The organism is Chryseobacterium sp. CBo1, assembly GCF_001693475.1.
In the GTDB taxonomy this organism is placed as follows: domain Bacteria; phylum Bacteroidota; class Bacteroidia; order Flavobacteriales; family Weeksellaceae; genus Chryseobacterium; species Chryseobacterium formosense.
In genome coordinates this window covers 1-57,671 of record NZ_MAUH01000016.1, presented here as the reverse complement: position 1 = coordinate 57,671, position 57,671 = coordinate 1, and the positions used below count along the sequence as shown (strand labels likewise).

Genomic DNA, 57,671 nt, shown 5'->3' with positions numbered 1-57,671 from the left:
ATAGCAATCCACGCTTGATTTCCGATTTTTTCCTTCCAAGTTCCAGTTGCTGTGCCGTAATTAACACTGGACTGATTATAGTAAGCAGTAGCATCAGTGTTATTAATACCCCAAAAAGTAAGTGAAGCTTTAACAGCGCTTTCGTAATGTGTTGCAGCAGAGCCTACAGAATATCCTCTTTCAGCTGCCTCTGCTAATATAAAATGGATTTCTGCAGCATCAATAAGTACTCCTGGTAAGTTTGGCTCTTTTATTTTATCACCAATATGAGAGTAAGAATCATTATATGGTAATAAATTCTGATAACCATAATTTCCTCCTACAAAAGTATTGGTAGTACCATTCAGAGGTGTAAAGTATATTGGTCTTCTAGGATCACTCAATGAATTAAGCTTATCTACAAAAACAGATGCAGGAACAAAATCATTTCTGTTACTTTGTACCAACTCTTCATGGATAAGATTGTAATTTGGAGCAAAAGTATTGTACGTAAGCAATGCATTATTTGTATTACTTTCAATCACTCCCGCTGCATATGCTTGTTCTATACTTGATTTTGCAAGACTATTATTAACGTCAGCCATATTAATTGCAATTTTTACTTTCAATGAATTTGCAAATAATTTCCATTTAGAAACATCTCCAGCATACACCAAATCCTGATTTGGAGTTATTGATCCGTAACCTGTGTCCATTTGAGCAATTGCTGCGTTTAATCTTGTAATAAGCTGCGGATAAATTGCTGCATCATCATCATATTTTGGTAATGGTGTATTTACAATATCTAATGATTGAGAATAAGGAACATCTCCAAAGCTATCTACTAAAACCTGATACGTATATACCATTAAAACTTCAATAATAGCAACTCTGTTTTGCTGAATTTTATTCCATTCAGTTTCAGACATTAAAGCTGGTTTACTTTCTGACAAAATATTCTCTTTTGCCTTCTTAAAATTCCCAAGAGCTTCCGCATAAAGATTATCCCAATGATTATCGGGAATATTTCTTGTAGTCAAATCGTATCTAGATTCTGCACGATACGTAGTTGCCGCCCAATATTGTGAAAAATAGCGAAATACATTTAAATTTACACTTGGCGTAGTAAGCTGATCTACTAATTCTTTTTGTGCATTGGCAAAGAAATACTCTCCAGAAGCTTCATAAGCTTTAAGAGAATCATCATTATAAATATCATCTTCACTAGCACAAGAAGTGACTAAAGCTGAGACTGCAAATATTGATAAAAAAAACTTTTTCATAATTCTAAAAATTAACTTTTACATTAAACGATATGGTTCTAACTGTAGGCATTACCCCCGACTGATAACCCTGCACATTACCTCCTGAAGATCCTGCTTCTGGATCAGCCATCGGAAGGTTTTTATGAATAATCCAAAGATTATTTCCTAAAAGACTGAATGAGGCAGATCTTATCACTGTACCTTCAAAAATTCTATTTGGAAGTGTGTAAGTAATGGAAGCTTCTCTTAGCTTGACATATGAGCCATCATATACAAAAGCTTTTTCAGGATTAATCGAACCAAAAATACCTGTAGAATAACTACCATCAATTCTAATATCATTTGGAGTTCCATCTTCCTTAACTCCCGGTAATATCGTTCCACCACCTTGATCTAAGGTGTTACGAATAGGATTGCCTAAATCATTTAAACCAACCGTATTAGGATATAAGCCTGTCTCTTGTCCGTACATCTGGTCTAATGAAAAAACATCACCACCTTTTCGTATATCAATTAAAAAGCCTACGGAAAAGTTTTTATATTTAAATGTATTTGAAATTCCACCTAACCAATCTGCCTGAATATTACCCAAAACCTGATCATTTTTCAATAAATAATACCCATCCTCACCTACAACCTTATTTCCGTTAGCATCATAAACGAAATCTGTTCCACGTATAGTTCCATAAGCTTCTCCTACTGTTGCATTTAAAGAAGTATGTTGGAAATTCGCCAATTGAAGATTGGTTCTTCCCTCATCCAGATAAATAAGCTTATTTCTGTTTCTAGACCAGTTTACATTAACATTCCAAGAAAAATTTTCTGTTTTGATAGGAGTACCACTTAAAGCGACCTCAATACCTTTGTTTTCCAAATCTCCCGCATTAATCATTTTAAATAAATATTGTGATGCCGCAGTAGTTGGAACAGAAAAAATTTGATCCGTACTATTGGTTTTATAAACTGAAACATCTAAGCCTAATCTATTTTTAAACATTTGCAATTCAATACCAGCTTCCCAAGATTTTGTAATTTCTGGTCTAAGTTGTGAAAAATCCAAATAAGTATTTGAAAGATCAAACAATGCAGCATCAGTTATAGCCCCTCTATTATTTAGCCATCCAAATCGCCCAGGTTCAGGGTCATTACCAACTTCGGCATAATTCAATCTGAACTTACCTAAATTAAGCCAAGGTTGTTTGATCAATTCCGAGAAAATAAAGCTAGTTCCTAAAGCCCAATAACCATAGCCTCCATTTGATGAAGGCAACGCCGTAGATTTATCATAACGGTAAGACCCTTCTAAAAATAGTGTTCTGTCATAATCGAACGATGCTTGTCCGTAAACACCTGATTTTTTATATTCTATATCTGTTTCGATTGGTGCAATAAAGGTTTTAGAGTTTTGTAAAGCATAGAATCCTGGCTTTAAAAGCCCACCGGTAGTAGATGCATTGAAAGCTTCAATATCTCTTTTAATGAAATTATAACCTCCCGTCAGTTTTCCAGTAACTTTTTCACCAACTTTCAAGTCATATGTAGCAATAAAATCGTAATTCTGTTGCATAAAATCTCGTGTGAAAATTTCGTATCCGGAAGATTGATTTGTTTGTGAAAGCCCAAATTCTTCAGCGTGACTTCCTACAGCTTTTCTTATTTCCTGCTTGTCTCTCGAGTAATCAATACCCACTCTTGCTAACAAATTCAAATTTTTAGTAATTTCATAGCTAAGAGATCCACCTGTTAAAAATCTTCTTCTGGTGTCAGATTCATAGTTTTCATATCTGCTCCAGTAAGGATTGTCCCAAAAGTTTGGTGCTAAATTTCCATCTGTAGGGCTTATCATATTCCAGGTAGCATTTTTTTTCGTTCTGAAATATTGCTCTCTTAAATCTAAAACATCAACATTTGTTGCCCACCATTGTCTAAAACCACCGATGATGTTATCACCATATCCTACATTATTTCTACCAACGGTACTCTGATTAGTAAAGGTCATAAAAGCATTAGCCTTTAGTTTACTCGAAAGGTCATATGAATAATTTCCGGTTATGGTATTTTTGTTCAAAGAACTGTTTGGAAGAATACCTGTTTCATAATTATTTGTGTATCCGAAATTATATGTTGATCTATCAGTTCCTCCATTCAATGCGATACTATTAATGATAGAGTATGCTTTTTTAAAAAATTTTGTGGGATCATTTTTTGCAGCTACCTATGGTGTTGCCTTTTGATAATTTGGATGGCCTTCAATAAAAGCATCCCAATTATATACTAAAATACTAGGATTAAAAGCATTTCCGTATGAAGCATCATCTCCGGTAGAAGCAATTAATCCATCATCAATTCCATCACCATTAATATCTCCCATATATGAGCTATCTTCTCCTCCATATCCCTGGCCGTAGTCTTTTTGATATTCTGCAAATGTAGACTTGTCAAAAGTTCCTACAGAAACGGTAGAACTATATGAAATACCTAATCCTGAATTTTTCTTTCCTTTTTTTGTGGTTATCATGATAGCTCCATTCGCAGCCAAACTACCATAAAGAGCTGTTGCTGCTGCGCCTTTAAGAACGTTTACAGATTCAATATTGTTAGGATCAATATCCGATGCCGCGTTTCCGAAGTCAAATCCGTCGCGCCCATTTTTAGCGTCGTTCGTATTAAGATTAGCATTACTTATAGGTATACCATCTACAACAATTAACGCTTGATTATTACCAGTTATGGATTTAATACCTCTCATTACAATATTTGTAGATCCTCCAAAATTGGAATTCATTTTAACATCTAAACCGGCGACTTTACCAGATAGATTATTCAAAAAATTGTTTGTAGGAGATGAATTTACTTGACCAGCGTTTAATTGCTGTGAAGAGTAGCCTAAGGATTTTTTCTCTCTTTTAATTCCGAGTGCAGTAACGACCACACCCTCTATTTCCTGTGTTTTTAAAGTATCTCCAGGCTTTGTTTCTTGCGCATTGGCAACCACAAATGAGGAGGACAGTACTAAAATTAGCACACCTGCTGTTAATTTCTTCATATTAATATTAATTTTGTATGAACAAAGTTGTAAAAAGTTCTTTTATGAAACTGTTAAAATTTAAAAAAATTATTATTTTTAACATAACATTTGGACTTTTACCTCATTTTTGAAAAGACAAACTGTTAAAATTTATGGATTTACTAAAAAAATGGTCAGAAAATTACATCGAAGCGGGATGTGATGAGGTGGGAAGAGGTTGTTTGAGCGGACCTGTTGTGGCAGCAGCTGTAATTTTAGACGAAAAATTTGAGCAAAATCTCGTAAATGATTCCAAAAAACTGAACTTTAAAACCAGGATGGATCTTGATCTTTATATCAAAGAAAATGTAAAATGTTTCGCCATTGCAGAACTTCCTCCTGCGTTTATTGATGAACATAATATACTAAACGCCAGCATTCATGCAATGCACAGAGCTTTAGATCAATTAATCATAAGACCTGAACTTATTTTGGTAGATGGCAATAAATTTCATCCATACAATTTTATTCCGCACCAATGTATTATTAAAGGTGATTCAAAACTTTTATCAATTGCGGCTGCTTCCATTTTAGCAAAAAATTATCGTGACAAGCTCATGATAGAACTGCACGAAGAACATCCCGAATATGGATGGAATACTAACTTTGGTTATGCTACAAAAAAACATCAGGAGGCCCTGATAAAGCATGGTATAACAAAATATCACAGACTTTCTTTCAGGCTTAAGTATGATTAAAAAAATATCAAAAATAAATTATCATGTTAAGAATAGTTCATATTGAAATTTAAAACGATTCTAAATAACAGCTTACTTGTATAAATAATTTAAGTAAAAAATTGGTTATCTGAAATTTACAAATAGATTTTATATTCTTTATTTAAAAATTAATAAAATGAAATTCTGCCTGCTCTCATCAAAATGGCAAAAAAAAAAGAGAAGCTACATTAGCTTCTCTTTCTATTTATATATTACAATGAATATTATTTCTTTTTATTTCTCTGCTGCTCTTGTGTTTTTTGTTGCTCCTGAGCTTTCTCCATCATTTCTCTCATTCGTTTCTGGAACTTCCCTTCAGCTTTCGGCTTTTCTTTATTCGCCTGAATCTGTGCGTGAATTTTCTTCTCATCCAGAATCACATATTTAATGACAAGAATAATCAAAATATTAATCGCATTCGATACAAAATAATACCAAGATAAACCTGATGCAGAAGTATTCAGGAAGAATAAGAATGTGATCGGGAAAATATACATAATCACTTTCATATTTGGCATTCCTTCCTGTTGTGGCTGCTGCATATTTCCTGAAGTCATTACCGTATAAATCAAGATTACAACTGTACAAGCTAATGCAAAAACACTTAAATGGTCTCCTAAGAAAGGAATTTTAAATGGTAATTTAATCAAATCATCATAAGCGGTCAAATCTTTAGCAAACCAGAAACCTTGCCCTCTCAAGTCGATAAAATTCGGGAAGAATCTGAATAATGCATAGAAAATAGGAATCTGTACCAGCGCCGGAAGACATCCCGCCATCTGATTGACACCTGCTTTTCTGTAGATTTCCATAGTTGCCTGCTGCTTTTTCATAGGATCTGCATCCTTGAATTTAGCATTCGCTTCATCAATTTCAGGACGAATTACTTTCATCATGGCACTCAATTTATGCTGTTTATACATAATTGGTGACAAGATTAATTTCACAATAATCGTCATTAAGAAAATTACCCATCCTGCAGATATTCCCCATCCTGCGATAATACTGTATAACCACATGAAGAAATAACGGTTCATTGCTCCGATGAAAGACCAACCTAACGGAAGAATTTCGTCAAAGTTTTTATCGTAAGATTTTAATAATGGTAAATCTAATGGCATAAAGTACCACGTGAAATCCTGATTAAACTCTCCTCCGTTCATGGCAACAAAACCTTCGAAGTTTAATTTTTTCAGATATTCACCTTCTTCAATGGCTTCCTGATTTCCTTTACTTTGCGTGAAACCTGCCTTAGATTCAATTACAGAAGAGAAAAATTGCTGTTTTACACCGATCCAGTTAAGCGTTTCTTTATCTTCCTCCATTGTCGTTCTTCCATCATAATCATAATCCTTATAATTATTAAAAGCATAAGAAAATTCTGAATGCGACTGTTCCTGAGCTCTACCCTTTTCCAGGTTTCTCACCTGATAATCCCAGATAAAATCTGCCTTATTATCAGAAGTTACATTAGATAAACCTTGAGTTCTTACTTTAAAATCTAAAGTATACTGATCTTTAAGCTCAGCTTTCGGGTTATTATTTAAAGTATAAATAAACTGAATCGTTGCTCCGTTATAATTTGCAGTGAGCGTTGCAACATTTCCGTTAACCACCGGAGAGAACACCAAATTTTTGGTATTAACTATTTTTCCTGTTTTATCTTTAAACTGAAAACCGTAGCTCGAATTGTTTTTAGTAATTAAATTAAGCGGAAGATCTGCCTTATCGGTTTTGTGGTCGTAAGCTTTATATTTTAAAAGCTCTACTTTTGAAACCTGCCCTCCCAAACTTGAGAACTCAAGCTTCAGTTCGTTGTTTGCCAAATTGGAAACCTGAATCGAATTCGGAGTTACATTGGGGTTGATGTTGGCTGCCGGAGTAGGCGTTACTGCTTTCTTCGCCTGTTCTGTTTTCTGTTGTTCAGCTTTTACTTTTTCTTCTTCAGCGCTATTTCTTTGGAAATAAAACATGAATCCGAAAAGAACCAAACATAAAACCGCAAAACTGATAATCTGACTTTTATCGAGTCCGTTGTTCTGTTGCATTTTATTTTTATTAAAATTTTTAAATATTTATTTTAAAACATTTCAAATAATTTTAAACTAAAAGCCTGAAATTATCTGAAACATCAAGAAAAATAAGCTGTAAAGATTTATTAAGAAATATCTAAAGATATTTTTAAGCATACCATCTTAAAATTCGCTTGCGAATTCTTAATAATTCTTCTATTCTTAAATGCCTTAATGTTTTAAAAACTAAAACATAATTACATTTATAGTATTCCTATATTTTAGAGTCGACAAAAATACTGTTTTTTTATCAAAACTCTATACTATAATGTGTTACTATATAATAAACTCAGGCTGAGAATAATCAGTCTGAGTTTATCTATGACGTTTGTAATTTCAGAATTACTTTATTTTCAAACCTTATAGGTTTTTGAAACTTATAAGGTTTCGCAAAACTATAAATCTATCAATTTAATTTTACAATTATTTCGAAGTACAAGCTTTTATAAAGGCTCTAAACAAAGGATGCGGTGTTGCAACCGTACTCTTATATTCAGGGTGATATTGTACCCCGACATAGAACGGATGATCCGGCATTTCTAATGCTTCTACCAATCCTGTTTCCGGGTTTGTACCTGTTGCTAAGAAGCCGTTTTTCTCGAATTCTCCGACATAATCACTATTGAATTCATATCTGTGACGATGTCTTTCGGTAATATTTTTTGAACCGTAGATATCGTTTAGTTTTGAACCGTTCTTCAAAGAACATTTCCACGCTCCAAGACGCATTGTTCCACCTTTATCTACCACATTTTTCTGCTCTTCCATTAAAGAAATTACAGGATGTTCCGTAGAAGTATCAAATTCCATTGAGTTGGCTTTAGAATATCCTAAGACGTTTCTTGCGAATTCAACCGTCATGATCTGCATACCCAGACAAATTCCCAACATCGGAACTTTATTTTCTCTTGCATATTGAGCGGTAAGCACTTTACCTTCAATTCCTCTGTCGCCAAAACCTGGTGCCACCAAAATACCAGAAACTCCTTCTAAGGATTCTTTGATATTTTCTTTAGTTAAATCTCCACTGTAAACCCATCTTACTTTTACTTCGGTTTCAAGATCTGCACCTGCATGTTTAAAAGCTTCAGCAATAGAAATATAGGAATCCTGAAGAGAAACATATTTTCCGACCAATGCAATTTCAACAGATTTTTTAGGATTCTGGAATTTTTTAAGGAATGTTTTCCAGTCTTTAAGATCCGCTTCTTTGTCACTTTTCAGATCTAATTCTTTAAGAACTACATCATCAAAGTTTTGTTTCTGAAGGTACATCGGAACTTCATAGATGGTTTCCAAATCTTTACATTCAATCACATTATCCAAAGGAACATTACAGAACTGAGCTAGTTTTGCTCTCTGATCTTTCGGGATTTTGTGCTCTGTACGACACACCAAAACATCCGCCATAATTCCGCTTTCCATTAACTGGCGCACAGAATGCTGAGAAGGTTTTGTTTTTAATTCTCCACTTGAAGCCAGATAAGGCAATAAAGTAAGGTGAATTACCATAGAGTTTTTCTCGCCCAATTCCCACTTCAACTGACGAACAGTTTCGATGTAAGGCAAAGATTCAATATCTCCCACAGTTCCGCCGATCTCCGTAATAATGATATCGTAATTCTGTTTCGATAAGATTTTAATTCTACGTTTGATTTCGTTCGTAATATGAGGAATTACCTGAACTGTTTTTCCAAGGAAATCTCCTTTTCTTTCTTTTTCGATGACAGTCTGGTAGATTTTTCCTGTCGTAACGTTGTTGTTTTGAGAAGTCGGCGCATCAAGATAGCGCTCGTAGTGACCTAAATCCAGATCCGTCTCCGCACCATCTTCGGTTACATAACATTCTCCGTGCTCATAAGGATTCAAAGTTCCCGGATCGATATTGATATAAGGATCAAGTTTTTGGATGGTTACATTGAAGCCGCGTGATTTTAGCAGAAGTCCCAGAGAAGCAGAAACGATTCCCTTTCCCAAAGATGAAGTTACACCTCCTGTCACAAAGATGTACTTTGTATTCTTTTTACTCATTAGATTAGGTTTGTGCAAAGTTAGGGGAAAAAGAAATGCAAAGCAATTTTGTTATCATTTTAAATTCTGAATTTAATTTAATTTTAATTGAAACACCAAGTATTTAAAAGAAAAAAGGCTTCCCAAAAAAACTTCGAGAAACCTTTACCTAAACCAAATTATATATATGAAAATTATTATTTCACTAATTCAAAAAACAAATTAACCTCAACATCTTTTCCAATCCCTGCTCCTGTCGGATCAAATTTAATATTGTAATCTAAACGGTTAACCGTAAACTTCGCCTGAAAACCAGCAACCTCTTTTCCCTGTTGGTTTTTTGTAACCCCACCAAAAGTTACCGGAATACTTACTTCTTTAGTAACGTCTTTTATAGTCAATTTACCTTTCAAAGTATAAGTATTATTTTTACCTTTTACTAAAGAACTGCTTTCAAACTGCATAGCTGGGAATTTTTCAGCATCAAAGAAATCTGCACTTTTCAAATGTTTATCTCTCGGCTCCACTCCCGTATTAATAGATTCAGTTTGAACTGAAAAGTTAAATTTAGCATTATCTAAAGTAGCTCCCGGCGTAGAAACTGTCCCTTCAAATTTATCAAACCTGCCCTGCACAAAGCTGATCCCCATATGCTTGATATTGAAATTCACAGATGAATGCATAGGATCTACTGTCCAAGTAGATTGTGCAAAAGTGATCATGCTTACAAAAGCAAAAACAAAACTTAGTATTATTTTTTTCATTTCTTTTTTTTAATTATGCTACAAATGTATGCAGCGTTTCTTAATGAATCATTGATCTATGATAAGTTCTTATTTTTGGATGAAATTATTTTCATATAAAATAAATGAGTAAAGAACATCAGAAGAAATACTAAACCTGAAATTCCATACATCATTATCATTAAAAGATTTTCATTTGTAGAATCTGAAAAATACAAGAATGGATTATTCCCTGAAATTAGTATGAAAAACAAATATATAATCTCAAACAGAATTGCAATCTTTAATATAGAGCCATAACTTCTTTTAAAAATAATTACTGTTACCAAACCTATTCCTGTTATAATCGAACACATGATAAGAATAAATATAGAATACATTCCAAAACTCCCTCCCGGTAATTTCAAAAGCTTAACAGCCGATTCCGTAAACTGAGTATGCAAAAGCGACATGACTACAAAAATCATCAAACTCAAAAAAATATTTTTCATAACTGAAAATTAATCAAAAATTGAAAAGAAATATTCAAAAAAAATTTTGAAATTCGCAGTATGGCAAAACTCAAAACAGCATATTTCTGTCAGAACTGCGGTTCGCAATATCCACAATGGACCGGGCAATGTAAAAACTGCGGCGAATGGAATACTTTAGTAGAAGAAGTTGTAGAAAAAACCTCATCCAAAACACCTCCATTTTCTAAATCAAAACAGCATGTTATTAATATTATTGAGGTTGAAGCGATTGAAGAACCGAGAATAAAAACTCCCTCGGATGAACTCAACAGAGTTTTAGGTGGTGGAATTGTTTTAGGTTCCGTCACATTAATTGGTGGTGAACCGGGAATAGGGAAATCAACATTACTTTTGCAGCTTGCCTTGAAAATGAAAAAGAGAATTTTTTATGTTTCAGGAGAAGAAAGTGCTTCACAGATTAAAATGAGAGCCGACCGTTTAGCCGAAATTAAAAACCCGAACTGTTTTCTTTATACAGAAACTTCGCTGGAAAAAATTCTTCACGAAGCAAAAAAATTAGAGCCCGATTTTGTCATTATCGATTCTATTCAGACCTTACAGTCACAGTTGATAGAAAGTTCTCCCGGAACCGTTTCGCAAATCCGTGAATGTTCCAATGAAATTATTAAATATGCCAAAGAAAACAATGTTCCTGTATTTTTAGTCGGGCACATTACCAAAGACGGCCAAATTGCAGGACCAAAAGTTTTAGAACACATGGTCGATGTTGTTTTGAATTTTGATGGAGACCGAAATCATCTTTTCAGGTTGCTGAGAGCGAATAAAAACCGTTTTGGTTCAACCTCAGAAATCGGCATCTATGAAATGATTTCGCAGGGTTTAAAGGAAATTAAAAACCCTTCTGAAATTTTAATTACAAAAAAATCTGAAGAACTTTCCGGAAATTCTGTTGCCGTAACTTTAGAAGGAAACCGACCGATGCTGCTCGAAATTCAGGCTTTGGTAAGTACGGCAGTTTACGGAACTCCGCAGAGAAGCTGCACCGGTTTCGATTCAAAAAGGCTGAATATGTTATTGGCTGTCCTTGAAAAACGTGCAGGTTTTCAATTGGGCGCAAAAGATGTTTTCCTCAATATTACAGGCGGAATTAAGACTGATGATCCTGCTCTGGATCTTGCTGTTGTTGCCTCTATTCTTTCTTCCAATGAAGACATTGCCATTTCCGAGCATTATTGCTTTGCCGGAGAAATTGGTTTAAGCGGAGAAATTCGTCCCATTGCACAAGCCGAACAAAGAATTACAGAAGCCGAAAAACTGGGCTATGAGAAAATTTTTATTTCTAATTTAAATAAACTTCCCAAGAAAAAATTCGGAATCAAGATTGAAGAAGTGAGCAAAGTGGAGGATTTTCATGAAAGACTTTTTTAATTAAATTGATATTAAAAACTTTATATTTACAAAACAAAACTCTTAACCTCACATGATTATGAAAAATAGCATTATTCTCTTTATGTTATTTTGCAGCATTACCTTTTTTGCTCAAAACAAAATATTTCAGAATACGATTAATGATAATAATCTTGAAGAGCAGCAAAAGCTTAATAAAAATTTAGCGTCGACTTATATGCTGACGAAATATTATACTCAATCTTTATTTAATATAAAATCTGATCTTGAAATAAATTTACCCAGCAACAGAATCATCAAGGCAAAATTTTCAAAGTCTTTTCTGTATAGTAACAAATCTGAATCTTCTGTTTTCACTATCGAAAACGAGCCAAAATCTGAACTTGTTCTTTCAAAGGCAGAAAACGCAATTACGGGGATGTACACATCAGTTTCAGGAGAAAAAATAATTTTTCATCAGCTTGACAGCAATCTGTTTGCAGTTTCGGTAGTAAGCGAATCAGCTTTAATCAATAAAGATGCAACAACAGATTTCATTTTGAACGAATCTTCTGTTTCACAAAAGGTTAATTCTAATATTTGCTTAGAATCTACTGCGATTTGCCCTGCAACCACCATTGATGTACTTATTGTTTACACTTCTGCAGCAAGAGCATCTTGGGGCGGTGTTGCACAAAGCAACTCTTTTGTAGCAACGGCAATTACAAATTTTAATACGGCGCTGATTAATTCCGGCGTTACAAACACTTCCATTAATCTTGTATATTCGGGGGAGATCATTTATACAGAGTCAGGAGATATTTATACAGACTTACCAAGATTCAGAAATAATAATGATGGATTCATGGATGATGTTCATAGCTTAAGAACCACATACGGAGCCGATCTTTGTGCTCTTGTTACCTCTACCCCCACCAACATTTGCGGGTTAGGATATTTGAACTCTAACCCGACTAACTATACAGCCAACAGTGCGTTTACCGTAACATTATTCAATTGTGTTGTTTCCAATTACAGTTTAGCACACGAAATGGGGCACAATATGGGGCTTAATCACGACTGGTATGTTTCATCTTCTACAACGCCTTGTGAAAATCATCACGGATACATCAACCAGACATCAATAAGTTTAGGAACTTCAAGCTTGCCTTCGCAACGATGGAGAACAATCATGGCGTATAATAATGAGTGTGCAGACTCCGGATTTTCTTGTACAAGAATAAACAGATGGGCGAATCCGAATGTGAATTTCAACTCTGAGCCCACCGGAATTGCGACAGGAAACATCAATCCTTCAAATGAAGCGTTTGGTTTTGCACGTTTTGCCTGTGTCGTTTCTCAGTTTATGCCGACTGCCAATCTGGGAACGTTTGAAATAAAAAATCAGAATATCACAGATTTTACTGTATTTCCGAATCCTGCAAAAGATGAAATCAATATATGGATTAAAAATGATGAAATTTATTCTTTCAAAGTAATCAATGCTTTAGGACAGATCGTTCTGATGACTGATAAAAAAAGTATTAATCTGCAAGGTTTGCCTTCAGGAGAATATTTCCTGAGCGTTTATTCGGATAAAAATTCTTTAGTGGGAAGTAAAAAGTTTATTAAAAAATAAAAATATTTACTTTAAAATTGTAAATTAATCCTCCTTAAAAATAATTTCGGAGGATTTTTTTGTTTTTAAATTCTAAATTGCAGTATGAACTATCTCGCCCACTCGTTTCTCTCTTTTTCTGACGGACAAATTGTCGGACAGTTTTTGGAAGACTTCATCCGAAACAAAGAACGTTTTTCTTTTCCGAAAGAAATTCAGGACGGAATTACGATGCACCGAGCAATTGATACGTTTACCGATTCTCATCCGGCAATTCATGAAGCAAAAAAAGTTTTCAGTCCGCTTGTGAGATTGTATGCAGGAGCTTTTGTAGATGTTTCGATGGATTATTTTCTGGCAACCGATTTTTCTTTAAACTCATTAAAAGGCTGGAAAGAACATTCATTAAAAGTGTACCATGTTTTGAATGAAAACAAACAATTTCTTCCTGAAAACTTCAAAAGAATGCTTGCAAAAATGGAACACGACGACTGGCTATTCAATTATCGTGAAGATTGGGGAATTAAATTCAGCATTCAGAATGTTTTGAATAAGGCGAAATATTTAGATAAAGACATTCCTGTTTTTCAGGCATTTTTAGACAACAAAGACATTTTGCAGAAATGTTATGATGATTTTTTTCCTGATTTATTAGCACATGCAAAAGCAGAAAATGCATTTTTACAATTAGAAAAATAGCTTAAAATTGCTGATATAAATATCTATTGGGATACGTTAGTTTTTCACTTTTCCTTTCTCCATCAACAATAATATGAACGATGTTGATCTGATCATCAAACAGATTGTATAAAAAACTTACGGCAGCTTCAATTTTTTTCGGATTTGAGACAGATTCAGATTCTAAATAAACATTTACAGACTCGCTGTCTTCTTCATAGCCTACAAAGTTGACTTTTAGAAATTGATTATTGGTTTTCAGCTTAAAATATTCTGAACTGTAATTTTTTAAAGCCTCGTTAAGTTGAGGTTTGTATTTCGGGTCATTAAAATGAAAAGACTTACCATATTTTTTAGATAATCCGTTTTCTAAATCATCAAGAAAAAACCTTCCGGTAATCTCAAAATTTTTAGTTTTCGAATTGTAATTCATTTCTACCGAACCAACATGATAAGGATGTTTTTTGCTGAATGAAACCATCACAAACAAGGAAATAATAAAGAAGACAAAATATTTTTTCATCTCAGCAAATCAATAATTTTTTCAGGATTTTGTCTCATATCAAAGAATAAAAGAATTCGTATTTGGCTTTCATTTTCTTTTCTGAAATACATTCTTACGTGTTTTTTGCCGATTAATGCAGAACGAATATCTTTTGAATATCTTTGAAATTGATTAAACTTTCCATTCTTCAAATCTAAAGTCACTTTATTCACATCCTGAAGTAAACTCACGATTTGTTTGTTAGTCCAAGTCATTTCAAGAAACTCTATTTGATTTCTTAAAGTAAGTTGAGCTATTTTTGAGAATTCAATCTGCATATTTCTTCGTCAACATATTTAAGAAATTGTTCTTCAGAAACCATATCTTTCTCTTCAAGACGATCTGCATAATCTGCAAGTTTATCAATAAACCATTTTGGCGTTCCATCTTCATAAAATTCTTCCTCTTGCACAGAAACAGATTTCACTCCTTTTAGTTTTTCTAAAAGTTGCTTGATAAAAGCAAAATCCTCAGAATTTTCAAGTTCTATATTCACAATCATGACATCGAAATTTATACAAAGTTAAAATAAATTTTGTATCATCGCATTTCCTTAAAATTATTAGAAATGCAGGATTTTTTATTCTATCTGAATCTCGGTTGGGAACATATTATCTCATTGGACGCTTTGGATCATCAACTTTTTGTGCTGGCTTTAATTGCTATTTATTCTTACAGCGACTGGAAGAAAATTTTGGTTTTGGTAACAGCTTTTACGATTGGGCACTCGGTAACTTTAGCCTTAAGCATTTTAGATGTCGTAAGAGTTCCTTCTGCATGGGTAGAATTTCTGATTCCTTTGACGATTGTTTTAACTTCACTTGGTAATATTTTAATGAAAAGTAAGAAGCAGTCACAAAATAACATCAATTATTATTTAGCCTTATTTTTTGGCTTGATCCATGGGATGGGTTTTGCCAATACTGCAAGAGTGATGATCGCCAAAAGTCAGAGCATCTCATTGCCGCTTTTAGGGTTTAATATTGGCTTGGAAGTCGGGCAAATTGTGATCGTTCTTGGTATTTTAGTTTTACTTTTTGTCCTTTTAAATATATTTAAAGTCAACAAAAAAGACTGGGTTTTATTTGTGTCATCGGGAGTTTTTGCGCTTTCATTAAAAATGACCTTAGAACGACTTCCATTCTAAAAAAATCTGATATATTTTCAACGACTTATTATTATATTTGAATATTATTAAATCATCCGAAATGAAATTTACAATTTCTGCACTTTCAGTTCTTTTTTTCACAGGCGTTTTTGCCCAAAACATTCAGAATAATCCGGGAAGCAATCACGGAAACCGTTTTGAGCAGCTGGGAACAATTCTCCCGACTCCGAATGTTTACAGAACAGCTTCCGGAGCTCCTGGACAAGCGTATTGGCAGAACAGAGCAGATTATGACATCGTGGCATATCTTGATGAAGATAAAAGAAATTTGAAAGGTTCAGAAACGGTAACCTATCACAACAATTCTCCGGATGATTTGGACTATATCTGGCTTCAATTAGACGAAAACCAACAGTCGACGGTAAAAAAAGCAGATTATCAGTTCTCTTCTACCCTGCCAAAATCTTTAAATGACGAGCAAGTGAAAGTTTCAGAATTGCCTGTAAAAGATAATGGATATGGTGTAAATCTTGAAAAAGTAACCGATGCTTCAGGAAATCCTTTAAAATACACAGTCAATAAAACGATGATGCGTATTGATCTGCCTAAAGTTTTAAAAAAAGGTGAAAAATTCATTTTCAAAATCGATTGGAATTACAATATTCCCAACCGAATAAAAATGGGAGGTCGTGGCGGTTATGAAAATTTTGCTGAAGACGGAAACGACCTTTACACAATTACCCAATGGTTTCCGAGAATGTGTGTCTACAGTGATTTTCAAGGATGGCAGAATCATCAGTTTACAGGAAGAGGAGAATTTGCTTTAGTTTTCGGAAATTATAAAGTCTTGATAAATGTTCCTGCAGACCATGTGATCGGAGGAACAGGAGAATGTAAAAATTATGAACAGGTTTTAAGTTCGGAACAATTAGCGAGATATAAAAAAGCTCAGACTTCAAACGAACCTGTAGAAATTGTCACTTTGGATGAAGCTAAAAAAGCAGAAAAAAATCATTCAAAACAAAGAAAAACATGGGTTTTTGAGGCAAAAGATGTAAGAGATTTTGCCTGGACGGCTTCAAGGAAGTTTGTTTGGGACGCAATGGGTGTTACCATCCCTGAAAACAATAATAAAGTAATGGCAATGAGTTTCTATCCTAAAGAAGCTTATGGTTTGTACAGAAAATATTCTACGAAAGCAGTTGCGCATACAATAAAAACATATTCTGAATTTACGATTCCTTATCCTTATCCGGTGGCGCAGTCTGTGGAAGCTTCCAATGGGATGGAATATCCGATGATCTGCTTCAATTTCGGAAGAACGGAAAAAGACGGAACGTATTCCGAAGGGGTGAAAAACGGGATGATAGGAGTAATCATTCATGAGGTAGGGCACAACTTTTTCCCGATGATCATCAATTCAGACGAAAGACAATGGAGCTGGATGGATGAAGGATTAAACACATTTACCGAATATTTAACGGAAGAAAAATGGGATAACAAATTCCCTTCAAAACGTGGTCCGGCCTGGACGATCGTTGATTACATGAAACTCCCGAAAGATCAATTGGAACCCATCATGAGCAATTCTGAAAATATTATTCAGTTTGGTCCGAATGCTTATGCAAAACCGGCGACAGGTTTAAATATTCTTCGGGAAACGATTATGGGAAGAGAACTTTTCGATAAAGCTTTTAAAACCTATTCTAAAAGATGGGCATTCAAACATCCTGAACCCGCAGATTTTTTCAGGACAATGGAAGATGCAAGTGGTGAGGATCTCGACTGGTTCTGGAGAGGATGGTTCTACGGAACAGATCCGGTGGACATTGCTATCGACAAAGTAACGGTTGCCAATCCTGATTTTGAAGTTACAGCTTCTTCAACCGAAGAAAAATATAAAGTTGAAAAACCTTTGCAAAATGAGTTTGAAGACATTTCGAAAATCAGAAATAAAGAAGATAAAACAATTAATTTCGAAGTAGAAAAAGACAAAGATCTTCAGGATTTTTATTACCGTTATGACCGAGGTCAGGAGAAAGTTGACACCAATAAAGAATATTCTTTAAAGTCTGAACCAAATGTTGCCTTAGACAAAAAAGAACAGGAGAAATTCAAAAAAATTAATGCTTATCAAATTGATTTTGTGAACAAAGGCGGATTAGTGATGCCTATTATCCTTGAGTTTACCTTTGAAGACGGTTCAAAATTACGAGATAGAACTTCAGCCCAAATCTGGAGACACAACGAAAAGAAAGTTTCGAAGACTTTTTATTTCGATAAAAAATTAAAATCAATTCAGCTTGACCCGATGAGAGAAACGGCGGACATTGATACATCAAACAATTTCTGGAGTAACGACGGAGGCTCTTCCGAAACCTCAAAATTCCAGGTATTTAAAGAAAAACAGAAAGCCACAGTAAGAGGCGGCGCCAACGGAAAGGTAAATCCGATGCAGGCTGCAGGAAAGAAAAACTAAAACAATTCATCAGAATAAATATGAAAAAACTCATCGTACTGCTATTTATCCTTTCATTCTCTTTTGCTTTTTCCCAAGAAGATGTTTACTTTGGTAAAAAGCCCTCTGTAGCAGCAGAAATTATCATGGAGAACGGAGATGTAAAAACCGGTTATTTACAAAATTTTCAGAATCCACGATTCGTTCATGCAGACATGCTATTGTTGGGAAATATTGAGAAAAAGCTGAGATTTGAGATTGATGAGTTTAAGTTTAAAGAAGAGCAATCTTCAGCTATTGAAAAAATTGGTATAAACGATATTAAGAGAATTATCATTCTCGACAAAAAAGACGGTTCTGAGAAACTTGTTTATGACAAAATGAAGCTTAAAACAATTAATGTAAAAGGTGAAATTATTGATGTTAACAAAACAGTTATTTTACCTTTAGAACAGGAAGGAAAAGCAAATCTCTACGGAATAAACATTGTTTTCACCCAGAATAACAGATATACAAACAACATTTATCTGCCGTATATGAAAAAACCAGATGAAGAATATGGATATATCGTCATTGATCTTAACAGAGTAAATTTCTTCAACTTAGGAAAAATTGATGATAAGTTGAAGAAAGCAATTTATGAAGTAACGAAAGATTGTATTCCTTTTGCAGACAATTTAGATAAACGCATAAAAGAATTTGAAGATGATGTAAAAACCGCAAGAAAAGAAGGCTTTGAAAAAAAGAAAGAATTAAGAAAATTAGCTAAAAACAGAGGAGAAGGTTTTGATGCAATGAAAATTGACTATGAATATGCCAGTAAACCTTACATGAATCTTCTTGACGAATACGAGCAAAAATGCAGAAAATAAAATACAGGCTTCCTAAATTCAGGAAGCTTTTTTTCTGCCAAAATTTCACACTTCCCCTCAAAAGTCTGCCAAAATTTTTAAATAAGCCTCTTGGCATACAATTAGCGAAAGACAACACAGAAATAATTAAAAAATTAAATATATTATGTCAGTAAACTTTAAACCATTAGCAGACAGAGTTTTGATCGAGCCGATCGCTGCAGAAACTAAAACAGCTTCAGGTATTATTATTCCGGACACCGCAAAAGAAAAACCACAGGAAGGTACAGTAGTAGCAGTTGGACCAGGGAAAAAAGATGAGCCAACAACTGTAAAAGTAGGTGACAAAGTTCTTTACGGGAAATATTCAGGTTCTGAATTGAAATTGGAAGGAAAGGATTATTTAATTGTAAAAGAAGGAGATCTTTTAGGAATCATCGGGTAAGATTTTTTCTTGATTTAAATTTTAAACATTAAGAAATTTAGTTAGTTAAATCTCATCTTAAAGACTGATTAAGAATACCTTCGACATTTAAGCGTCCTGCTTAATTTTGCCAAAGGCAAATTCTTAAAATATCTTTTAATAAATTTTTTTTCTTAAATTCTTAATGTTAATATATAAATCTAACAAGCTAAAATTAAAATCAAATTATAAAATTAAACACGCGAATCGCTAAGGCCAAAAGCCAAAAGCTATTCGCCAAAAGCTTAAAACAATGGCAAAAGAAATAAAATTCGATATTGAATCAAGAGACGCTTTAAAAAGAGGGGTTGATGCATTAGCTAATGCAGTAAAAGTAACATTGGGACCAAAAGGTAGAAACGTAGTAATCGAAAAATCTTTCGGTGCACCTCACGTAACGAAAGACGGTGTTTCTGTTGCAAAAGAAATCGAACTTGAAGACAGAGTAGAAAACATGGGAGCGCAGATGGTAAAAGAAGTGGCTTCCAAAACCAATGATATTGCAGGAGACGGTACAACTACCGCTACTGTTTTGGCACAAGCTATCGTAAGAGAAGGTCTTAAGAACGTAGCGGCTGGTGCAAACCCAATGGATTTGAAAAGAGGGATCGACAAAGCAGTAACTGCTGTTGTTGAAAATCTTAAATCTCAATCTAAAACGGTTGGAGATTCTACAGAAATGGTGAAGCAGGTTGCTTCAGTTTCTGCTAACAACGACGAAACTATCGGATCTTTGATCGCTGAAGCTTTCGGAAAAGTTGGGAAAGAAGGTGTAATCACTGTGGAAGAAGCTAAAGGTATTGATACAACGGTAGATGTTGTAGAAGGTATGCAATTCGACAGAGGTTACCAATCTCCATATTTCGTGACTAACCCTGAGAAAATGGTTGCTGAGGTAGAAAATCCTTACATCCTTTTAGTAGAGAAGAAAATTTCTTCAATGAAAGAATTGCTTCCGGTTCTTGAACCAATCGCTCAGGGAGGTAAATCTTTATTAATTATCTCTGAAGAAGTTGAAGGTGAAGCTTTGGCAACTTTAGTGGTAAACAAATTGAGAGGTTCTCTTAAAATTGCTGCAGTAAAAGCTCCTGGATTCGGAGACAGAAGAAAAGCAATGTTGGAAGATATCGCGATCTTGACAGGTGGTACAGTTATTTCTGAAGAGCAAGGTTTCACAATGGAAAACATTACATTGGATATGTTGGGAACTGCTGAAAAAGTATCTATCGACAAAGACAATACAACTATCGTAAACGGTGGTGGTGAAGAAAGTAAAATCAAAGGAAGAGTTGCACAGATCAAAGCTCAGATGGAAACATCTACTTCTGATTACGATAAAGAAAAATTGCAGGAGAGATTGGCTAAATTAGCAGGTGGTGTTGCCGTTCTTTATGTAGGTGCAGCTTCTGAAGTTGAAATGAAGGAGAAAAAAGACAGAGTAGATGATGCACTTCACGCTACAAGAGCAGCAGTTGAAGAAGGTATTGTTGCAGGTGGTGGTGTTGCTTTGGTAAGAGCTATCGCGTCTTTAGAAAATCTTTCTGGTGCAAATGCAGACGAATCTACAGGTATTAAAATCGTAAAAAGAGCGATCGAAGAGCCATTGAGACAAATAGTTGCTAATGCTGGTGGTGAAGGTTCTGTAATTGTTGCTAAAGTGGCAGAAGGAACTGCAGATTTCGGTTACAACGCTAAAACTGACGAGTATGTAAACATGCTTGAAGCAGGAATCATCGACCCAACGAAAGTAACAAGAGTTGCCCTTGAAAATGCAGCTTCAGTTTCTGGAATGCTTCTTACAACTGAGTGTGTAATCACTGAAGTGAAAAAAGACGAACCAGCTATGCCAATGGGTGGTGGAATGCCGGGAATGATGTAACGGTCAGTGACCGAGGCAAATAAATTTAAAACCGTTCAGATTTTTCTGGGCGGTTTTTTGATAATTTTTACTTATTTTAGATTTAATAAAAATTCAATGGCATTAAAAGATAATATTTTAAAATTTAGTAAGAGACAAATCGATGATGCAGGTAATGTGCTGATTGATAGTAATTCGTCAATACAAGAGAAAGAACACGCATTAGAAATATTAGGTAATTTTAGATCTTGTCATGCTTATCCTATCAATACCTTCCAATCAACACTCAGGCAGAAATTAAATAGGACAGGAGTAGATTATCTCGTTTCTCAGAGGCTGAAAAGAACTCCTTCAATGCTATTGAAGCTTGAAAGATTCCCAAATATGCGCCTATCTCAGATGCAAGATATTGGTGGACTAAGAGCCATACTGCCAAGTATGACAGAAGTTAATCAAATAGTTGATTTATATAAAAATATGCAATTTCAACATTATGTTAAAAATGAAAAAGATTATATCTTGAACCCTAAAGACTCAGGATATAGATGCTATCATATTGTTTATAAATATAAAAATCTACTAAATAAAAATTATGATGGCTTAATGATTGAATTACAAATTAGAACCCGTTTACAACATGCTTGGGCTACTGCTGTTGAAACAATGGGTACTTTCATTGATCATTCTTTAAAATCAAGTCAGGGTCCCCAGGATTATCTTGATTTTTTTGCGTTAGTAGGTAATGCATTTGCCTACATAGAGAATACATCTACACTGTCGAGATTTGATAATTTCTCGAAAAATGAAATTTTCAATAAAGTAAAAGTTGAGGCTAATAGATTACAAATAGTTACACAACTTGAAGGTTTCAGTCAGGTTATTTCAAATATTGAGACAGATAAAAAACAAGGAAGTTTACATTTGGTTGTATTAGATATTTCTAATAAAGAAGTTAGAATACGAACTTTTCCTAAAATTTCTATTGAACAAGCATCTGCAGAATATCTTAAGGAAGAAGCATTAATTGCTGATGGAAATAAGAGACAAGTTGTATTGGTATCTTCTAACTCATTAGATTCTTTAAGAAAAGCTTATCCAAGTTACTTCTTAGATACTCAAGAGTTTATTGAGACCTTAAAAGAAATTTTGGAATCTTAGTATAGATTTCAACCTACCCCTCGATGTCGCGGATTTATAATTCGTGACTTTAATTTTTTTAAGATATATCTAATAATGTACCTTTGAAATTTAATTACACAATATGAAATTTTCGGAAAGAATAGGAAAAAATAAAGTCAAAGATTTAATTCAAATCGACAATATTGATGAAGAATTAAAAAACGCGCTTTGGAATGCAATTACTTTTTTTTATTGGGATATTATTAAAGAAAACTATGTAAGTTCTAATCGTGCGCCTATATCAACCTTCTTAACAAGAATTTGGATATTTTTTTTCAAAAAGAGATATGATGAAATGCCTACATTCGTTCCAGAATTTCGTCGATTTGTCAAAGATTTCTTTTTTAAAGCTAAATGGTTTGAAATATATGACCTGCTAGAATTTCTCTCAAGTAGTTATGATGATGATGAACATAATACTGAGTTTATAAATTATTGTAATCGTATATTAAAGACGGAATTGTCTGGCTATCGTTTCATAGACAATATTATAACACCAATAACTAATGACGAAGAAATTTCATCTATTAATGAAGCTCTTGAAAACACGAATAGTTTTAAAACGGTAAATCTACATGTCAGTAGAGCCATAGAACTTTTTTCAGATAGAAAAGCACCAGATTATAGAAATTCTATAAAAGAATCTATAAGTGCAGTGGAAGCCTACTGCGCAATTATCACAAGTGATCGTAAGGCAACTTTAGGACAGGCTTTAAAACAGCTTGAAGATAAAACGAAGATCCATCCTGCATTAAAAAAAGCTTTTTCAAACCTTTATGGTTATACTAGCGAAGCAAATGGAATTAGGCATGCTCTACTTGAAGAAGAATTTTTAGAACAAGAAGATGCAAAGTTTATGTTAGTATCCTGCAGTGCTTTTATTAATTATCTGATAGATAAATTTAATAAGGCTTAAAGAAAATAAAATTAGTTTAAATAATGCTAGATTTCTTTCTCCTACGCTGGTGCAAGCGTCTCGCTAGTACCTCAAACATAAAAACCGCTCTCATCCGAGCTGTTTTCCATTTCAAAACAAACTCGATATCTCATATTTCCAATCCGTGACTTTTCCCTATATTTAAAACATACTTTTCTAGACAGAAAATCAATTAAACCAAACCTCACCACCATTGAAAACAAAGTCATTCCTCCTTTCACTTTTCGGCTTATTCTTCGCGAATGCACAAACCTTAAATTTTAAACATCTTTCGGATATGTCTACGCGCAGAGGAGCGATAACCAGTGCCATTGCGGGAGACAATATCTATGTGAGCAATGGATATAAAGATTCGGATGGCAATGCTACAATTATTGAGAAATACAGCATTAAAGATAACCGTTGGAGTGTCATTAACTCCAGTCTGGTTCCTAAAAGATTTGCCAATTCGGAGACTTACAATAATAAAATTTATATTTTTAACGGTTGGGGAAACAGCAATCTTGAAATTATAGACCTTGAAACTTATAAAAAAACAAAGGGAGCTGTTAATCATGCCTACACAGGAAATGCAGGTTCTGCCATTCATAACGGAAAAATATATACGTTCGGCGGAAGTGGGCTAAATAATGCTGCCACCACAGTATTTTCTGACAGATTCCAATATTACGATATTTCTTCAGATACATGGAATCCGTTACCGAATATGCCAACTGCCAGAGAAACAAGAGGCAAAATTGTGAATGATAAGCTGTATGTCATCGGTGGTTTTAATGGTACCTCATCCCGCATGGTCAATGTATTCGATCTCAATAAAAATGAGTGGACTGAGCAATATACGATGCCTGCTGCGATATCCGGTCATTCATTAGCCGTATCTGGTAATAAGATTTTTATTGCAGGCGGTTATAATAATCAAAATTTCCTGGCCTATTTTGATACAGAAACCAATAAGTTACATAAATTATCATCCAACATGATTCCCAGAAGACATGCTGCTGCGGAAATTTATAACAATAAATTATACATCATGGGCGGAAGTACAGCATCCTCAACCAAATCAGCTATTAAAAGCATTCAGGTTGCGGATATCAGCGAAGAGGCACTTTCCTCTCGTGGCCAATCAAATTAAACCATATATTCATCAAAATAATAGGATACCGCTCTTTAATTAATAGAGTTTTTTTCTTTAATCCAAATCAAAGACTTTTCATTAATTTTATAATACCAAACTATAAAATATCATGAATCTAAAAACATTAATGACACACACCGCCCAGTACAACAACTGGGTAGTCAACAAGTACATCGACTGGCTTTCGACAAAGTCCGACGAACAGCTTAATCAGGAAGTTATTTCAAGTTTTCCGACCATCCTGAAAACATTGCATCATATTTGGCAAACGCAGGAATATTGGTGGAGCCACATCGGAGAAAATGATGATTTTGATTTTGAAAAAACCTCTGCAACTATCGACAAAGAAGGAATTTTCAACGGCATCAGAAACAATTCAAAAAAACTAATGGAATATGTCGAAAGTTTATCCGAAGAAGATCTTGCAAAAAATGTAAAAATCGAATCTCAATGGTTTCAGTGTGATTTTTCAAAGTATGAATACATTCAGCACATTGTTTTGCATGGAACGTATCACAGAGGACAAATTGTAACGATGGGACGAAATGTCGGAATCACCGATGCCCCAATGACCGATTATAACTTTTGGAATATTTATAAAGATTCTGAGGTGACAGTGAGTTAATTAAATATGATTTAAATATGCAAACCATTCATTCCTAGAGCGGTTTTCCAATTTAAAAACAAATTCCTAAGTTTACAGGTTGTTCCAACCCTAAAAAAACTTCCACAATGGAAAACAAAAAAGACGAACAGGTTCTTGATAATGGCCCATTTTATCACGGTACAAAAGCTGATCTTCAGATCGGAGATTTGCTGAGTGCAGGATTCGGATCGAATTATCATTCTGAAATCATCATGAATCATATCTACTTTACGGCGTTACAAAACGGAGCCGGTTTGGCTGCCGCACTGGCAAAAGGTGATGGTCGCGAAAGAATTTATATCGTAGAACCGACAGGTAAATTTGAAAATGATCCCAATGTAACCGACAAAAAATTTCCGGGAAACCCTACCCGATCTTATCGCAGCACTGAACCTCTCAAAATTGTCGGTGAAATAAAAGAATGGATCAGATTAACAGATGAAGAGCTTCAAAACTGGAAAGAAAGGATAGCAAAACTTCATGAAAATCCGGATGCCGAAATAATCAATTAATTTTAGTTGATAGTTGATGGTTTTTAGTTGCTTGCTAAGACAATATCTAATCACATTTCAGTTATAATTAAATATGAAAAAAATAATCCTGGATCTTGCCACCACTTTAGATGGGTTTATAGAAGGACCAAACGGAGAAATCGATTGGTGTATTATGGATGATGACATGAATTTTGATGGTTTTCTTTCAAACATTGATTCCATTTTCTATGGAAGGGTAAGTTACGATTCTTGGGGAAATTATCAACCCGATGAAAATGCAGGTTCCGAAGAAATCAATCTTTGGGAAACCATTCATTCAAAAAATAAATTCGTATTTTCAAGTCAGGAAAGAGAAGATCAGAATGCAACTTTTATTAATTCTGATATTGCAGAAAAAGTTACAGAAATAAAACAACAAGAAGGAAAAGACATTTGGCTTTACGGTGGCGCAAGTCTTATTAAAACTTTTATTGAGCTAAATTTAATTGATGTTTACAGAATCTCTCTTCATCCGGTTGCTTTAGGAAGCGGGAAACCTTTATTTGAAGATTTGAAAAGCAAGCTAAATTTAAAGCTATTAAAAACCAATATTTTCAAATCAGGAGTTGTACAATTGATCTACGAACCTCTAAAATAAAAGCATGCAAAGCAAAAATTTCGAAAGGGTTTACAAAATGTCATTTGCCGGAGTTTACCCACACTATATTGAAAAGGCAGAAAAGAAAGCGCGCACGAAGGAAGAAGTGCACGAAATTATTTTCTGGCTGACTGGCTACAATGAAAAAAGCTTTCAGAAAATTCTGGAAAGCAAAACCAGTTTTAAAGATTTTTTTGAACAGGCTCCGAAGATCAATCCCAATGTTTCATTGATCAAAGGGGTAATCTGTGGTTATCGTGTAGAAGAAATCGAAGACGAACTTATGAGAAACATCCGTTATCTTGATAAACTGATCGACGAATTGGCAAAAGGCAAAGCAATGGAAAAGATTTTAAGGAAATAAAATCATGATGCTATTTCAAAAGAATTTTTAAATTTTAATACGATGGCAAAACCCAACAAAACCACCGAAACACAAGTAAATGTAAGTGATTTTATCAATTCTTATGTAGAGCAGGATCAAAAAAAAGCCGACAGTTTCGAGTTGATTAAACTCATGAGCAAATGGTCTGGCTTTGAGCCTAAAATGTGGGGGCCAACCATTATCGGATTTGGCATCTATCATTACAAATATGCAAGCGGACACGAAGGTGATATGCCACTCATCGGTTTTTCACCCCGCAAAGCAGAGTTTTCATTGTACGTTCATTCTCCCACTGAAGACAACCAACATTTATTGGATGATTTAGGTAAATTTAAAATGGGAAAAGCTTGTATTTACGTGAAAAAGTTATCTGACATTAATGTTGATGCATTAGAGAAAATCTGCAAAACCACCATTGCGTATCTCAACGAACATCATGAATGCGCTTGCAGAGAAAAATAATGTATCTGCCTAAATAATTTTCTTCATTTTGACGACAATTGACAACCAACATCATGGAAAACATACTAATTCAAGATTATAAAGACTCGGGTTATATCTATTTAGAAAATTATTTTTCTGAAGAAGATTTAAAAGATCTGGAATTAATCTTACATAAATTCCACGATAACTGGTTGAAAGAAAATGAAAAATATTATCAATCAGGGTTAATCAACAGCCATAGTCTTACTTCAAGCAAATTCATTGCGCAAGATGAACGGCTGGAGATTTTTAAATTCATTGTTCAGGATAAAATTTCAGAGATTGTTCGTTCACTATTTCCCGAAAAAGCTATATTTCTGAATACACAGCTGTTCTTTGATCCATTTAATAAAAATCAGAATAATTATTGGCATCGTGATATTCAGTACACCGGAATGAGTATCGACGAACAAAAAGAAAAAATCAAAACACAAAACGTTATTCATTTCAGAATTCCTTTGCAACCTGAAATAGGAATTGAGCTTATTCCAACCACACACAAGAACTGGGATTTGCAGGAAGAAGAGGAAACCAGACTTTCATTAAACGGAAGAAAACCAAATGACAATCTTCAGCGAGGAAAAACAGTCAGCCTAAATCGTGGCGACCTGTTAATTTTTTCCGCCAACATAATTCACAGAGGTTTGTACGGAAATAACCGTTTTGCTTTCGACGTAATTTTCTGTGACGACACCCCTGAATTTCGGACTTTTATTGATTTTAAAAATCATCCGACTCAAGATGAATTGCAATTTTTAAATTCTGAATTTTTTTGATGTAATATCTGTAGTTTAAGATAAATCCTTATATCAATAAATTTCATCTCAAAATTTATTATCCAGTTAACTCACTAAAAATATTAGTTTGGGTACAGAAAAATCCATCTGAATATTTCAGGTGGATTTTTTTAAGAAATATTACCAAAGAATTCGCAAACAGAAATGATTATTATTAAAAAATTTACATCAAAAATAAAATTTTAGAACGGTTTTTGATTGAACGGTTCTGTAAACCATGTTTTCATTGAAAATATTGCCAATTACTACCACACCATTTAATCAAAATTTGAAGCTATGAAAAAAATATTGCTACTTGTCCCTTGTTTTCTGCTGTCGGAAGTCACTGCTCAGGAAATCACTACCACATCACAGGCAAACTCTACTCCTGAAGATAAAATGAATATCATCAAAACGAACATTACGGGCTACGCTTTCAGAAATATTAATTTGTCATATGAAAGATCGATCAACCGTTGGTTTGCGATCAATGTAGGTTTTGGAACCGTTGCAGAAGGAAAAGTTCCTTTTATGAATGCTTTTTTGAGTGAAGAAGATGAAAAAGATTTTCAGAATCTGAGAATTAAAGCAACAAATTTCACCGTCGAACCGAGATTTTATATCGGGGAAGGTTATGGAAAAGGATTTTATTTTGCTCCTTACTACCGATATTCCAAAGTTTCGTCCAATACTTTTGATTTCACTTATGATTATACAGCCTTTAATACCACCTATCCTATTCCGCTAAAAGGAAACGGAGAAGCAAGCGGAAACAGCGGCGGATTGATGATTGGTGCACAGTTTTTCTTAAATAAACAGCACAATCTTGTCCTTGATTTCTGGATTGCAGGAGCCCATTATGGTTCAGGAAGAGGAGATTTCAGCTTATCAAGTGATGTAGTTTTAACTCCGGATATGCAGGCTCAGCTAAAAAAAGAAATTGAAAATCTCGATATTCCTTTCGTTGAATATACAGTAGAAACCAATTCTAACGGTGCAAGGGTAAAAGTAGACGGTCCTTGGGCAGGTTTCAGGAGCGGGTTTTCACTGGGTTATAGATTTTAAAAAAATATAAAATAAAAAACGCCTTCGGTTTTGAAGGCGTTTGATATTTTTAGCTGGTGTAACATTCTTTAAATCTCGAAATAAGATGATCTAAAGTATGACGCTGCACATAGACCGTCTTTACATCTTCGTACCTAGGTGATTTGTAAAACACTTCATGGAAATCCATACTGCCGTTACCTACTTTTACAATTTTTTGAACATCGATGTTCAACTTTTTCAATTCATCTTTTAAGACCTGAAATTCGTCTTGGATATTATTCATCTTTATATTTTTGTTTTTAATTAAAAAATAACAAAATTCACATAACTAACCCCTGTTAAAAACAACAAAAAGCTAATTTTTTAATAAATTTAGCAATTCTATCTGAAATAACCATAGGGTTAGCCATATTTTTTATAGTTCTTCTAAATAACAAAAACTATACCTAAGTTCTTAATTGTGAATTTAAAGTGAATTTAATATTAACTCAATGTTAACAAACATAGTATTAATGATGCTTTGCATAATTGTTTCTTAATGAATCATTTAGATCATTTTTTGAAAAGAGTTCTTTATACAGAGAAAAAATTTGAGTAGGATTTATTAAAATTTTTAACCTAGACATCATTTAATCATCAAAAAGGAAAATAGAAGCCATGAATTTCATCAAAACAACTTTTGCTTTAGGATTAATTGTATCTTCAACTTTCATTTTTGCACAGAAATATGAACCTGTCGTTCTCGAAGCCAAAAAAGGAAATGAAAATAAAAGTGTTTCAGACAAAAAAGAAGACGTTAAATATTTTATACAGTTTGGGATCATGTCTAGAAATCATGATCAGTTTAAAAACAAATATGGTGTTGGTGTCGTTTACGAAAACTGCGTTATCACCACTTACATGTCTGAAAAAGCAAAAAAGAACAATCATGAAGTTGCCCGATATTTAACCGAAAAATATGGCGAAAGCTGGAAAAAAGATTTAGAAATAATTCCTTACGGATTATAGATTATTTTTCTTCTTCCACTTCGATTTCATGCCTTAGCTGAGCCTTGTATAAGGTGGCATAATATCCGTTTTTATCAAGAAGCTCAAGATGTTTGCCCTCTTCCACAATTTTACCGTGCTCCATCACAATAATTTTGTCAGCTTTTTCTATAGTTGAAAGCCTATGCGCGATGATAATTGAGGTTCTGTTTTTGGTAATCTTTTCGGTAGCTCTTTGGATTAATTTTTCACTTTCGTGATCAATTGAAGATGTAGCTTCATCCAGAATAAGAATTTTCGGATCAGATAAATACGCCCTGAGGAAAGACAGCAATTGTCTTTGTCCTAATGAAATGGATGAACCTCTTTCGCTCACCACATATTCATAACCTCCCGGAAGCTGCTCGATAAACTGATCTACTTCAATTTCTTTTGCCGCCGATTTTATTTTTTCTAAAGTGATCTCATCATCGCCGAATGCAAGATTTTCATAAATGCTTCCGTGGAAAAGAAATACATCCTGCAACACAACACCGATATGACTTCTGAGATTGTACAGTTCGTAATCTTTTAATTCAACATCATCAATAAAAATCTCTCCTGAATTGATGTCATATAATCTTGTAATCAAACTGATGATTGTAGATTTTCCTGCTCCGGTAGCTCCGACAATCGCAACAGTTTCTCCCGGATTTACTTTAAAATCTATTCCTTTTAAAACCTCCTGCTTTTCATCATAAGAAAAACGGACGTTTTTAAATTCTATCTTTCCGTGGAAATGATCTTTTTTTACCGTTCCTGTATTGGGCATTGCATAGTCTTCATCCATTATACCCAAAACTCTTTCTGCACCGACAATTCCACGCTGAATATTGTTGAAACGGTCTGCAATCTGTCGCAAAGGACGAATCAGCATCGAAATAAACTGAATAAACGCAATCACAACACCTGCACTGATGGTAATATAGCCTCCGTAAAAAAGGACAAATCCTATGAACAGGGAAGAAATTAGTTCAACAACAGGAAAAAACAAAGAGAAAATAAAAACGGTTCTAAGCAAAGCACTTTTTAAAGTGATATTGATCTCATCAAATTTTTTAAATTCCGCCTGTTGCCTGTTGAACACCTGAATGATTGGCATTCCTGCCAATCTTTCCTGAACGAATGAGTTCTGATTGGAAGTCCATGTTCTTTCATCACCAAAAGCTTTTTTTAATCTCTTTTGAAAAAATCGCGTAATGACAACCATTAAGGGTAAAATCGCAAGAGAAATATAACTCAGATGCACATCGACCTGAAACATCATAAAAAGTACAAAAATAATTCTCAGAACATCGCCAAAAACCATCAGAAAACCGTCTGTATAAACTGTCGCAATAGTTTCAACATCACCAACGGCTCTTGTCACCAACTGACCGATCGGAGTTTTATCAAAAAAAGCAGTCCTGAAATAAATCAGCTTATTATAAAGTTTCTCACGAATATCTCTGATCACATTCTGAGAAATATAATTGGAGAAATAAACCAGAAAGAAATTTAAAATCGTTTCCGCAAAAACAAGCCCTACCAAAACATAAATATGTCTTATCATCAAAGCTTCATCTTTCAGCTTTGTAATGTCGTTATCTACAATCTGCATCGTAAGATAAGGTCTGTAAGTAGAAACAACGGATAATATAACGGAAATAATCAGGGTAAAAATAAACCAGCTACGAAACTTCATCCCAATGAAGAACAGCCTTTTTACAATTGCCCACGTATCTTGTTTTTTCATTATAGAAATTGACGTAAAGAATTAATTTGAAAAAATTCTATGCAAAAATACAGCTTTCTAACTTTACAACCTTTACATGGATGTAAAATAGTCATAGAAAAAACAAGATTAGATTATTATTTTTTATTGTTTTTCAATCCAGCTCAAAACATACCCTGCAACTTCTTCCCAACCTTTTTCACCTGCGATAAAATGACTTCTTCCTTCAAATTCTTTAAAATCAACAACACTGTTATTATCTTTATAAGCATCAGCAATTTTTTTTGAAAATTTTGCCGGGAAAATATGATCATTAGAACCTGCAATGAACAACAATGGCTCATGAGGTTTGTTTAAATCTAATTTTGCTGAAGATTTGAAAAGCGGGTCTCTCGCCAGTTTTCTGCTTTCGGGAGCAGCAACGGTTTCATACAGTTTATCGCTCTCTTCTTTTGAATAATTGTTGAAAAATGCCTTATGATACCACTCTTTCGAACCTAAAAATGCAGTATTTCCTGTAAAGAAATTCACAACCGGCCAGACAATTTTTACTGTAGAAAAAGGGGCCATTACGTTTTTGGGAGGCGCACCATCGATGCTTACCCCTGCAACTGCTTTACCCATATCAATCAGTTTCTGAACCATCAATCCGCCGAACGAATGTCCGATGATAATGGGTTTCTCGGGAAGTGAATCGATGAACCCCGACAAATGAGCAACCACTTCATCAAAACCTACATCTTTCAAATGCGACGGAATGTTTTTCTTTAAATCTGAAGGATTTCCTTCATGCCCCGGATTTGCCGGAGTGTGTACGGTGTAACCTTTTGTTTCGAAATAAGTTTTCCATTCTTTCCAGCTTGTATTGTTCACAAATAATCCATGAATTAATACGATAGTTTTTGTTTTCATAACTTTTATTTTTAATTGGTTTTAAATTATGAGACAAAGTTCCGCGAATAAAATGAGGATAATTTTAACCTTGGTTAAAATCGTATTACTTACCCGAAATTCTTTTCCGGATCCTGCTTAATGATGGCCCCTGAATTCCCAAATAAGAAGAAATATGATACAACGGAACATTCTTAAAAATATCGGGATGCTGTTTGATCAGATCTAAATACCGTTCTTCAGTAGATTTTAAAATAAACCCTTCAATTCTCGACATGGTAATGTTGAATGCTTCCTGCGCCAGCAATCTTCCAAACTTTTCCCAACGGTGCGACCGATTATATAATGAAAGCAAATCGGTATATCGAATAAAAATAATCGAAGCATCCGTTAAAGCCTGAGTATGGTAATCACACGGAATCTGATTGATGAAACTTTTAAAAGAAACCACAAAACCATTGGCAGAATACAGAAAAACATTTTTTTCTTCCCCCGATTTCTCATCAATTGTGTAAGAACGGAAAACACCATCAACAATAAACCCGAAATAGGTACAAACCGTTCCTCGAAGATTATAGAAATCTCCTTTTTTATATATTTTAGGCAGCCAGTAATTTTCAGATAATCTGAAATCCTCTTCTGTGAGTCCTGCAAAATGATTGAGGGCAAATGCTAATTTCCCGATTTCATCCATGGTTTTTAGTTTTTTTTAAAATTAAAATGGTGACTTTGAAACATCAAGTCACCATTATTTTTATAATTCCTTATTTCCTATTTCTTCTATTTCAAGAGCCGGACTTTTTGTAATTCCTTTTTTTAATCTGTTTTCAAGAATTCTGTAGATTCCGTATACACCTCCTATTGCAAACAACCAGCTGATAATATTAATTCCTGAAAAGCCCGTGTAATTATTTTCGTTCAGGTAATTCGGATTCTTAAAAACCATGAAAACTTCGTACGAAGTCATAAAGAAAATCTGAAAACCTATATAAAGACCAATCGCCAAAAGACCGAAATGCCATTTTGTTTTGCCGAATCTTTCAGCCAAACCCGCATAATAACGATAAGCTCCCACAAGAATAATTATTGACATCATCGTTTTTAGTTTGGTATAAATTTAATCATTTATTTAAAATTCATAACCAACATCCACCAAAAAAAGTGCATGCGCCGGAGCAGAAGTTCCTGCCGAGTTCCGGTCTTTGTTTTCGATCACTTTTCTCACATCTTCTGGCTGAATTTTTCCTGAACCCACCTCAACCATCGTTCCGACAATTGCTCTTACCATATTTCTAAGAAACCGGTTTGCTGAAATGGTAAATTTCAATTCAGTTCCGTTCTGTTCCCATTCTGCCCTGTACATTTTGCAGAGATTGGTCTTATTGTCGGTGTGAAGCTTTGCAAAACTCGTAAAATCTTCATATTCAAATAAAATTTTACAGGCTTCATTCATTTTATTAATATCTAAAGGTTTTCTCCAATGTTGCCATGCTGAATCCTGAGTGAAAGGATTTTTTTCTAAAGAAATATAATACTCATATGTTCTGAAGGTCGCATCAAAACGGGCATGAAAATCATCTTTAACCTGAAAAATTCGTTTGATCCCAATATCTGCAGGCAAAAAACTGTTAAGCTGATGAACCAGTTTGTCATTCAGAATCTGCTCGGTATCAAAATGGGCAAACATTTTTTTGGCGTGAACTCCGGTATCGGTTCGTCCTGCTCCGGTTGTTTTAATTTTTTCCCTTAAAATTGTTGAAAGCGCTTTTTCCAGTTCTTCCTGTACAGAAATATCTTTCGGCTGAATCTGATAGCCGAAATAATTTTTACCGTTATAAGAAAACTCAATAAAATATCTCAATATAATACTATTTGAATGGTATGAAACAATCTTTTACAATGTGACCGGAATCATAAAGTAATTTCAGTTTAAATCGCATCTTAAACCTTTTGCAAAAATACTTTAATTTGATGATAAAAAAATATAGAATTTTGTTGAAAACTCATTCAAAATAGCTTCCTAAAGCCTGTGAAAATTCTTATTTTTGCAAACGTATGAAAAGATGGTATCTCTATCCTTTTTCTTTAGGTTATCACATTGTTACGGGCATCCGAAATACCATGTATGATCTGGGAATTTTTAAATCTACGAAATTCAAGACTCCGATTATCAATGTCGGCAACCTTTCTGTGGGCGGAAGCGGGAAGTCACCGATGGTGATGTATCTCGCAAAATCTTTATCTAAGTACTACAGAACAGGGGTACTTTCCAGAGGTTATGGAAGATTAACGAAAGGGTATGATGTGACCAACTACGACAGTAACTATAAAACTGTAGGTGATGAAGCGATGCAGCTTTTCGAGCGTTTTAAAAACCGTTTTGTGATCGCTGTTTCTGAAGAGCGCGTTCCAGGAGCCAAAAAAGTAATCGATGATATGGATCTTGATGTTTTGATTCTTGATGATGCAATGCAGCACAGAGCGATCAAAGCAGGATTTAATATTCTGATGACCGATTTTAATGATCCTTACTTTAAAGATCATCTTCTTCCTGCGGGAGATTTAAGAGAATCCAGAGCGGGAGCAAATCGTGCCGATGTTATCATGGTCAGCAAATGTCCTGATGAACTGACCGAAGAAACCAAGCAGTATTACATCTCAAGAATCCGTCCGACAAAATCTCAAAAGGTATTTTTCTCATCAATCGGATATGATGAAAATGTTTACGGAACGAGAGATAAAATGCTTCCCGACAACAATCTGAATTATTACGATATTCTTTTAATAACAGGAATTGCCAACCCAAAACCGTTGTTGACGCATTTGGCTAAATTTTCCCAGCGTGTAAAACATCTGAAGTTTAGAGATCATCATAATTTTTCTGATGCTGACATTAAAAATATTGTCGCAGAATATAAAAAACTAGGCGAATACAAATTAATTCTGACCACAGAAAAAGATTACGTTCGTCTGAAAACTTTCGATTATCTGCGTGACCTGGTTTATTACTGGCCAATCAACGTGGTGATTGATAGAAAGGAGGAATTCAATCAGGTGATTATGAATTATGTGAATAGAAAATAATTTCTGTTTGTCATTGACTTCGTCGAATCTTCGATTTCTGAATGGAACGAAGTGAAATGAAGATATCTCTAATTACTTTTTAGATTCTTCCTTCGTCAGAATGACAAAGCTGCTGAATTTTCTTTTATAGATTATTTCAATCCTTAAATTTCTGCCAATTCATATTATTTCATTCCTATATTCCATTTCAATGTTTAGATTTGTAAAAAATTTAGATATGAAACAGATCATGACGGTCATGATGTTGAGCATGTTCACTTTGGGTTGTGCACAGAAAACTCCTCAGGTTTCAAAAACCGGATTTTCAAAAGAAGCACTCAATCAAAAGCTGGAAGATGAAAACGGAAAAAGCATCAGCGTTAAGCAAATATTAGATCAACATAAAGGAAAAGTTTTGGTAATTGATTTTTGGGCAGGTTGGTGTAGAGATTGCCTGAAAGCTTTACCTAAAGCTGAAGAATTAGAGAAAAACAATCCGAATATTGATTTTGTATTCTTTTCTTTAGAAAGATCAAAAGAGAAATTCGACAGCAGTCTGGAAAGATTCAGCATGAAAGAAAAAGAAAATTACTGGTTTGCTGAAGGTTGGAAAAACGATTTCAACAATTACATCGACCTCAACTGGATTCCGAGATACATGGTGATTGATCAAAAATCGGGCATCGCAAAATATTACGCAATTTCTCCGGAAGACCCGGAAATTCAGGCAACGATTGATAAACTTTTAAAGTAAGGTTGAAACTAAGATTTATGGTGATTAAAACCTACAAAAATTCATTGAATTTCATAATTAAACCACAAAAGTCACAAAAGTTTTTTTTAAGCTTAAAATTTTGAAAGCAGAAAGTTCACAAAACATGAAAATCAAAGATTTTCAAAAACTTAAGTGTTCTTTCAATTATTTTCTTTAACAACTTTAAATTAGAACTAAAGTTTTTGTGACTTTTGTGGTTAGACTAAAGAAACGAAGAATCCATATCTTTGTGATATGGATTCTTCGTTTCCGCTCCGCAAAATAATTCATGTTGATATGGATGCATTTTATGCCTCCGTGGAGCAATATGACAATCCTGCTTTGCGTGGAAAAGCAATTGCCGTGGGTGGTGGTCATCGTGGAGTGGTTTCTGCAGCGAGTTATGAAGCGAGAAAATTCGGAGTGCGTTCTGCGATGCCGAGTAAGACAGCCAAAGAAAAATGTCCGCATCTGATTTTTGTTCCGCCAAGATTTGCACGATATAAAGAGATTTCAAAAAAAATCCGTGAGATCTTTCACGAATATACCGACTTGGTAGAACCACTTTCTTTGGATGAAGCTTATCTCGATGTTACCGAAAACAAAAAAGGAATTGAATCTGCCAATCAGATTGCAAAAGAAATCCGCCAGAAAATATTTGAACAGACCGGCTTAACTGCTTCTGCAGGAATTTCGATCAATAAATTTTTAGCAAAAGTCGCTTCAGATATTAATAAACCGAACGGACAAAAAACCATTCATCCCGAAAAAGCAGAACAATTTCTTGAAGAGTTGCCTATTGAGAAATTTTACGGGGTAGGAAAAGTGACCGCCAATAAAATGTTCAGTCTGGCAATTTATAAAGGAAAAGACCTTAAAAAAAGATCTCTTGAAGATTTAACGAGACTTTTCGGGAAATCAGGCACTTATTATTATAATGTAGTCCGTGGAATTCATCTTTCGGAAGTGAAGCCTCACCGCATCCAGAAAAGTGTTGCTGTAGAACGTACTTTTTTTGAAGATCTTTTTGATGAACAGCAGATCAATGAAAAACTTCAGAATTTGAGCGAAGAACTCCACAACCGACTGCAAAAGAACAATATTTTCGGAAGATCTTTAACGTTGAAAATTAAGTACAAAGATTTCTCATTATTTACCAGAAGTTTTACGAAAGAAGAGTATTTCAGTTCGCCGGAACAATATTTTACGACTGCAAAAAAACTTTGGGAACTCCGCCCTTTCGATAAAGCGGTACGATTATTGGGACTATCATTATCACACCTCAACACAGAAGAAAAAAAGCAGATTTCGGTACAGCTTAAAATTCCGTTTGAGGATTTTGAATAATCATAAAATCAAACTACTTGATATCACAAAATTTACTTTTATTATGAACCAAACCATGATACAATTTTTCCATTGGTATTCTGAAGGAAAAGGAAAGCTATGGAACCACGCTAAAGAACAGGCAGAATATTTATCCGGTTTAGGAATTACCTCAGTTTGGTTTCCGCCGGCTTACAAAGGTACAGATGGAGAGAATTCTATCGGCTATGACGCATATGATCTTTTCGACCTTGGAGAATTTGAACAAAAAAATTCTGTTTCTACAAAATACGGAACCAAAGAAAATTATATAAATGCCATTCGAGCCTTAAAAGAGAAAAATATTCAGGTTATTGTGGATGTTGTTTTAGGACACAAAGCCGGTGGCGACGAGCTTGAAAAATTCAAAGCAGTAAAAGTTGACGAAAACAACCGTGAAAAAGTGATTTCTGATGTTTTTGAAATTGAATCTTATACCAAATTTACGTTTCCCGGAAGAGGTAAAAAATATTCTGAATTTGAATGGAATTTTACTTGTTTCAGCGGTGTAGATTATGCCGAAGGAAGAGATTCGCACATCTATAAAATCAAATCGGAATACGGTGATGACTGGGAAGAAATGATCGATGACGAGAAAGGAAATTATGATTATCTTATGTTTAACGATATTGAGCATAGAAATCCGCACGTTCGGGAAGAACTCAATAATTGGGCAAAATGGTATTTTGATGAAACCGATTTCGACGGCGTGAGATTGGACGCTCTAAAACATATTTCTTTTGATTTTTATAAAGAATGGCTTACTTTACTTCGTTCCAATTCAGGGAAAAACATCTTTGCGGTTGGAGAATATTGGGCTCCAGGATATTTGAATTTACTGCAAAAATATATTGAAGCCACAGAAGGCTGCATGAGTCTTTTTGACAGTTCACTTCAGAATAATTTTCATACGGCATCCAAAGAAGGCGACTCTTATGATTTGCGAAATATTTTAGCTGAAACTTTGACGGAAGCTGATCCGCTACATTCGGTAAGCCTTGTTGATAATCACGATACACAACCGCTGCAGGACTTGGAAGCTCCTGTTGAAGCATGGTTTAAACCAATTGCATATGCACTGATTTTATTGAGAGAAAAAGGTTATCCGTGTATTTTTTATCCTGATTTGTACGGAGCGCATTATAAAGATAATGACCGTGAAGGAAACGAGCAGGAAATTTTCCTTGATAAAGTAGATGGTATTGAAGAACTTCTAAAAGCACGTAAAGAAAATGCTTACGGAATCCAAAGAGATTATTTCGAAGATGCCAATTGTTTGGGTTGGGTACGTGAAGGAGATGATGAACATGATGGCTGCGCAGTTGTTTTGAGCAATAAAGACGCTTACACAAAGCCTATGGAAATGGGTGAAAAATATATCGGAAAAATATTTTATGATGTATTGGGACGGTCTGAAGAAAAAGTGATAATCAGAGAAGACGGATGGGCAGATTTTCCTGTTCCTGCAGGAAATGTGAGTGTTTGGATTCCGGAATAATATCTTTTTTGACTCTCAGATTTTGATGATGACGCAGATTTTTAGATTCAATAGGAACGGGCTTTAGCCCGTTTTACTTTAAAGAGATCTCAAATGGCTTTAGCCGAAATCTATAATAAGTTTTGGCTAAATCCTAAATTGGATAATGATTGTGTAGTTGGGCTAAAGCCCAACTTTATTGATAAAATTTTAATCAAACAAAAAATCCAGTCTAAAATTAGACTGGATTTTGTTATTATTTCTTTAGATACAAATCAAAATAGTCGGTGACTTTCTGCATCAGATGCACTCTGTCTTTTCCGATTACATTGTGCGGATGTCCCGGATAAACAAAATAATCCATCTGAATGCCGTGGTCAACTGCAGACTTGATGAACTTCATCGAATGCTGCCAAACAACCACATCATCCTGCGCACCATGAATCATCAGTAATTTTCCTTTTAAGTTCTGAACTTTATCCAGAAGATTTGATGTCGCATATCCTTGAGGATTTTCCTGTGGAGAATCCATATATCTTTCGCCGTACATAATTTCGTACATGCTCCAGTCGATTACCGGACCTCCTGCAACACCAACTTTGAAAACATCTGGTTGACGAAGCATGAAGCTTGTCGTCATAAATCCACCGAAACTCCAGCCGTGAATACCCATTCTTTCCGAATCTACATAAGGAAGCGATTTCAGATAATCAACTCCTTTCATCTGATCGTTCATTTCCGTTGTTCCCAAGTTTCTGAAAACAGCCTGCTCAAATTTAAGTCCACGGTTTGCAGAACCTCTTCCATCCATGGTAAAAATGATATAACCGTTCTGAGCCATATATTCATACCACAGGTTTCCTGAAGCCGGGAAAGAATTGGTTATAAGCTGTAAATGCGGCCCGTTGTATAAATAAACAATCGCAGGATATTTTTTATTAGGATCAAAATTGGTCGGAAGAATAATCTTACCGTACAATAAAGTTCCGTCATCAGCTTTCAGGTTGATGCTCTTTACTTCCGGACGAAGGTAATTCTTTAGTGGGTTTTCAGATTTTAGAAGATTTGTAGCTTTTAGAGTGGTTGTATTAAGAATATTTGCAACTCTTGGCGTTGTTGCGTTGCTGTAAGTGTCATATAAATAATTACCGTCATTGCTCAATATTCCTGAATGCATTCCTTCTGCATTATCTAATCTTTGTGTCTTGAAAGTATTCCAGTTGATTCTGTATAAATGTCTTTCGGTAGGACTTTCCTGTGTAGAAGCGTAATAAATCTCTTTTTTATTTTCATTAAAACCTAAAATATCGGTTACCAACCACTCCCCTTTTGTAATCTGAGCGATAAGACCTTTTTCTAAGCTATAATGGAACAAATGGTTGTAGCCCGTTCTCTGACTCTGCCAGATGAAATCTGTATTTGAATTCGGGAAAAATACCAACGGATGTTGAGGCTCCACATATTTATCACTTGTTTCTTCGAATAATGTATTGATGAAATTTCCTGTAACAGCATCATACTTATTCATTCTTAAATGATTCTGACCTCTGTTTAAAACACCCACAAAGATGAATTTAGAATCAGGACTCCATGTAACCGCAGTTAAATACTGATCTTTTTCACCTTCAATTTTCAGAAAAGTCGTTGACTGGTTTTTGATATTATAAACACCCAAAGTCACCTCATGAGAAGTTTTTCCTGCCATCGGATATTTTATATTGGTATTTACAGCAGGCGTTACAGACCAGTCGATAATCGGATAATCTGCAACCATGGTCTGATCCATTCTATAGAATGCTATATTTTCAGAATTGGGAGAAGGGAAAATTCCGGTATCGATTCCGAATTCGTTTCGGTGAACATTAGAAGCTCCGTTGAGAATATTTTCATTGGTATCACTTGTTACCGCAACTTCTTTTCCGTTTTTATTAATAAACAGATTATTACCTCTCGTGTACACCAAAGTCTGATTATCCGCTAAAGTTTTTACATTTTCAGAACGATCTCCAAGAACTACTGAACGTTTCACTTTCCAGTCACTACCCGATTTTTCTAACCAATACATTTGATTATTAGCTGTAAAATAGGCATCAGAATTGGTCGTAAACTTTACAGGAGGAAGTCCTTTCAGCTTGTTATCTGCAAAATTTTTGTTTACCTGTGTAAGGGAGATCAGCGTATCCTGCTTATTGGTTTTAATATCGGTGATCAGATAACCTCCTTTTACCCCATGAATGTAAGATTTGCCATCGTCCGACCATGAGAACTGTGAAATATTTTTCACAGCAAGATTGGTTCTTGTACCATTTACTGCTTCAGCCATGGTAAATTTCTGGGTTTGCGCCAAAGCTGTACCACCCAAAACTACCATTAATAAAGAAAATTGATGTAGTTTCATTTTTAAAAATTGAATCTGTCAAAAGTAAGAAATAAAATGCACACGTTAAGAAATGTTAAAATAAAACATTCATAAACTATGCTTTTACTAATTAAATTTTAATATTAAACTTTATAGGTTTTGAGAAGACTCCTGTTTTTTTCTTTTAAATGACAAATATTTTAATGAAAACTGAAATCATAGCCGCGATTGAACGGCCTGTCTGAGCTCTTTCCCGGATCTTTAGCGCGGCGGCTTTGCCGCCGCGCTAAAGATCCGGGAAAAGCGAGTAGTGAAAGCGGGAATAGCTCCTAAAAAAAATGACACACCATGAAATTCAACCTGCAAGTGATTTTCTTATCCTAAATCAATGTTTAGGGTATCATTATTGCCGTAGATTTGCTTCAATAAATAACAACATAAAAAAACAACAACAATGGCTACAAAATGGAATTTAGATCCGGCTCACAGTGAAATTACTTTTAAAGTAAAACACATGATGATCTCTAATATTAAAGGAAACTTCACCAATTTCAATGCTGAAATTGATGCTGATGATGATACTTTTGCCAACGCAAAAACAACTGCAACCATTCAGGTAGACTCTATTTCTACACATAATGCAGACAGAGATAATCACTTGAAATCTGCAGAATTTTTCAATGCAGAAGCTAATCCGACAATTACTTTCGAATCTACCGCGCTAAACAATTCTATTACAGGAAATCTTACCATCAATGGAGTTACTAAACCTGTAACTTTAGATGTAGACTTTGGCGGAATCAATGTAGATCCGTGGGGAAACACAAAGGCTGGATTCTCTTTCGAAGGGAAAATCAACAGAAAAGATTTTGGTCTGAACTGGAATGCAGCTCTTGAAGCAGGAGGTGTAATGGTGAGTGAAGATGTGAAAATTGCAGGCGAATTGCAGTTTGTAAAACAAGCTTAATTTAATCGATTTCTGCAAGCCGAAAAGTTGCGGAATAATGAAATCAATTATTTTTTAAATCATAAAGGTTCAGGGCATTTTAAAAACCTTGAACCTTTTTTAATCTCAATAAAAATGAATCTTAACGATCTACAGAATATCAGCAATGAATTGAATAATTCGGAGAAAATGCCGGTTCTTTTTCTCGGACATGGTTCTCCGATGAATGCAATTGAGGAAAATCAATTCGTTCAAGGATTCCGGAATGTGGCAAAAGAAATCCCGAAACCAAATGCGATTCTCTGCATTTCTGCGCATTGGTTTACCCGGGGAACGAAAGTTACTGCGATGGACATGCCTAAGACTATTCATGATTTTGGAGGTTTTCCGCAGGCTTTGTTTGATGTGCAATATCCCGCTCCCGGAAATCCCGAATTGGCGAATGAAACAACAGAGCTTCTGAAACCTGTTTTAGTTGAAGAAGATCACAATTGGGGACTCGATCATGGTGCGTGGTCGGTCATTAAACATATGTATCCGGATGCAGACATTCCTGTGATTCAGTTGAGCATTGATTACACAAAACCTCCGCAATATCATTTTGATCTGGCTAAAAAATTAGAAAAACTGAGAGAAAAAGGTATTTTAATTATCGGCAGCGGAAATATTGTTCATAATCTTAGAATGATCGACTGGCGAAATATCAACACCGTTGGAGCGGGTTGGGACTGGGCAATCGAAGCCCGCGAAAAAACAAACAACTGGCTTCTCGACGGAAATTTTCAGAATCTGATCGATTATCAGAAGCAAGGAACTTCATTACAGTATGCAATTCCTACACCCGATCATTATCTCCCACTCATTTATTCTTTAGGTTTAAAAAATAAATCGGAAGATCTGGTTTTGTTTAATGACGATTTAATCGGAGGTTCTTTGAGCATGACAAGTGTAAAAATAGGTTAACGACCAAATATTTTCATTATCACTATAAATTTAGTAATATTGTTTACCATGAAAAAAATAATATTACTTTACTTACTGTTGTGTCCCCTATTCCTACTTTTTTCTCAAACGATAAAAGGCAGAGTCGTTAATGATATTGACAAACCTATTGCGAATGTCAATATTTATCTCGACGGAACCACAACAGGAACAATTTCCGCCGCAGATGGGACGTTTGTATTGAATATTCCTCCAAAAACAAACAACAGTGTCGTCTTCAAAAAAGATGATTACGAATCTTTCACTGCAAACAGCTCAGATGTTATGAATAAAAACCTGAAGGTTGTTCTGCTAAGAGCTAAAGAAATTGAAGAAATTGTAATCATTCCTTTTACTGAAACTGCCTACAAAAACTACATTCATTATTTTCTAAATAATTTCATTGGTGAAGATAAAGCCAATGTTAAAATAAAAAACCAACGCACCTTAAAATTCTCTTATGATAAGCAGAATAAAATTTTAAGGGTAAAAGCTCCACAAACTTTAATAATAGAAAATAAAAACCTGGGTTATACAATTGAATATAAGTTAGAAGAGTTTGTAGCAGATTTTGAAAATAAAATTACCACTTACTATGGAACCAGCTATTTCAAATCAACAAAAAATACGGATAAAATAAAACTCAACAGAATGAATGCTTATGACGGAAGTGCATTTCATTTTATGAGAAGTCTCTATCAAGGAAAAGTAAAGGATGAAGGATTTGTAGTAAATCAGATAACCAAATTCCCAAATTCAAAATATCCTACTGATGAGGAATTAGAACAGCTTAAAGATTTTACGAAAACCTTTAAAGCCACAAAAACGATTACTGTCCCTGATAACATTCAGGATATTATGAACCGTAAGAATAATGAACCAAAATATCGAGTTGCTGTTACGAAACCTAATATTTCTGAAACAGATTATACAAAAAAAATTGATGACAGAGTGATTTTAGATTTTAAAGATATTATTGAAATAAAACACGATAAATATTTTTATGAGTTTAATAAAAATGAAATTGTAAAGAGCAAACTTCCTATAAAACAGATGTCTCATGTACATTCTAATGACGAAACCTTTGAAATATACAGCAACGGAAACAATTCGAACCCTACCAATCTTTTGTATCAGGGAGATTTTACTAAAAATAAAATAGAATTTCTTCTTCCTTTAGATTATCAGTTAGGAGATTAATTTAAACCAAAAAAGCTTCCAAAACGGAAGCTTTTTTATATTTAAAAACAACTTAAAATTATTGTACAGCCTGTAAAACATTAATATTTCCATAGCCGTAATCAGCATTTTTAGTCGGATAATAGGTTGCAGACTGTCTCATTTTATTTAAAACCTGCTCTCTCGTCCATGACGGATTTTTAGACCAGACCAAAGCTGCAATTCCTGCCGTAGAAGCAGTTGCCACGGATGAACCACCCACATAATCGGTTTGGCCATTGTAATAACTCAACACCGGAATATTATTTCCTGAAGATCTTTCCATCTGATAGGTAAAATCAATTTCTGATCCTGAATGACAGACATCACACTTCTGATTCGAAGTATTTTCTTTTACTCCGGTAATAGCCTGCGTTTCGGACATCCAAGCCGGAAAAATTACGCCAACAAAAGTTGTAAAGTTTGTGGAAGTTCCGCCTGCGCAGAAAATCAGTTTTCCTTTTGAATACGCATATTTTACACCGTCTTCAATTTTTCCGACAGAAAAAATATGTCCCATAGACATAGATATTATTTTTACACTTGTCGTATTGGCAAGATTGGTAAAAGCGATTTTTACCCCTTCCTGTTCGTGGTATCCGTCCAAAACAACATTTGATGCTGCTCGGTAAGAAATCAAATTTGCATTATAAGCAATACCAACCGGTTGTCCCTGATTATTTCTCGGAGCCGCCATCGCCGAAGCCATACTCGTTCCGTGACCGCATTTATCATCTGCTCCGTCATAGCCAGAGCTCCACGGCCAAACCGAATCTACGTAAACTCCATTTTTGCTGATTGTTCTTCCTGAAGATAAGCCATTATTAAAACTCCCGCTCAATAAACTTTGGTTAAAAGAAACTCCGGAATCAATTAATCCGATGGTAACACCTGATCCTGTACTGTAATTCCATGCGCTTGTAATATTGTGCTTTGCAAATGACCAAGGCGCTTTTGCATTTGGGGAAACTGTAGTATAATCTGATGCATTTAAAGCTGTGGATTCAAGACCGCAACCTGATGAACTGCTGCTGGATTTCGCCGAAGCTCCGTTAATTTTGTTTTCATTTTCAAAATAACGGTAATCTGCAGGCTCAAAATAACGGATTGATTTAAGTTTTCTTAATGCTATAACGGTTTCCTGTTTTTCAATATAAACATCAATCTGATTTAGATATTCATCGGAAGCCATAAGAACTCTTTCTTTATTCCCTTCATATTGTTTTATAACTTCTAAAATTTCATTCTGCAAAGCTTCAGAATTTGAAGATTTGCTTCTGTCAAAATCTTCTTCTGAATCGCCAAAACCGATAGAAGCTATTTTATTTCCCTGAATAATTCCGCTCCATAAAAAATGTGAAGAAGCCTCATTCCACGAGAATCTCCCTTTTGTTTTTGTAGTTTCATTAATCTGCTCATTGATTTGTCTCGCACTCAGCGGATCGGTCTGAATAATCTCTGCTTCAGCCTGATTAGTCTGAATTTCTTCTCTGGAACATGAACCCAACGCAAAAAGCGTGAGTACATAGAATACACATTTCTTCATAGTAATAGATTTTAAATTTGGTATCACAAGATATTAATTTCTAATGATATACAACTGTTAATACTATGCTTTACAGAACAGTTTTCTATATCTTTAACTAAATAATGATTCCATTTTTGTTTTTGTAATTAATAAAAAACAAGCACAAAAAGAGATTGGTAATCTTGTATTTAATCATAATTTTAGATGCGCACAATTAATTTTTCTTTATCAAAGTTATTCAGAAGAATCTGCTATTATCTGAACTTGTTTTCGTAAATTTGTGTTTGAAATTTTTTACTAAATGAGAGAAAGTGCTGTAAAAAAAATTGCAGTTCTTACTTCGGGAGGTGATTCTCCCGGGATGAACGCAGCATTAAGAGCGGTGGTAAGAACCGCAAACTATTACAATATCGAATGTTACGGAGTAAGAGAAGGCTACAATGGTCTTATTCATGATGATTTCCTTAAAATGGGGCCTCGTTCCGTAAAAAATATAATCAATCAGGGTGGAACTATTCTAAAATCTGCCCGTTCTCAGGAATTCAGAACCAAAGAGGGTCGCCAGAAAGCTTTTGAAAACTGCCAGAAATTAGGAATTGACGGCTTAGTTTGCATTGGCGGAGACGGAACTTTTACCGGTGCAAAAATTTTCAACGAAGAATTCGGAGTCAGAGTAATCGGAGTTCCAGGAACTATTGACAACGATATTTTCGGAACAGATAACACGATCGGATACGATACTGCTTTGAACACAGCAATGGATGCCATCGATAAAATTCGTGACACCGCAACTTCGCACAACAGAGTTTTCTTTGTAGAAGTAATGGGTCGTGATGCTGGTTTTATTGCTTTAAACAGTGGTTTGGCAACCGGTGCTCTGGAAATTTTAATTCCTGAAAGAAAAGACAGTATTGACGATTTATTCATTAAATTCAGAAATGCCGAGAAAACAGGAAAAGCTTCAAGCATCGTGGTTGTTGCTGAAGGTGAAAAATTAGCGAACGTTTACGAACTGGCTGAAAAAACAAAATCAGAATTTCCTGATTATGATATTCGTGTTGCAGTTTTGGGACACATGCAAAGAGGTGGTTCACCAAGCTGTGCAGACCGAGTTTTGGCAAGCAGACTGGGTTATGGAGCAGTCGTTGGATTAATGGACGGAAAGACCAATGTAATGGCAGGAATGCGTTCAAATGATCTGACCTACACTCCGATTGAGGAAGCCATCAAAAAACACAATGAAATCAATAAAGATCTATTATTGATCTCAGAAATTTTAGCAATCTAATATTTTATATAATTTTTAAAAAATCAAAACACTATGTCAACAATTAAAGTAGGTATTAACGGGTTTGGTAGAATTGGTCGTCTTGTTTTCAGAGCAATGACTGAAAGAGACAACATCGAAGTAGTAGGAATTAATGACCTTATCGATGCTACGTACATGGCTTACATGCTTAAATATGATTCAGTTCACGGGATTTTCCCGGGCGAAGTTTCTGTAGAAGGTAACGACCTTGTGGTAAACGGAAAAAGAATCAGAGTAACTGCTGAAAAAGACCCAAGCAACCTAAAATGGGATGCAATTGGTGCAGATTACGTTGTAGAATCTACTGGTTTATTTTTAGATAAAGAAAGTGCTGCAAAACACATCGCTGCAGGTGCAAAAAAAGTAATTCTTTCTGCTCCTTCTAAAGATGATACGCCAATGTTCGTAATGGGTGTAAACCACAAAGAACTTACTGATGATGTAAAAATCTTATCAAACGCTTCTTGTACCACAAACTGTTTAGCTCCTTTGGCTAAAGTAATTCACGATAACTTCGGAATTGTAGAAGGTTTGATGACAACAGTACACGCTACAACAGCAACTCAGAAAACAGTTGATGGTCCTTCAATGAAAGACTGGAGAGGTGGTAGAGCTGCTCTAAACAATATTATCCCTTCTTCTACAGGTGCTGCAAAAGCGGTAGGAAAAGTAATTCCTTCTTTGAACGGAAAACTTACAGGTATGTCTTTCAGAGTACCAACGGTTGACGTTTCTGTAGTGGATTTAACGGTGAGAATCGAAAAAGCTGCTTCTTACGAAGAGATTTGTGCTGTAATCAAAGCCGCTTCTGAAGGTGAATTGAAAGGTATTCTTGGATACACTGAAGATGCTGTAGTTTCTCAAGACTTCATCGGAGATAAGAGAACTTCAATCTTCGATAAAGATGCAGGGATCATGCTTTCTCCAAACTTCGTAAAACTTGTTTCTTGGTATGACAACGAAATGGGTTATTCAAACAAGTTGGTAGATATGTTGATTCATGCAGCTTCTTTGTAATTGATAATTCATCATCGATAAATAATAAAAAACCTTCCATTTGGAAGGTTTTTTTGTTTTATTTATTAGTCAGTCTTGTCAATCTTTACCACTCACGGTTCTATTTCCAATCGCAAATTTATAACCAAACTGAAATTGATAAAATGCCTGATTATTTGAACTTCCCAAGTAATTATAGGTAATTAGTCGTGCAAATATTGCCTGATTGGGACTTCCGTTAGGATGATAAAAAACCTCCGCTTCATTTCTAAAAATAGGAATAATAGGTGGTAACATAATTTTTTCGGATTGATAAGTATTAAAATTCTGAAAATCATACCATGAAAATTCAGCTTTATAATCAAACCCGAAGTTGTTAAACCTTTTTGTCGACAAATGTAAACCACCACCAAATCCCATAGCTTTGACACTTTTAGTAATGGTATCACTTACAGTATGAATATTCATTTCAGAAATATTATAATTGAGTAAACCATACAAACTCAAACTTACCGGAGCGTTTTTATTCTGCCATTTTAAGATTTCCAGATCCAATCCCATAACCAGATAACGTTTTTCTACTAAATCTATATCGTTTTTCACCTCATAATTCGTATTTGTGCTGTCTAATTTTGTCTGCACATAGCGCGAATCTTTTTCAAAACGAGAATAATTTACAGAGGGAGAAACAGCCGGAAAATATTCAATCTGTCCTAAAGTTTTTTTACTTCCAAAAAATCGGAAAGGATAAGGAAATAAATAAAATTTAGCTCTTCCTTCAACTTGTGCTAAACCATTTTGAGAATCTCCGAAAAGGGTCAGAAAATCTGTATAAGCTCTTAGTTCTAGTATTTTTTCTAAATAAGTCTCCTGTTTTATCTGATAAACAGCATTCCCTTTTTCATTTTCTTCAGGTTTTGTAGGAAGCTCTAAAGCTATATCATGAGGAATGTAATGGTTTCCAACTTTATAATTGTAGCTCATAACATCAGATAAACTTATAAACAAATCCTTCATTTTTTCATCAGTGTATTCCCTATATGCATCGTATGAAACTTTTCTGACAGAGCTTTTATAATTCATCATTTTTCTCGTACCAAAACTTGAAAAGAATAAAATACTTATTCCTATCTGATTTGTAAAAATATGCTCATTCCCTTCACCATCCTCTACAAAAACTCTTATATCACAAAAATAGCCGTCTTTAATTTCGACATCTAATTTTTTGAATTTATACCTTAATTCCGGTTGCAATATGTAATCTCCACAGTCATATTTCTTTTCAAGAACAAAATGATTAATCTTTTTAAGCTCCGTTATGCTATCCTCTATTATTTTTCTTCTATTGACATCTAAATTTTTATTCTTATCAAGAAAAATCTGTTTGGTTTTCACTTCATTTTTGGCTGCTCTTATCTCTTTACTTTTAAAGTACTTATAAAAATAAAATTCTTCTTTATGTTTCGGGACTATAATATCCCCAAAATAGCTTTTTTCACCTTTGTTATTAATGACACTTCGAAGGATTTGGGAAGTTTCATCATTTTTACCTTTAAAAATATCTTCTTCTAAAACTTTATTTTTACCAAAATACATATAGACATTTGTATCGACTTCTTCATCTTTCTTAGCAGTTTTACTAAAAACATCGCTTTTATAACCAAACCATTCATCAATTTCCTGCTCACTAATTCCTTTATCGAGTAAGATCGTTTTATTAGCTAAATAAAGCTGATAATTTCTAGCAAGCGTATCATTATATACTTTTGCATCTTTATACTGTTTCTGTAATTTTGTAAAATCTTCATCAAGAGACTGTCCGGAAAAATTTTGTTTAAGCTGAGTTAATTTCTCATTCGTTTCATTATAAAGTGCTCGGAATTTTTTGTGAAAACTATTCAGCTTTAGAATTTCTTTTTTAGCATTATCTTTTTCGGTTTGGGAAATTTGGGAGAAAACCATTCCCGCCCATCCAAGCAGAAACAGCAATACAATTTTTGTTCTCATAGTTATTTTGTTTTTTAGTTATGATTTAACTACACACAAAAAACATCAACTATGAATTACAATAATTATAGCCGAGTTTTCAGGTTCATTAGTTTATCACAAATTTTGGAATTTTTATTAAATAAAAAAATCACCCTTTTGGGCGATTTTTACTATAATTTAAAATATTAATATTTCATTAATCCAAAGTCATACTTTTCAGCGACCAGATTCCACCATTGTAAATATTCAAATCGATTTTAGAATTAATTCCATACACAATTCCGTTTTCTGTGAACTGCCAGAAATGCCATTGATCTTCGGGAGATGGCTGTGGAACATCATTGTAATTGGCAAGCCAGATCGGGTAATCATCAAACTCACCTCTCAAAAAATCTTTGTAATAATGATAATAGGTATAGATAATAGGTTTTTCACCATATGTTTCTTCCACAATTTTGCACCAGACTTTTAAATCTTCAATCAGCTTTTTATTAGATTTGCTTCTCGGCATTTTTTCAATATCTAAAACGGGTGGTAAATCTCCGCTTTCAAGCTTCACATTCTCTAGAAAATTATTAGCCTGAATGACCGGATCTTCATCTGCTCTGTAAAAATGGTACGCCCCACGAATCAGATTATGTTCTTTTGCAGAAGTCCAGAATTCATCAAAATTTTTATCGGCACTTCGATTACCCATTGTTGCTCTCATCACAACAAATTCAAGCTGAATGGTTTTATTTCCGATACTTAAACTATCCCATTTTATATCTTCTGTATTTTGATAATGAGAAATATCAAAACCATAAGTCTTATCGAGATTATTTGAAATAATTTTCTGAATTCTCAGAGTTTCGTTTTCGCTGTTTTTCAGCTTTTTATGAGTGAATTTATTAAAATAAAGAGCATAATAATAACTTATTGATTGCTTTAGATATAAACCTGTTCCGATAAGTGCAATTAGCAAAATAACAAGCAGGATTCTGCGACGGAAAAAATAGTTCTTCCGCCTTGTTTTATGAAGGTTTCTGGCAGTTTTTTTGGTGTACTTTTTCGGGCTCATAAAGTTTTGCAAAACTAACTTTTTAAGTCTGAAAATACTAAAAAAATCAGTAAATTTGAGTATTATGGAAACACGCGAAAAGATCATCATCATCGGAGGAGGTTTTGCGGGACTGCAGCTTGCAAAAACGCTGAACAATAAAAATAAAAAAGTCATTGTTCTCGACAGAGTAAACCATCACATGTTTCAGCCGCTTTTCTATCAGGTTGCTTGTGGACGAATCGAACCTTCGAATATTTCTTTTCCTTTCAGAAAAATCTTTCAGCAATCCAGAAATACCCAGTTTCGTTTGACGGATGTGAAATCAATCGATCATGCCAACAATAAAGTCATCACCGACGAAGCAGAGTTTACTTATGACAAATTAATCATCGCAACCGGCTGCAAAACCAATTTCTTCGGAAACAAAGAGCTTGAAAGTAAAGCTTTCGGTATGAAAAATACTCAGGAAGCCATCAGTATCAGAAATCATGTATTGATGACTTTCGAAAAACTGATTCTTGAGAAAAGCCGCAGCGACGACGGAAACTGGAATATTGTTATTGTCGGAAGCGGACCAACCGGTGTAGAATTGGCAGGTGCATTTTCGGAAATGAAAAAAGAAATTCTTCCGCGTGATTATCCTTACATGAACTTTGATCATCTTGAGATCATTCTAGTAAGCTCCACCGAAAAGCCACTGGCTGTAATGAGCCCGGAAGCTCAGGAAAAATCTGAAAAATATTTAAAAGAATTAGGCGTAAAATTTCTCAGTGGTGAAGTTGTAACTGATTATGATGGTGATAAGGTTTACTTAAAGAGCGGAAAAGATATTCCTTCAAATAATGTAATCTGGGCCGCAGGAGTTACCGGAAATGTCGTTGATGGTTTTCCTTCCGAAAATTTAGTTCGAAACAGATATATTGTTGACCGTTACAATAAGGTAAAAGGCTACGAAAACATTTACGCAATCGGTGATATTGCTTATATGGAAACTCCAAAATATCCGCAAGGTCATCCGCAAGTTGCCAATGTTGCAATCAATCAGGCAAAAAATTTAGGTAAAAACTTTCTGAAAAAAAATAAAAGCGAATGGGTAGAATATGAGTATAAAGATCAGGGATCTTTAGCCACCATCGGAAAGCACAGAGCCGTTGTAGATCTTCCATTCATAAAATTTCAGGGACTTTTTGCATGGTATTTTTGGATGTTCTTACATTTAATGCTTATTTTGAGCGTCCGAAACAAACTGGCAATATTTTTTAACTGGATGTGGAGTTATTTCAATAAAGATTCTTCACTTCGTTTAATCATAGCGCCAAACAAAAAAAACAATACGCAGCAATGAGAATTGACATTATAAGCGTACTTCCCGAGTTGATGGAAAGTCCGTTTAAAACTTCTATTTTGAAAAGAGCAATAGATAAAGGAATCGTAGAAGTACATTTTCATCAGTTGAGAGACTGGTCGGTCAACAAACACCGGCAAATTGATGATGAACCTTATGGAGGAGGCGCAGGAATGGTAATGATGATCGAGCCTTTGGATAAGTGTATATCTGAGCTTAAATCTCAAAGAGATTATGATGAAATCATTTATTTAACGCCGGACGGAGAAACTTTAAACCAGAAAATAGCCAACACGCTTTCCATAAAAAATAATCTGATCTTTTTGTGCGGTCATTATAAAGGTATCGACCAGCGTGTAAGAGATTTACATATCACAAAAGAAATTTCTATCGGGGATTTTGTTTTAACAGGCGGTGAATTGGCAGCTTGTGTTTTAGCAGACTCGATCATTCGCCTTGTTCCTGGGGTTTTGAATGATGAGCAAAGTGCATTGACTGACAGTTTTCAGGATGATTTGCTTTCGCCACCAATCTATACAAGACCGGAATCCTACAAAGGACTGGATGTTCCGAAGATTCTTCTCAGCGGAAATTTCGCTAAAATAGAGGAATGGAGACACGAACAAGCCGTAAAAATTACCTCTGAAAAGCGACCTGATCTTTTAGAATAGCTTCAAAACCTTTTATGGTACTTAGTTTTCGATTAAAAATTTACATTCTTTATCACACCATATAGATTTTCATTCTACCTATATCACTTTTACATGGATTATTTTTTAATGATTAATCCGTGTTTTTTTTCGGAATTTATGTTGTAGATTTGTGACTTATTTGTCATTATAATAATATTTTAAGTTTTAAAAGATAAATTTAATTTAAATCTTATTTTATATTAAAATTTTTAATATATTTAAAATGACAAATGAGATTTAAAGTTTACTGCAATTAGAAAAATGTGTTGATGGAGCTTTTTGCTTTTTACAATGTAGAAAATTTATTCTTGCCTGATCCGCCACAGATTCACAAACTCGATCCTACCAAATCAGGATTAAGAAGCTGGGACGATAGAAAGTACAGAGTAAAGCTTTCGAAAATTGCTCATGTTTTTCGACTGATGAAAGAAGAAAACGGGATTTTACCTGCCATCATCGGCTTATGTGAAATTTCCGGGAAAAAAGTTCTCGAAGACCTTATACAGCTTGATCCTTTCGATTCTCAATACGGAATTGTGCATTACAATTCTCTCGATGAAAGAAAGGTAGATGTCGCACTTCTATACGACAAATCTAAAGTTGAGATCATAGATTCTGAAGCCATCACCTTCTTTTTTGAAATTGTAGATAACAGACCGGATAATTATGACACCACAAGGGATGTTCTTTATGCAAAATTAAAATGCAACGGAGAACTGATGAATGTTTTTGTAGCTCACTTGCCCTCAAAGCGGGAAAAAGACATCAATCAGCCCAAACGAAACTTTATAATGAAAGAAATTCGTAACAGAATTATAAGCATCATTCATAAAGATCAGGAAAATGTCATTTTGTGCGGTGATTTTAATCAAAACCCGGATGATGAAAATTTAATTAACATTCTTTATGACGATTCACAGGAAAAGATTTTACACAATCCTTTTCAAAAGCTGTTTTCAACTAAAAAATATTCAACTTTTCATTATAAATCCGGATTACTGTTTGACCAGATTATGCTCTCAGATTCTTTTTTCAGAGGTGATGCGGCATTATCTTTTCAGGAGGCTAAAATTTTTAACCCTGAAAGTATGAGTACCAAAAATAAGGGATTTGAAGGCAGGCCTTTCAGAACCTATGCAGGAACAAGGTATCTTGGCGGATTCAGTGATCATTTTCCGGTTTTGGTGACTTTTAAAAGAAAAGATTTGAGTTAAAATAATAAATATTAAGATGAAAAACACAAACAACACAGTTTATCAGTTAGACCCTCTGGATAAAGAAATTATTTATATGCTAATGGATAATTCTAAAAGTTCCCTGGCTTATATTTCTAAACAAGTGGGTATTTCTACAACAGCTGTGCACCAAAGAATCAAAAAACTGGAACAGGCCGGTGTTATTGAAAATTCTATCTCATTTTTGAATCCCAGAAAAATAGGATATAAAGTAGTTTCATACATCGGAATATTTCTAGATCAGCCAAGTCATTACAATGAAGTAGTAAAGTCTTTAAAAGAAGTAAATGAGGTTGTAGAAGCACATTACACAACAGGAAATTACACCATCTTTATAAAAGTATTATGTAAAGACAACGACCATTTAATGCAGATTTTAAGCAAACTTCAAAAGTTAAAAGGCGTTACCAGAACTGAAACTTTCATATCTTTGGAACAAAGTATTTCAAGACAACTGAAAGTATAATTATTATGAACATTGCGCAATATTTAGATTCAACCTATTTAAAAACACTACAACAATCTGGTCTTTCTAAAGGAGAAACATTACAGAAAGTGAAAGATTTAGCTCATGAAGCTATCGATCACAAGATTTTCGCCGTGATGATTCGCCCTGATTATGTCTCAGAAATTAAAAGTTTTTTAAATGAAAGGAAATCTGATGTTGTATTAGGAACAGTGATTGGTTTTCCTGAAGGAACTTACTCTGTTGAAGAAAAATTAGCTGAAGCAGAAAAAGCAATTCATGACGGAGCGGATGAGCTGGATTTTGTCATCAATTATAATGCATACCTTAAAAGTGATCTGGAGCTAATTAAGAATGAATTTCTAAAATGCACGCAATTGTGCCTTCTTCATCATAAGATTGCCAAGTGGATTATTGAAATCGCTGCTTTGACAGATCAGCAAATTGCAGATATTACTAAACATATTTCCTCTTGGGCAGAAGAAAATTTCAATCCGGAAGATTTAAAGAATATTTTCGTAAAGTCTTCTACTGGTTTTTTTGAAACTCAGGATGGAAAACCTAATGGAGCTACTTTTGAAGGAATAAAAATAATGCTTGATAATGCAGGTAAACTTCCCGTAAAAGCTGCAGGTGGAGTAAGAACTCCCGATGATGCCGAAAAGATGATTAAAATGGGTGTTAAAAGAATCGGAACATCTTCTGCATTAGCTTTGATAAGTAATGAATCTTCATCAGGCGGATATTAAACTAAAACTTTCTGAAATAATAAAACCCATCGTAATGATGGGTTTATGTTTTTTATATTTGAGCTTGATATTCTGCGTAAAACTCCTGAGTTTCTTGAATCACAACGTCCATTTCCTCTAAAGTAAATACTTCGAGGAATTTTCTTCTGAAATCTTTAAAATGTGGTATTCCACGGAAATAATTACTGTAATGCTGTCTCATTTCAATTAATCCTAATTTCTCGCCTTTCCATTCTGCACTCCATTCGGCGTGTTGACGAACCGCCAATAAACGATCTGAGATCGTTGGAGCAGCCAAGTTTTCACCAGTCTTAAAGAAATGTTTTATTTCATTAAAAATCCACGGATATCCGATGGCAGCACGGCCGATCATAATACCGTCACAAGCGTATTTCTTTTTATATTCTAATGCTTTTTCAGGAGAATCGATATCACCGTTCCCAAAAATAGGAATCTCAATATTTGGATTTTGCTTAATTCTTGAAATATGATTCCAATCGGCTTCACCTTTATACATTTGTCCACGCGTTCTTGCGTGAATGGTTAAAGCTTTAATACCTGTTTCCTGAAGACGTTCTGCCACTTCATCAATGTTGATTGAATGACTGTCCCAACCCAAACGAGTTTTCACCGTCACCGGTAAACTTGTAGAATTAACAACAGCTTTCGTTAAACGAACCATCATGTCAACATCTTTCAAAACGCCCGCTCCAGCTCCCTTACAAACTACTTTTTTTACAGGACAACCGAAATTAATATCAACCAAATCCGGATTCACCGTTTCCACAATCCTTGCAGACATAGCCATCGCTTCTTCATCTCCCCCGAAAATCTGAATTCCAACTGGTCTTTCATAATCGAAAATATCCAGCTTTTTTCTGCTCTTAATGGCATCACGAATTAACCCTTCAGAAGAAATAAACTCTGAATACATCAAATCTGCGCCATGCATCTTACAAAGACGTCTGAAAGGCGGGTCACTCACATCCTCCATCGGAGCCAACAAAAGCGGAAATTCCGGCAGTTCTATATTGCCAATTTTTATCATGGTGCAAATTTACGAATTTTCAGACTTTATACAATTTAATAATATCTATTACTCTGATTCTTAAAGAAAGTATTATAATTCATCGTTATTAAACATACACAGCTGTTTCGCTCCTACGGAGCTCATGATTCTTACCGCACACATTTTCCTACAAAAGTACCGCTCCTACGGAGCGGTACATTCATTTGTATTTGAAATATTAAATATCAAATCAATGATTTAGATTTTTTAATACTGGATATTGAGTTTTTAAATATTGAGCTTTAAGTACTGAATTTTAAATGTTGAATACCAAATCTTAAATCTCGAATCTCAAATATTGAATATTCTGTTATAAACGAAAAAAGTCTCATACAAATACATGTATGAGACTTTTGTAAAAAAACTGGCGGCGACCTACTCTCCCGCTTTCGCAGTACCATCGGCGCTGGTGGGCTTAACTTCTGTGTTCGGAATGGGAACAGGTG

At 34.6% G+C, this 57,671-nt stretch carries 55 protein-coding genes and 1 rRNA gene (1 of these 56 running past the window's edge); 34 read left to right on the top strand and 22 right to left on the bottom strand.

Going from position 1 to position 57,671, the window contains the following annotated elements; translation table 11 throughout:
* The 3 genes from BA768_RS11165 to BA768_RS21475 all read right to left on the bottom strand — a co-directional run.
* A protein-coding gene (locus BA768_RS11165; protein ID WP_065720806.1) for a SusD/RagB family nutrient-binding outer membrane lipoprotein crosses the window boundary here: on the bottom strand, nucleotides 1-1,262 show its 5' portion. The gene continues 220 nt to the left of window position 1, outside the view; the window shows 1,262 of its 1,482 coding nt (coding positions 1-1,262); the start codon lies at nucleotides 1,260-1,262; its stop codon lies off the left edge, out of view.
* Between the two features lie 4 nt (nucleotides 1,263-1,266).
* The gene (locus BA768_RS11160; RefSeq protein ID WP_228388382.1) at nucleotides 1,267-3,393 is read right to left on the bottom strand and encodes an outer membrane beta-barrel protein; all 2,127 of its coding nucleotides are present in this window, start codon (nucleotides 3,391-3,393) and stop codon (nucleotides 1,267-1,269) included.
* A 66-nt stretch (nucleotides 3,394-3,459) separates the two neighbouring features.
* On the bottom strand, nucleotides 3,460-4,290 hold the full coding sequence (locus tag BA768_RS21475; protein WP_228388380.1) for a TonB-dependent receptor plug domain-containing protein: 831 nt from the start codon (nucleotides 4,288-4,290) through the stop codon (nucleotides 3,460-3,462).
* Between the two features lie 134 nt (nucleotides 4,291-4,424).
* On the opposite strand from BA768_RS21475, the gene BA768_RS11155 reads away from it, so the two are divergent.
* Nucleotides 4,425-5,009: a ribonuclease HII gene (locus BA768_RS11155; protein WP_034672437.1), complete on the top strand. Its 585-nt coding sequence runs from the start codon at nucleotides 4,425-4,427 to the stop codon at nucleotides 5,007-5,009.
* A 245-nt stretch (nucleotides 5,010-5,254) separates the two neighbouring features.
* Here BA768_RS11155 and yidC read toward each other — a convergent pair whose 3' ends face one another.
* The 4 genes from yidC to BA768_RS11135 all read right to left on the bottom strand — a co-directional run bounded on the left by yidC (nucleotide 5,255) and on the right by BA768_RS11135 (nucleotide 10,346).
* Nucleotides 5,255-7,078: a membrane protein insertase YidC gene (yidC, locus tag BA768_RS11150; RefSeq protein WP_034672439.1), complete on the bottom strand. Its 1,824-nt coding sequence runs from the start codon at nucleotides 7,076-7,078 to the stop codon at nucleotides 5,255-5,257.
* 447 nt (nucleotides 7,079-7,525) lie between these two features.
* Nucleotides 7,526-9,133: a CTP synthase gene (locus BA768_RS11145; protein WP_034672440.1), complete on the bottom strand. Its 1,608-nt coding sequence runs from the start codon at nucleotides 9,131-9,133 to the stop codon at nucleotides 7,526-7,528.
* Between the two features lie 176 nt (nucleotides 9,134-9,309).
* Nucleotides 9,310-9,876 (bottom strand): YceI family protein, encoded by a 567-nt coding sequence (locus BA768_RS11140; protein ID WP_065720805.1) that lies wholly within the window; start codon nucleotides 9,874-9,876, stop codon nucleotides 9,310-9,312.
* A gap of 56 nt (nucleotides 9,877-9,932) precedes the next feature.
* The gene (locus tag BA768_RS11135) at nucleotides 9,933-10,346 is read right to left on the bottom strand and encodes a hypothetical protein (protein WP_065720804.1); all 414 of its coding nucleotides are present in this window, start codon (nucleotides 10,344-10,346) and stop codon (nucleotides 9,933-9,935) included.
* Nucleotides 10,347-10,406: 60 nt separating this feature from the next.
* On the opposite strand from BA768_RS11135, the gene radA reads away from it, so the two are divergent.
* The 3 genes from radA to BA768_RS11120 all read left to right on the top strand — a co-directional run bounded on the left by radA (nucleotide 10,407) and on the right by BA768_RS11120 (nucleotide 14,031).
* Nucleotides 10,407-11,756 (top strand): DNA repair protein RadA, encoded by a 1,350-nt coding sequence (gene radA, locus BA768_RS11130; RefSeq protein ID WP_047482557.1) that lies wholly within the window; start codon nucleotides 10,407-10,409, stop codon nucleotides 11,754-11,756.
* Nucleotides 11,757-11,814: 58 nt separating this feature from the next.
* Nucleotides 11,815-13,353: a M12 family metallo-peptidase gene (locus BA768_RS11125; RefSeq protein ID WP_165601787.1), complete on the top strand. Its 1,539-nt coding sequence runs from the start codon at nucleotides 11,815-11,817 to the stop codon at nucleotides 13,351-13,353.
* A gap of 84 nt (nucleotides 13,354-13,437) precedes the next feature.
* The gene (locus tag BA768_RS11120) at nucleotides 13,438-14,031 is read left to right on the top strand and encodes an ACP phosphodiesterase (RefSeq protein WP_065720802.1); all 594 of its coding nucleotides are present in this window, start codon (nucleotides 13,438-13,440) and stop codon (nucleotides 14,029-14,031) included.
* A 1-nt stretch (nucleotide 14,032) separates the two neighbouring features.
* Here the strand turns inward: BA768_RS11120 and BA768_RS11115 are convergent, their stop codons facing one another.
* From BA768_RS11115 to BA768_RS11105, 3 genes are read right to left on the bottom strand one after another with little or no spacing between them, the layout of a single operon-like run.
* On the bottom strand, nucleotides 14,033-14,533 hold the full coding sequence (locus tag BA768_RS11115; protein WP_065720801.1) for a DUF6702 family protein: 501 nt from the start codon (nucleotides 14,531-14,533) through the stop codon (nucleotides 14,033-14,035).
* Nucleotides 14,530-14,769 (bottom strand): hypothetical protein, encoded by a 240-nt coding sequence (locus tag BA768_RS11110; RefSeq protein WP_065720800.1) that lies wholly within the window; start codon nucleotides 14,767-14,769, stop codon nucleotides 14,530-14,532. Before BA768_RS11110 ends, BA768_RS11115 begins: the two co-directional genes overlap by 4 nt.
* Before the next feature lie 38 nt (nucleotides 14,770-14,807).
* Nucleotides 14,808-15,056, bottom strand: coding sequence for a hypothetical protein (locus BA768_RS11105; protein WP_034672453.1), 249 nt, complete (start codon nucleotides 15,054-15,056; stop codon nucleotides 14,808-14,810).
* A gap of 66 nt (nucleotides 15,057-15,122) precedes the next feature.
* Between BA768_RS11105 and BA768_RS11100 the strand changes: the two genes are divergently transcribed.
* The 15 genes from BA768_RS11100 to BA768_RS11030 all read left to right on the top strand — a co-directional run bounded on the left by BA768_RS11100 (nucleotide 15,123) and on the right by BA768_RS11030 (nucleotide 29,029).
* Nucleotides 15,123-15,701 carry a HupE/UreJ family protein gene (locus BA768_RS11100; protein ID WP_065720799.1) on the top strand — a complete coding sequence of 193 codons (579 nt, stop codon included), beginning with the start codon at nucleotides 15,123-15,125 and terminating at the stop codon, nucleotides 15,699-15,701.
* A 61-nt stretch (nucleotides 15,702-15,762) separates the two neighbouring features.
* Nucleotides 15,763-18,141 (top strand): M1 family metallopeptidase, encoded by a 2,379-nt coding sequence (locus BA768_RS11095; RefSeq protein WP_123947102.1) that lies wholly within the window; start codon nucleotides 15,763-15,765, stop codon nucleotides 18,139-18,141.
* A gap of 20 nt (nucleotides 18,142-18,161) precedes the next feature.
* Nucleotides 18,162-18,992: a hypothetical protein gene (locus BA768_RS11090; protein ID WP_065720798.1), complete on the top strand. Its 831-nt coding sequence runs from the start codon at nucleotides 18,162-18,164 to the stop codon at nucleotides 18,990-18,992.
* A 145-nt stretch (nucleotides 18,993-19,137) separates the two neighbouring features.
* Nucleotides 19,138-19,416, top strand: a complete 279-nt coding sequence (gene groES, locus BA768_RS11085) for a co-chaperone GroES (protein ID WP_029295711.1) — start codon at nucleotides 19,138-19,140, stop codon at nucleotides 19,414-19,416.
* A 271-nt stretch (nucleotides 19,417-19,687) separates the two neighbouring features.
* On the top strand, nucleotides 19,688-21,313 hold the full coding sequence (gene groL / locus BA768_RS11080) for a chaperonin GroEL (RefSeq protein WP_065720797.1): 1,626 nt from the start codon (nucleotides 19,688-19,690) through the stop codon (nucleotides 21,311-21,313).
* 96 nt (nucleotides 21,314-21,409) lie between these two features.
* A complete protein-coding gene (locus BA768_RS11075; protein WP_065720796.1) occupies nucleotides 21,410-22,450 on the top strand; it encodes a RelA/SpoT domain-containing protein in 1,041 nt (346 codons plus the stop codon).
* Nucleotides 22,451-22,553: 103 nt separating this feature from the next.
* Entirely contained in the window at nucleotides 22,554-23,387 is an 834-nt protein-coding gene (locus BA768_RS11070; RefSeq protein ID WP_065720795.1) for an AbiJ-NTD4 domain-containing protein, read from the top strand.
* Between the two features lie 298 nt (nucleotides 23,388-23,685).
* Nucleotides 23,686-24,540, top strand: a complete 855-nt coding sequence (locus BA768_RS11065; RefSeq protein WP_065720794.1) for a Kelch repeat-containing protein — start codon at nucleotides 23,686-23,688, stop codon at nucleotides 24,538-24,540.
* 112 nt (nucleotides 24,541-24,652) lie between these two features.
* Nucleotides 24,653-25,168 carry a DinB family protein gene (locus tag BA768_RS11060; RefSeq protein WP_065720793.1) on the top strand — a complete coding sequence of 172 codons (516 nt, stop codon included), beginning with the start codon at nucleotides 24,653-24,655 and terminating at the stop codon, nucleotides 25,166-25,168.
* A 107-nt stretch (nucleotides 25,169-25,275) separates the two neighbouring features.
* Complete coding sequence (gene arr / locus BA768_RS11055) at nucleotides 25,276-25,701, top strand: NAD(+)--rifampin ADP-ribosyltransferase (RefSeq protein ID WP_065720792.1); 426 nt, start codon at nucleotides 25,276-25,278, stop codon at nucleotides 25,699-25,701.
* Between the two features lie 73 nt (nucleotides 25,702-25,774).
* Nucleotides 25,775-26,320 carry a dihydrofolate reductase family protein gene (locus BA768_RS11050; protein ID WP_065720791.1) on the top strand — a complete coding sequence of 182 codons (546 nt, stop codon included), beginning with the start codon at nucleotides 25,775-25,777 and terminating at the stop codon, nucleotides 26,318-26,320.
* A 4-nt stretch (nucleotides 26,321-26,324) separates the two neighbouring features.
* The gene (locus BA768_RS11045; RefSeq protein WP_065720790.1) at nucleotides 26,325-26,684 is read left to right on the top strand and encodes a DUF2200 domain-containing protein; all 360 of its coding nucleotides are present in this window, start codon (nucleotides 26,325-26,327) and stop codon (nucleotides 26,682-26,684) included.
* A gap of 42 nt (nucleotides 26,685-26,726) precedes the next feature.
* On the top strand, nucleotides 26,727-27,167 hold the full coding sequence (locus BA768_RS11040; RefSeq protein WP_065720789.1) for a DUF1801 domain-containing protein: 441 nt from the start codon (nucleotides 26,727-26,729) through the stop codon (nucleotides 27,165-27,167).
* A gap of 53 nt (nucleotides 27,168-27,220) precedes the next feature.
* Complete coding sequence (locus tag BA768_RS11035; RefSeq protein WP_065720788.1) at nucleotides 27,221-27,964, top strand: phytanoyl-CoA dioxygenase family protein; 744 nt, start codon at nucleotides 27,221-27,223, stop codon at nucleotides 27,962-27,964.
* Nucleotides 27,965-28,261: 297 nt separating this feature from the next.
* Entirely contained in the window at nucleotides 28,262-29,029 is a 768-nt protein-coding gene (locus BA768_RS11030; protein WP_065720787.1) for a DUF3575 domain-containing protein, read from the top strand.
* Nucleotides 29,030-29,078: 49 nt separating this feature from the next.
* Here the strand turns inward: BA768_RS11030 and BA768_RS11025 are convergent, their stop codons facing one another.
* Nucleotides 29,079-29,294, bottom strand: coding sequence for a hypothetical protein (locus tag BA768_RS11025; RefSeq protein WP_065720786.1), 216 nt, complete (start codon nucleotides 29,292-29,294; stop codon nucleotides 29,079-29,081).
* A 374-nt stretch (nucleotides 29,295-29,668) separates the two neighbouring features.
* Here BA768_RS11025 and BA768_RS11020 point away from each other — a divergent pair, with 374 nt between their 5' ends.
* Complete coding sequence (locus tag BA768_RS11020; RefSeq protein ID WP_065720785.1) at nucleotides 29,669-30,019, top strand: hypothetical protein; 351 nt, start codon at nucleotides 29,669-29,671, stop codon at nucleotides 30,017-30,019.
* 1 nt (nucleotide 30,020) lies between these two features.
* Here the strand turns inward: BA768_RS11020 and BA768_RS11015 are convergent, their stop codons facing one another.
* The 5 genes from BA768_RS11015 to truA all read right to left on the bottom strand — a co-directional run bounded on the left by BA768_RS11015 (nucleotide 30,021) and on the right by truA (nucleotide 34,506).
* On the bottom strand, nucleotides 30,021-31,772 hold the full coding sequence (locus BA768_RS11015) for an ABC transporter ATP-binding protein (RefSeq protein ID WP_065720784.1): 1,752 nt from the start codon (nucleotides 31,770-31,772) through the stop codon (nucleotides 30,021-30,023).
* Nucleotides 31,773-31,895: 123 nt separating this feature from the next.
* Nucleotides 31,896-32,663 (bottom strand): alpha/beta hydrolase, encoded by a 768-nt coding sequence (locus BA768_RS11010; RefSeq protein WP_083206645.1) that lies wholly within the window; start codon nucleotides 32,661-32,663, stop codon nucleotides 31,896-31,898.
* Nucleotides 32,664-32,748: 85 nt separating this feature from the next.
* Entirely contained in the window at nucleotides 32,749-33,336 is a 588-nt protein-coding gene (locus BA768_RS11005; protein WP_065720782.1) for a Crp/Fnr family transcriptional regulator, read from the bottom strand.
* Between the two features lie 60 nt (nucleotides 33,337-33,396).
* The gene (locus BA768_RS11000) at nucleotides 33,397-33,738 is read right to left on the bottom strand and encodes a hypothetical protein (protein ID WP_065720781.1); all 342 of its coding nucleotides are present in this window, start codon (nucleotides 33,736-33,738) and stop codon (nucleotides 33,397-33,399) included.
* A 33-nt stretch (nucleotides 33,739-33,771) separates the two neighbouring features.
* Entirely contained in the window at nucleotides 33,772-34,506 is a 735-nt protein-coding gene (gene truA, locus BA768_RS10995; RefSeq protein ID WP_083206644.1) for a tRNA pseudouridine(38-40) synthase TruA, read from the bottom strand.
* Between the two features lie 191 nt (nucleotides 34,507-34,697).
* Here truA and lpxK point away from each other — a divergent pair, with 191 nt between their 5' ends.
* The 4 genes from lpxK (at nucleotide 34,698) to BA768_RS10975 (ending at nucleotide 39,322) form a co-directional block, all read left to right on the top strand.
* A complete protein-coding gene (lpxK, locus tag BA768_RS10990) occupies nucleotides 34,698-35,726 on the top strand; it encodes a tetraacyldisaccharide 4'-kinase (protein ID WP_065720779.1) in 1,029 nt (342 codons plus the stop codon).
* A 217-nt stretch (nucleotides 35,727-35,943) separates the two neighbouring features.
* Nucleotides 35,944-36,459, top strand: a complete 516-nt coding sequence (locus BA768_RS10985; RefSeq protein WP_065720778.1) for a TlpA family protein disulfide reductase — start codon at nucleotides 35,944-35,946, stop codon at nucleotides 36,457-36,459.
* A 255-nt stretch (nucleotides 36,460-36,714) separates the two neighbouring features.
* On the top strand, nucleotides 36,715-37,806 hold the full coding sequence (gene dinB, locus BA768_RS10980) for a DNA polymerase IV (RefSeq protein ID WP_065720777.1): 1,092 nt from the start codon (nucleotides 36,715-36,717) through the stop codon (nucleotides 37,804-37,806).
* Nucleotides 37,807-37,861: 55 nt separating this feature from the next.
* Entirely contained in the window at nucleotides 37,862-39,322 is a 1,461-nt protein-coding gene (locus BA768_RS10975) for an alpha-amylase (protein WP_262484168.1), read from the top strand.
* A gap of 235 nt (nucleotides 39,323-39,557) precedes the next feature.
* Here the strand turns inward: BA768_RS10975 and BA768_RS10970 are convergent, their stop codons facing one another.
* A complete protein-coding gene (locus tag BA768_RS10970) occupies nucleotides 39,558-41,699 on the bottom strand; it encodes a S9 family peptidase (RefSeq protein ID WP_065720776.1) in 2,142 nt (713 codons plus the stop codon).
* 415 nt (nucleotides 41,700-42,114) lie between these two features.
* Here BA768_RS10970 and BA768_RS10965 point away from each other — a divergent pair, with 415 nt between their 5' ends.
* From BA768_RS10965 to BA768_RS10955, 3 genes are all read left to right on the top strand, one after another.
* The gene (locus tag BA768_RS10965) at nucleotides 42,115-42,627 is read left to right on the top strand and encodes a YceI family protein (RefSeq protein ID WP_034672506.1); all 513 of its coding nucleotides are present in this window, start codon (nucleotides 42,115-42,117) and stop codon (nucleotides 42,625-42,627) included.
* 114 nt (nucleotides 42,628-42,741) lie between these two features.
* Nucleotides 42,742-43,569, top strand: coding sequence for a 4,5-DOPA dioxygenase extradiol (ygiD, locus tag BA768_RS10960; RefSeq protein ID WP_065720812.1), 828 nt, complete (start codon nucleotides 42,742-42,744; stop codon nucleotides 43,567-43,569).
* A gap of 48 nt (nucleotides 43,570-43,617) precedes the next feature.
* Nucleotides 43,618-44,787 carry a carboxypeptidase-like regulatory domain-containing protein gene (locus BA768_RS10955; RefSeq protein ID WP_065720775.1) on the top strand — a complete coding sequence of 390 codons (1,170 nt, stop codon included), beginning with the start codon at nucleotides 43,618-43,620 and terminating at the stop codon, nucleotides 44,785-44,787.
* Between the two features lie 58 nt (nucleotides 44,788-44,845).
* On the opposite strand, the gene BA768_RS10950 is transcribed toward BA768_RS10955, so the two are convergent.
* On the bottom strand, nucleotides 44,846-46,351 hold the full coding sequence (locus BA768_RS10950) for a S8 family serine peptidase (RefSeq protein ID WP_065720774.1): 1,506 nt from the start codon (nucleotides 46,349-46,351) through the stop codon (nucleotides 44,846-44,848).
* Nucleotides 46,352-46,634: 283 nt separating this feature from the next.
* Between BA768_RS10950 and pfkA the strand changes: the two genes are divergently transcribed.
* Both pfkA and gap read left to right on the top strand, forming a co-directional pair.
* A complete protein-coding gene (gene pfkA / locus BA768_RS10945; RefSeq protein WP_034672511.1) occupies nucleotides 46,635-47,621 on the top strand; it encodes a 6-phosphofructokinase in 987 nt (328 codons plus the stop codon).
* A gap of 33 nt (nucleotides 47,622-47,654) precedes the next feature.
* Nucleotides 47,655-48,659 carry a type I glyceraldehyde-3-phosphate dehydrogenase gene (gap, locus tag BA768_RS10940; RefSeq protein ID WP_034672512.1) on the top strand — a complete coding sequence of 335 codons (1,005 nt, stop codon included), beginning with the start codon at nucleotides 47,655-47,657 and terminating at the stop codon, nucleotides 48,657-48,659.
* 78 nt (nucleotides 48,660-48,737) lie between these two features.
* Here the strand turns inward: gap and BA768_RS10935 are convergent, their stop codons facing one another.
* Together BA768_RS10935 and BA768_RS10930 are read right to left on the bottom strand one after the other, a co-directional pair.
* A complete protein-coding gene (locus BA768_RS10935) occupies nucleotides 48,738-50,645 on the bottom strand; it encodes a hypothetical protein (RefSeq protein ID WP_065720773.1) in 1,908 nt (635 codons plus the stop codon).
* A 178-nt stretch (nucleotides 50,646-50,823) separates the two neighbouring features.
* A complete protein-coding gene (locus BA768_RS10930) occupies nucleotides 50,824-51,687 on the bottom strand; it encodes a glycoside hydrolase family 25 protein (protein ID WP_083206643.1) in 864 nt (287 codons plus the stop codon).
* A 64-nt stretch (nucleotides 51,688-51,751) separates the two neighbouring features.
* On the opposite strand from BA768_RS10930, the gene BA768_RS10925 reads away from it, so the two are divergent.
* The 5 genes from BA768_RS10925 to deoC all read left to right on the top strand — a co-directional run bounded on the left by BA768_RS10925 (nucleotide 51,752) and on the right by deoC (nucleotide 56,156).
* On the top strand, nucleotides 51,752-53,014 hold the full coding sequence (locus BA768_RS10925; RefSeq protein WP_065720772.1) for an NAD(P)/FAD-dependent oxidoreductase: 1,263 nt from the start codon (nucleotides 51,752-51,754) through the stop codon (nucleotides 53,012-53,014).
* Nucleotides 53,011-53,685 carry a tRNA (guanosine(37)-N1)-methyltransferase TrmD gene (gene trmD, locus BA768_RS10920; protein ID WP_065720771.1) on the top strand — a complete coding sequence of 225 codons (675 nt, stop codon included), beginning with the start codon at nucleotides 53,011-53,013 and terminating at the stop codon, nucleotides 53,683-53,685. Before BA768_RS10925 ends, trmD begins: the two co-directional genes overlap by 4 nt.
* 290 nt (nucleotides 53,686-53,975) lie before the next feature.
* Nucleotides 53,976-54,920, top strand: a complete 945-nt coding sequence (locus tag BA768_RS10915; protein WP_065720770.1) for an endonuclease — start codon at nucleotides 53,976-53,978, stop codon at nucleotides 54,918-54,920.
* A gap of 16 nt (nucleotides 54,921-54,936) precedes the next feature.
* A complete protein-coding gene (locus BA768_RS10910; RefSeq protein WP_065720769.1) occupies nucleotides 54,937-55,407 on the top strand; it encodes an Lrp/AsnC ligand binding domain-containing protein in 471 nt (156 codons plus the stop codon).
* A gap of 2 nt (nucleotides 55,408-55,409) precedes the next feature.
* Nucleotides 55,410-56,156 carry a deoxyribose-phosphate aldolase gene (deoC, locus tag BA768_RS10905; RefSeq protein WP_065720768.1) on the top strand — a complete coding sequence of 249 codons (747 nt, stop codon included), beginning with the start codon at nucleotides 55,410-55,412 and terminating at the stop codon, nucleotides 56,154-56,156.
* 52 nt (nucleotides 56,157-56,208) lie between these two features.
* On the opposite strand, the gene dusB is transcribed toward deoC, so the two are convergent.
* Complete coding sequence (gene dusB, locus BA768_RS10900; RefSeq protein ID WP_065720767.1) at nucleotides 56,209-57,204, bottom strand: tRNA dihydrouridine synthase DusB; 996 nt, start codon at nucleotides 57,202-57,204, stop codon at nucleotides 56,209-56,211.
* Nucleotides 57,205-57,587: 383 nt separating this feature from the next.
* A 5S ribosomal RNA gene (rrf, locus tag BA768_RS10895) occupies nucleotides 57,588-57,671 on the bottom strand; the annotation flags it as partial.

Bases quoted from the DNA above. Each gene is read 5' to 3' on its own strand.
- BA768_RS10970 (WP_065720776.1), bottom strand. From the start codon at position 41,699: ATGAAACTACATCAATTTTCTTTATTAATGGTAGTTTTGGGTGGTACA.
- pfkA (WP_034672511.1), top strand. From the start codon at position 46,635: ATGAGAGAAAGTGCTGTAAAAAAAATTGCAGTTCTTACTTCGGGAGGT.
- arr (WP_065720792.1), top strand. From the start codon at position 25,276: ATGGAAAACAAAAAAGACGAACAGGTTCTTGATAATGGCCCATTTTAT.
- BA768_RS11120 (WP_065720802.1), top strand. From the start codon at position 13,438: ATGAACTATCTCGCCCACTCGTTTCTCTCTTTTTCTGACGGACAAATT.
- BA768_RS11095 (WP_123947102.1), top strand. From the start codon at position 15,763: ATGAAATTTACAATTTCTGCACTTTCAGTTCTTTTTTTCACAGGCGTT.
- BA768_RS11155 (WP_034672437.1), top strand. From the start codon at position 4,425: ATGGATTTACTAAAAAAATGGTCAGAAAATTACATCGAAGCGGGATGT.
- BA768_RS11005 (WP_065720782.1), bottom strand. From the start codon at position 33,336: ATGGATGAAATCGGGAAATTAGCATTTGCCCTCAATCATTTTGCAGGA.
- BA768_RS11100 (WP_065720799.1), top strand. From the start codon at position 15,123: ATGCAGGATTTTTTATTCTATCTGAATCTCGGTTGGGAACATATTATC.
- BA768_RS11075 (WP_065720796.1), top strand. From the start codon at position 21,410: ATGGCATTAAAAGATAATATTTTAAAATTTAGTAAGAGACAAATCGAT.
- BA768_RS11050 (WP_065720791.1), top strand. From the start codon at position 25,775: ATGAAAAAAATAATCCTGGATCTTGCCACCACTTTAGATGGGTTTATA.
- BA768_RS11015 (WP_065720784.1), bottom strand. From the start codon at position 31,772: ATGAAAAAACAAGATACGTGGGCAATTGTAAAAAGGCTGTTCTTCATT.
- BA768_RS11020 (WP_065720785.1), top strand. From the start codon at position 29,669: ATGAATTTCATCAAAACAACTTTTGCTTTAGGATTAATTGTATCTTCA.
- dinB (WP_065720777.1), top strand. From the start codon at position 36,715: ATGGATTCTTCGTTTCCGCTCCGCAAAATAATTCATGTTGATATGGAT.
- BA768_RS10935 (WP_065720773.1), bottom strand. From the start codon at position 50,645: ATGAGAACAAAAATTGTATTGCTGTTTCTGCTTGGATGGGCGGGAATG.
- BA768_RS11145 (WP_034672440.1), bottom strand. From the start codon at position 9,133: ATGAGTAAAAAGAATACAAAGTACATCTTTGTGACAGGAGGTGTAACT.
- BA768_RS10910 (WP_065720769.1), top strand. From the start codon at position 54,937: ATGAAAAACACAAACAACACAGTTTATCAGTTAGACCCTCTGGATAAA.
- trmD (WP_065720771.1), top strand. From the start codon at position 53,011: ATGAGAATTGACATTATAAGCGTACTTCCCGAGTTGATGGAAAGTCCG.
- BA768_RS11060 (WP_065720793.1), top strand. From the start codon at position 24,653: ATGAATCTAAAAACATTAATGACACACACCGCCCAGTACAACAACTGG.
- BA768_RS11125 (WP_165601787.1), top strand. From the start codon at position 11,815: ATGAAAAATAGCATTATTCTCTTTATGTTATTTTGCAGCATTACCTTT.
- BA768_RS10975 (WP_262484168.1), top strand. From the start codon at position 37,862: ATGATACAATTTTTCCATTGGTATTCTGAAGGAAAAGGAAAGCTATGG.
- BA768_RS11000 (WP_065720781.1), bottom strand. From the start codon at position 33,738: ATGATGTCAATAATTATTCTTGTGGGAGCTTATCGTTATTATGCGGGT.
- BA768_RS11045 (WP_065720790.1), top strand. From the start codon at position 26,325: ATGCAAAGCAAAAATTTCGAAAGGGTTTACAAAATGTCATTTGCCGGA.
- yidC (WP_034672439.1), bottom strand. From the start codon at position 7,078: ATGCAACAGAACAACGGACTCGATAAAAGTCAGATTATCAGTTTTGCG.
- BA768_RS11040 (WP_065720789.1), top strand. From the start codon at position 26,727: ATGGCAAAACCCAACAAAACCACCGAAACACAAGTAAATGTAAGTGAT.
- BA768_RS10985 (WP_065720778.1), top strand. From the start codon at position 35,944: ATGAAACAGATCATGACGGTCATGATGTTGAGCATGTTCACTTTGGGT.
- BA768_RS11030 (WP_065720787.1), top strand. From the start codon at position 28,262: ATGAAAAAAATATTGCTACTTGTCCCTTGTTTTCTGCTGTCGGAAGTC.
- BA768_RS10915 (WP_065720770.1), top strand. From the start codon at position 53,976: ATGGAGCTTTTTGCTTTTTACAATGTAGAAAATTTATTCTTGCCTGAT.
- groES (WP_029295711.1), top strand. From the start codon at position 19,138: ATGTCAGTAAACTTTAAACCATTAGCAGACAGAGTTTTGATCGAGCCG.
- BA768_RS10955 (WP_065720775.1), top strand. From the start codon at position 43,618: ATGAAAAAAATAATATTACTTTACTTACTGTTGTGTCCCCTATTCCTA.
- BA768_RS11105 (WP_034672453.1), bottom strand. From the start codon at position 15,056: ATGATTGTGAATATAGAACTTGAAAATTCTGAGGATTTTGCTTTTATC.
- BA768_RS11140 (WP_065720805.1), bottom strand. From the start codon at position 9,876: ATGAAAAAAATAATACTAAGTTTTGTTTTTGCTTTTGTAAGCATGATC.
- BA768_RS11110 (WP_065720800.1), bottom strand. From the start codon at position 14,769: ATGACTTGGACTAACAAACAAATCGTGAGTTTACTTCAGGATGTGAAT.
- dusB (WP_065720767.1), bottom strand. From the start codon at position 57,204: ATGATAAAAATTGGCAATATAGAACTGCCGGAATTTCCGCTTTTGTTG.
- BA768_RS21475 (WP_228388380.1), bottom strand. From the start codon at position 4,290: ATGAAGAAATTAACAGCAGGTGTGCTAATTTTAGTACTGTCCTCCTCA.
- BA768_RS10925 (WP_065720772.1), top strand. From the start codon at position 51,752: ATGGAAACACGCGAAAAGATCATCATCATCGGAGGAGGTTTTGCGGGA.
- BA768_RS11065 (WP_065720794.1), top strand. From the start codon at position 23,686: ATGTCTACGCGCAGAGGAGCGATAACCAGTGCCATTGCGGGAGACAAT.
- BA768_RS10965 (WP_034672506.1), top strand. From the start codon at position 42,115: ATGGCTACAAAATGGAATTTAGATCCGGCTCACAGTGAAATTACTTTT.
- radA (WP_047482557.1), top strand. From the start codon at position 10,407: ATGGCAAAACTCAAAACAGCATATTTCTGTCAGAACTGCGGTTCGCAA.
- BA768_RS11090 (WP_065720798.1), top strand. From the start codon at position 18,162: ATGAAAAAACTCATCGTACTGCTATTTATCCTTTCATTCTCTTTTGCT.
- ygiD (WP_065720812.1), top strand. From the start codon at position 42,742: ATGAATCTTAACGATCTACAGAATATCAGCAATGAATTGAATAATTCG.
- BA768_RS10930 (WP_083206643.1), bottom strand. From the start codon at position 51,687: ATGAGCCCGAAAAAGTACACCAAAAAAACTGCCAGAAACCTTCATAAA.
- BA768_RS11010 (WP_083206645.1), bottom strand. From the start codon at position 32,663: ATGAAAACAAAAACTATCGTATTAATTCATGGATTATTTGTGAACAAT.
- BA768_RS10950 (WP_065720774.1), bottom strand. From the start codon at position 46,351: ATGAAGAAATGTGTATTCTATGTACTCACGCTTTTTGCGTTGGGTTCA.
- BA768_RS11070 (WP_065720795.1), top strand. From the start codon at position 22,554: ATGAAATTTTCGGAAAGAATAGGAAAAAATAAAGTCAAAGATTTAATT.
- lpxK (WP_065720779.1), top strand. From the start codon at position 34,698: ATGAAAAGATGGTATCTCTATCCTTTTTCTTTAGGTTATCACATTGTT.
- BA768_RS11025 (WP_065720786.1), bottom strand. From the start codon at position 29,294: ATGAATAATATCCAAGACGAATTTCAGGTCTTAAAAGATGAATTGAAA.
- groL (WP_065720797.1), top strand. From the start codon at position 19,688: ATGGCAAAAGAAATAAAATTCGATATTGAATCAAGAGACGCTTTAAAA.
- BA768_RS11115 (WP_065720801.1), bottom strand. From the start codon at position 14,533: ATGAAAAAATATTTTGTCTTCTTTATTATTTCCTTGTTTGTGATGGTT.
- BA768_RS11135 (WP_065720804.1), bottom strand. From the start codon at position 10,346: ATGAAAAATATTTTTTTGAGTTTGATGATTTTTGTAGTCATGTCGCTT.
- BA768_RS11035 (WP_065720788.1), top strand. From the start codon at position 27,221: ATGGAAAACATACTAATTCAAGATTATAAAGACTCGGGTTATATCTAT.
- gap (WP_034672512.1), top strand. From the start codon at position 47,655: ATGTCAACAATTAAAGTAGGTATTAACGGGTTTGGTAGAATTGGTCGT.